Raw genomic sequence first — 42257 nt, 5'->3', positions numbered from 1 at the left:
ACTTAAATTATCAGCCGACCTACCCAGCCACTTACCTAAAAACCTTGAGTTTAAATCGCCATCTATAAAATCTAACTTGATCAGCGGTCTTAAGTTCTGCACATTAAGATTGCCTTTAGCTATAAAATTACTTTCATTATCATGATATCTAAAATTACTCATCTCTACATTATTATTATAAATTTTAGCAGCAAATGAAGCCGATTCTACTTCCTGGTCTTTTACTTTAAAGTTGTTGCCGTTAAATTCTATATTGTATACTTGATCTAATTTCTTTAAATACTGAGTAGTTACAGGCACCTCATTAGTTTTATTATATAATAAATCATCAATAAAATGCCCCCATATGTCGATTAATGTTAGGTTATCTAAATTAGCCTCATTAACATATAATAGTATATTATGCGTTTTGGCGGTTTGATCATTACTATAGTTAAGCAAAAATTCTTCCTCACCATGCACCAATTTAAGATTGTTAATCCGCTTTGTTAGCAGCTCTCCCTTGATACCTGCAGTATGACTATACTCACCACTGATTAAGAAAGGCAGATCATCTTGTAATATCTTCTTATTACTAGCCAAATTAAAATCATAAATTATATCAGAGATTAACTGCTTATTTTTATTAAATTGCGCATCTAATTTAAGGTTAAAATTTCTTTGAGTGATATCGCTACCACCTTGCAAAACAATCTTATCATTGCCATTATTTATATGAAATGTAACAATTTTAAATTGTTGCTGTAATTTATCATATAATAAATCCATCTCTACCTGGCCGAAATTCTCCCCAAGCATTTCAAAATTTTTAATGCCAACCTTGATCCTTTTATCTTCCCCTATAGGTTTAGGCGCTTTTAGATTGGCCGTTAGAAATTGCATGAAATTTAAGTCAAAGGCTTTGTCTTTACCATTAAGTTTTAAAAAGTTAATATCTCCCAAGGTAACTATCCTACCATCTTGGACAGTTGAGACCACATTCCCATCTATTATTGATCCGGATAATTTCAGATTTTCAATAAATTTTTGTTTTGAATTGTAAACACCTGTTAATTCTAAGTTATCCTGATTGCCAATGCCTTTGATAATAAAATCAGGCAAATAAAAGCCAAAATTACTCAGAAAGCTATTAAAATTAGTTATTTTAACAAAAATGTTAGATTTATCATTAGACGTTGATACTAAATTTATTTCCGCATCACTAGTCTTATAACGTAGATTTACACGAGAGCCTATTTCCCCTTCAAAAGAGGCACCATTACTAATAAACTGTCCTTGAAACTTAATATTGTTATTATAAGATTTATAAACATTTACATTTAACTTAGGCACAGCTTGTACGGAAAGCTCACCCAATGGAGTTATTACAAAAGATTCAACTACTCTAACCTCGCCTATATTACTCTGACTAAGCATCCATAATAAATAGCTTAAATCCAGCTTACCTTTCTCAATAATCACATTACTAATATCATCAACACCCAGCTTCCTAGAAAGTAAATTTGCAATCGATGTATAATTCAAATTAAGCTTGAGCTTACTTACTATAATATTATCATTTACTTTAAAGTTATTAAAAGTTAGGCAAGGTTGAGGCAATAGAGAAAAGCTTATTTTATCATACTCAAGATAAGCCGCATTACCAGGCGCGATATTAAAAATATTATACACTTGATCTTTTGAGATTTTATTAGGAACTATAATTATCGTCCCTATCAACCCAATTATCCCTATTACTACAATGAATACTATATAACTAAAGAAGTGCTTAAACACTATACCGCCAATTTTTATATTTAATAATAATTATTATTTTAATCAACTTAGGTTGCTTTTGCCAGTTAAAACTTAATATATATGCTTTATATACTTGAAATTTATATATAATATTGCACATTATACTTAAAAAGCATCAAAATGAATATTTTAAATATCTGTTCTAATAAATGGCATGGCGGCGTTGAACAAAGCTTTATTGATTTAAGCAGTAATTTACAGCAACTAAATCATGAGGTTACATCAGTAGTGTATCCTGGTGCCAAATTTATTCCCATACTTAGTCAAAATTCTAGTTTAAATATTATTCAATCTACATTTACTAGACGAATAGCAGCATTATTTTTCTTATTTGCGGTTATTTATTTCTGGCTGCTAATTAGAAAAACTAAAGCCAATCTTATTATTATTCACAACCGCAAACTACTTAATATTATTCATTTAGCCAAAACTAAAACAACTAAGCTAATAATGATTAATCACGGTATTAAGATAAGCAGCAAGGCGAAGAAAGCTGATTTAGTAGTAGCAGTCAATATGCTTATGGCGCAGGAATATATTAATATAGGCATAAATCATACCTTTTATCTACCCAATATGGTTGATGCATCACCTCAATTTTATACTAAAACACCACGCTCTCCGATCATTTTAGGCAGTTTTGGTAGATTTACCCAAGAAAAAGGCTTTGCTAAACTTATTACAGTTGCCAAAATTTTAAATGAAAAAAACTTTAATTTTAAATTACTGCTGGGTGGAGACGGCGAACAACGCGAAACAATTGAAGTCCTAATTAACAAACATCAACTACAATCAAAGGTAATACTGTCCGGTTGGGTAAAGGATAAAGCAGAATTTTTCAAACAAATTGATATTTTTTGCCTTCCCTCTACTTATGAGTCTTTTGGTATAGTAATTTTAGAAGCGATGATAAATTCAACCCCGGTTATTGCCACCAACACCCAAGGACCTTTAAGTTTAATTAATAATTATAATAATGGGATAATAGTAGACAAGGAATCCCCAGCCTCTATTGCTGATAGTATTATTAAACTTAGCAGTGATTTGCAGTTATACCAAACTATTGCTAATAATGCTTACCAGTTGGTTCGGACTAATTTTTCTACACAAGCATATCAAAGAAAATTGACTCAAATGCTACAGCAATTATCTGTCTAACTGTAATTTTTTACGGTAAGTAGCTAAAATTATTGAAATTTAACGCCTTTTGAGAATATAATATCTTAATTTAATTTTCGCATTTGGATCAAGATGAACGGCATAGAACTTAACAAATTAGCAGCTGCGATACTGCTTGCTGGTATTATTGCAATGACAATGGAATTTATTACTGAGGCAATATACACTCCGGTAAAACAAGTTACAGAACGCGGCTACAAAGTAGAAGGCGCTGAAGAAGATAGCAACAATATAAGCATCCAAGCTAAAGAATTTGAATGGCCTGAATATGCCATCGGCAAATTAATGGTGGCAGCAGATAGTACAAGCGGTGAGAAGCTGTTTAAAAAATGTGCTGTTTGTCATGATATTACCAAAGGCGGACCACATAAGGTAGGGCCAAATTTATGGGGAACAGTTAATCATAACAAGGCAGGCCATGAAGGATATACTTATTCATCCGCTTTAAAAGGCACCGACGGAACTTGGGATTATGAAGCACTGTTTAAATTCTTACATTCTCCAAAAAACTTTGTTAAAGGCACTAAAATGGGCTTTGCCGGCATTAATAAAGAAAATGAGATTGCAGATATTATTGCATATCTAAGGGAACATGCAGATAGCAAGCCTCCTTTACCGCCAGAAAATACGATTAGCAGTAAAAAATAAAAAAGGGAGTTTAAGCTCCCTTTTTAGCATTATAATTTTACTTTATCTGGTCACAAAATCAGGCCATTTTTTGGCATTTAATCATTTTATCTCCTTTGAGTATTCACTTGCCGTGAACCTATGAATACTACCTCTTCATCTTGCTCTTCCTGCTTAATAATCCTATTATTATGCTGAGGAGATTGCTCCCTAAGGAGGCGTTCCTCCCAAGATATTGAGCTTGCTGAAGAACTGCTTTGCTGTCCACTAGCGGCAGCAGAAAGCGGAGAACTGGCCAAGCGCATTCGTTTTGCAGCCCTCTCTTCTCCAAGTTGCTGATTTAGCTGTTGATTTTGCTGGGTTGCTCTCTCAAACTGTTCCTTATACATGCCTGCTTCTATATCTTTTTGAGTAAGTTGCCTTTTTATCGTTTCTAACTCCTGCCTTAAAGCTTCCACCTGTGCAGTATTCTGGTTAGAACTCCCACCTGCTCTTGCTCTTTTTCTGGATTGTACTTGCTGTAGCTGATGCATTTGAGTACTAAGATTATTACAATTCTGCCGCAATGTGCTAACTTCTGTTGCTTGATTTACTCTCCATTGCTCTAACAGATTAGGTACCTTTTCTGCCGCCCACAGGAAAGCATCTGCACCCTTATTACTTAATAACAAATCAAGATGATTTACTGTAAAAAATGGAGCATAATATGACAGAACATCATATGATAATCCATTTACTATCGTTGTATTAAAAATTAAATGGATATTCTCAAAAAACAATTCAGGCTTATGCTGCTTAATCCAGTCTAGCTCTACAGCGCCATTAACCAATGACACTAAATAATCTTGTTTATTATAATCCTTAATTATTTGATAAAGTGTTTTCCCTTTAATATTTGGCGGTAAACTTTCATCATCAAAGGGAAAATCAATATCTGTAATGGATACTTCTGTTGCCGCTTGATTAAAGTCTGTCAGGGTACTATTGGTTGAAGATATTATATTATATAATTTTTGCTGGGTAGCTTGGTCAATCGCCATTTTCATCGCCTGTTATTTCAAATTAGTTAAAAAATCGATTGTATTATATTTTAAAACACATAAACAATCAATTAAACTTTTGAGGATTTGTTAGTATATTATTAACCTTCTCATTAGCTATGCACTTTATTAGTATTATTGGTCAATTGGCTAGAATAACACTATAGGAGCAACTAAAGAGGCGGTAGCTATAATTATAACAAGCAACCATAATGAAGCGCCAGCAAATTTAGATCTAGAAACAACAACCGGCGTTACATAATCCTGCTCTCTAAACATCCCAACTATAATTCTACCTAAATAAATTACAGTCATTACACTGCTAATAATAAACGGAGCTATAAGATAAATATTTACTTGAGCAATACTATAAAATAGCTCATGTTTAGCCCAAAAACCAATTAATGGCGGTAAGCCAAGAATGGAGGCATAGCTTAGAATAATTATAAAAGTGACAAGCTTTAATTGACTCGCAAGACCAGTAATTTCGCTTAACTTCTTAGCTCCATATAAGGTCGAGATAATTCCTGAAGCTAGAAACAAACCTATTTTGGCAACTGCATGAGAGATCATTACTAATAAGGCAACATTTAAAGCATCCTTAATAGGTAGCAATGCGGCGATTACTATATAAGATAATTGAGCAATAGTTGAATATGCTAAAATCTTTTTAATTTCTTGCGCATGCAAAGCTCTAATACTTGCCAGCAAAATATTGATGCTTAAATAACCCAGCAGACCGACATAAATGGCATTATACTCATAATACAATTCTTGCAGCTTTATCACTCCGTAATATTTATCAATAAGCTTGATAATAACTATAGCCCCTGATTTAACTACTGCTACCGCATGTAATAGCGCACTAACTGGGGTGGGCGCAACCATGGCTTCCGGCAACCAACCTGAAAAAGGAAAAACTGCTACTTTAGCTGCACCAAGGGTGATCAACCACAAACAGATTACTGCAATAAAATTATTTTGAGTCAAACCCAGCTCAAATAAAAATACTGCGGGCAATAATAGCATGAGCGAAGAAGTGAGCAAAGTAGCCAGGTAATTTCTTCCTGCCTTAAATGATTTTTCATCTCTAAAATGAATAACCAGAATATACGTAGCCAATGTAAGCAGCTCATAACCAATAAACATACTTACTGCATTTTCAGCCATTCCAATCACGAAAGTAATAAAAATTGCGAGATTAATAGATAGGATTAAACTAACCTTATGCTTTAATTTATTAATCTCCACATAGGAGGCTAAATAAAGCGCGGTGACAAACCATAGAACCGCCACCATACCAATAAAGATTTTAGCAATATAATCAATTTGCAATTTTAATTTGATTTCTTGATATAAACTATATTCAAAAAATAAGTGCTTTTTAAGGTTATGCTTTTCCAAATAAGCAAGAATAATCACATAGATAACAATGGAGCTAAAAGAAGCTAGGATCATTACTAAGTTTCTTACTTTTGGCTCCTCTTTAGCACTTAAATAACCAACCATTGAAATGACTGGCATCAACAAAAAAGCAAGTATTAAGTAATTTAGTATATTATATTCTGTTACCATACACTCATATCGATTAAATCATTGATCTGATTAAAGTAAGTTAACATTAACATTTGAATTATAAGCATTACGCTAATAGAAATTTTCTGCTGAGAAGTCACAATTATAGCTTTTTGATGGATAATACTTGTATCAAAAATATTGGTAACAATTTTTAATCCACAAAGTATTGCAAATACTGAAGAAACTATAATTGGAATAATAAACCAAATATTATTACTAAAAAAATATTTGATCATCATAAATTTCCCTAAAAATCCAATAGTAATAGGAATACCAATTAAGGTCGCAAATGCAATAATCAAATTAATTGCTAAAAACCTATTATTTAGAAACAAACCGTGAACATCCCTAAGCTTAGTAATATTATTTACTTCTAGTACTGAAATTACAAACCATAAAGTAAGCTTAGTTACCACATCAATTATCATTAACTTAATCGATAATTTAATGGAACCTGAATTAAAATTATTAAATAACGGTAATAAAAAATAACCATTACTAGTCAGACTAGCCCAAGCAATCATGCTTCGTAAATTATTTTTAAAATAAGCTACCAAATTACAAAACATAAGGTGAATTATAACTAAAGCACTAAAATAAATCGTGTACTCCATCAACATTTCTTTAAAAATATTAATGCTACTGATTAACTTAATTAGTATTATTATCATCACCTTTCCTAGAATGGGTGCTGCTGCAATATTATAAAAAAGTGAGGCATGGGTATAAACATCTACTTGCCAAAATGAAAAGGGCATAACAGCTATCTTAACTAGCAATCCAACTACAATTAAAATAAAAGCAAATCTAAGTAGTGGCAAAATCTGTAAATTAATATCTATAAGCTCTGTTAGCCTTCCAGCAACATCCTCAATATTTAATCCGCCAGTTAAAGCAAATAAAATCCCTACTCCTAACAAGTAGAATAACGCAGCCATAGTGCCAATTATTAAATAACGAAATGTGGCAACTAGCCCTTTAGGGTCTTTACCGGTAGCCGCAAGCGTATAAGCTGATAGCGAAGAGATTTCTAAAAATACATAAATATTAAATAAGTCATAACTTAAACTCATGCCGATTAAACTGGCAAACAAGAGTAAAAAGATACATAACACTTTAGCCTGGAAAGTCGTTGCAATATAGTGTTTAAATGTTTTGCTTACATGCAATAAGCATAACACTGCCACTAAGCACAAAACCAATTGCACAGCCAAAGATATTTCATCAATTTTAAAGGCAATACCAATTTTAGGATGCCAATTACCAAACACATAAAAAGAAGGAACAAAATTGATTAAACCCACCAAAGATAATAAGCTTATCAAAATCATAGTGCCAAAAGTAAAGTTATAAGCAACCCTATTACCTTGTAATGCTACTATCGGAGCCACAATTAGCATTAAAACTAATGGCAATACAAACATATTGAGATTATTACTAAAATACTCAATCATTCATTTTCAACTTATTTTCATTAATTGTTTTAAAATGCCGCTTTATTTGCATAAGCAAGCTTAAACCTACCGCTGTCACCGCCACCCCTACCACGATCGCAGTTAACATCAACACTTGCGGAAGAGGGTTACTAAACTTATAATCAAAGCATCCTTGTAATTTATCCAAGCAAGGATAAACCGGTGTAATACTGTTTTTTACAAAACCTACGCTTAAAAAAAACATAATAACCGCAGTTTGCATAATGCCAAGCCCTACTAGTTTTTTAAAAAAATTAGCACTACTTAGAATAATGACTATCCCAAGAATAAAAATTACAAACACTAACCCAAAAGGTAAATTATTCACTATGCTACCTATCATCTGTAGTAGATTTAAAGCTAGCTAGCTTAATAAAAATATTAGTTAAAACTGCAGCCACCGTAATTGCAACCCCTATTTCAATAACTAATATTCCTATCTTTTGGGCAAAATGAGGATCTTTCGCTAGATAATAATAGTTCAGAAAATTTCTTCCCAATAACAAACCTAGCAAACCATTTCCTGCATAAATTAAAACGCCAATTGACATCGCATAATCTAAAATCTTAGGCTTGATTCTTTGTTGAAAAACTTTAAGTCCATGAACCATTATATAAAAAATAAAAGCTACGGCAAATAGGGCACCTGCCTGGAAGGCCCCTCCTGGGGCTACTTCTCCATGAAACAATACATAAAAAGCAAAAATAAATATAATCTGAATGATGATACTTGAGATAACTTTGATAATTAAATCATTCATTTTTTTCCTCAAATTGAATTGAAGTAATAATAGTCACAGCAATACCCGCAATAAATACCACCATAGTTTCACACAAAGTATCGAACCCTCGGTAACTGGCTAAAATTGCTGCCACCATTGAGTTAATACCAATGTCATGATAAGTATGTTGGATATAATATAAACCTAAATTTAGGTTAGATGCAGATAAAATCGAACCAAAATCTAACACTTTTAATATATTAAAAGCACCTATAAAGGCAAAGATAGCAATTAATAATATTAGTAAAGTCATTAGCTTGTTAGCTTCCAAGCTGTTCTCTTCTACCTTTTGAAAAGTAACAAACATAAAAATAGTGCCAATCGCAGCATTTACTGCTGCCTCAGTTAGCGCCACATCAGGAGAATTGACTAAAGCGTACCACAGAGTTGAAAATATACTGATTACGGATAATAACACCGCTTGGATAATCATTTTTTCTGATAATACTACTAACATGGCCGCTACAATTATTGCAAGGCTAACAATAATTAACCCATAATGAATAATAAGTTCCTGCACTTAATTTACTCTCTTATCATCTTTAGAATTAGCAACATTAAAAATTGAACTAATTAAACAATGTGCACTAGAAGGATTAGTAATGAGTAACAACATAAGTATCAGGGATAATTTACAAATGGCGATAAAATCACCAGATTTACACATTAAACCTATAATCACCAAAATAATACCTAAACTATCCCCAACCCCGCTTGCATGCATTCTTGGATAAGTTTCAGGAAATCTTAGAATTCCAATAGCAGAGAGTAAAATTACCACCGCCCCAATTAAAATAATAATTTCCCCTAATTTTAAAAAAATTATTTGCATATCTATAAAAATCTATCGTTGCTAAAAAATTTTAATATAGCAAAGCTAGCAATAAAGGCTGTTAATACATAAATTAATACAATATCTATTAGATAACTATTATAAAAAAATAAGCTTAAAATTAATAATATAGCACTGACTAGATTATTAATGGACCCAGCAAGCAACAACCTATCAAATACTCCTGGCAACCTTACTACAGCTATAATCAAAATCAGCAATGCAATACTCAAGATAACTAATTGGCTAACTATCATGCTTTAAAGCCTTGATATTAATAAACTTTTTAACATTATCAAACATCTCATGATCTTTTAATCCTTCAGCCATATTATCGTCAATAGCATGAACTATTAATTCATCTGCATTACTTTTAATAGTAATAGTTCCCGGAGTTAAGGTAATAGAATTGGCATAGAAAACTATTTGCGCTTCACTTGATTCGGGTGCCAGAGTTACTTTAACAAACTTTGGTTTTAGCGAAGGTTTAAAGGAAATGATTTTTTTGATAATATACAAGCTTGCATTTGCAATTTCTTTGAATATATAAATAATATAGAAAAGTGTATTAGTATAATTTACTTTGATAGCTGAAAATTGCTGATATAGTTTAAGATGTTTAGCAAGAAAAAAGGTCAAAAAGCTGCTTAAGATTCCTGTTGAAAGCAAAAAGCTATCATTGGATCCCGAACAACAATACCATAACAAGAAGTAAAATGACAGCCACCTAAACATTAAATTTATTAATACAGTTATCAGTTATGTTTTTGCTTTATAAAAATCAAAAAATGAGTATAAGATAAATACTACTATATTATTCAGATTAGTAAGTATAACCTTAAAGTCAAACAATTAAATCATTCTTTTTTAGGTCAAAAAAATTTATGAATAAGAAGACTTCAAAAACCCAGAATACTGATAAGAGCAATGATTCAGAGCTTAATATCAAAAAATTAGTGAGCAAAGGAAAAAAAGAAGGTGGTCTTAGCATTGATGATATCAATAATATGATCCCTGCTGATAACTTATCAGTCGAACAATTAGATAATGCTTTTATCACTCTATCTGAAGCCGGCATTGAGATTGAGGATGATAGCGATGAAGATGTTGCTATTGATAATGATTATGTAATCGACCAAGAAGTAGATGACTCAGAAGAAGAGGAATTTGAAACCGGTAAAACTGACGACCCAGTTAAAATGTACTTAAGAGACATGGGCGGAGTTGAACTTCTTTCCAGGGAAGGTGAAATTGAAATAGCCAAAAGGATTGAAGAAGGCCGTGACTTAATGATCAGTTCGCTATGCGAAAGTCCTCTTGCAATGAGAATGTTTATCAGTTGGTATGAAGATCTAGCTAATGAAAAGATTTTCTTAAGAGATATTATTGACCTAGAAGCCACTTATGGCAGCAATGTTGAAGATTTTGAAAACGCTGATGCTGCAGATTTTTTAGACGAAGAAGAGGAAGAAGAGAGCGAAAATAGCGAAGATAGCGAAGATAGTGAAGGCACTGAAGAAGATTATGAAGTAGATGACTTTGGTGGCACTAGAAATACCTCCCTTAGCACCATGGAACAAGAACTTTTACCTACTGTACTTAATACTTTAGAGGCTGTGGTAAAAATTGCCGAAAAAATTTTAGAACTAAATCCAAGAAAAATAGCATTACCAGCTCCTGAGCAAAAAAAGCGTAAAGAGTTAGTTTTAGAGCTAGCTAAGAAAGTCGGTGAGATTAAAATCCATCCAAGATGCATTGAAAGAATGCTAGACAAACTCTATAGTTTCAATAAAAAATTAATTTCTTTAGAAACTCAGCTACTTAAACTTGCTGAAAAAGCTAAAATTAGCCGCCCAAGCTTCCTTAAAAATTATAAAGGTAACGAGAACGATCCTAATTGGCTTGAGAACATGAGCAAGTCTAAAGAAAAAGGCTGGAAAGAATTTAGCGAACATTTTCAAGCAGATGCTGAAGATATCCAAAAGCAAATTTTTGATATTACCAAGCAGGTTGAATTAAATATTACCGATTTTAAAAACCTGGTTAATACCGTTCAAAAAGGGGAAAGAGCCTCTAATAAAGCTAAAAGAGAAATGATTGAAGCCAACTTAAGGCTAGTTATCTCTATTGCTAAAAAATATGCTAATCGTGGGCTACAATTCTTAGATTTAATTCAAGAAGGTAACATTGGCCTGATGAAAGCGGTTGATAAATTCGAATATCGTCGTGGTTATAAATTCTCTACTTATGCAACTTGGTGGATTAGACAAGCCATTACTAGATCAATTGCCGATCAAGGACGTACCATTCGTATACCTGTTCACATGATTGAAACTATTAATAAAATTAGTAGAACTGCAAGACAAATGCTTCACGAGATGGGACGCGAACCAACTCCAGAAGAAATTGCACAGCGCCTAACCATTCCAGTAGATAAGGTTAGAAAGATTCTTAAAATTGCCAAAGAACCTGTTAGCTTTGAAAGCCCTATTGGTGGCGATGAAGATGGCAGCAGTCTTGGTGATTTTATTGAAGATAAAAATGCTGTATTACCATTAGATGCAGCAATTAATTCTAATTTACGTGAAACTACTACCCGCTTACTATCCTCACTTACCCCAAGGGAAGAAAGAGTATTACGTATGCGCTTTGGAATTGGCATGAATACTGATCATACACTTGAAGAAGTAGGCTACCAATTTTCAGTCACTCGTGAAAGGATTAGACAAATTGAAGCTAAAGCCTTGCGCAAGCTTAAACATCCAAGCAGATCCAAAAGATTATTTGGCTTCTTAAATATTAAGAATAAAGATAATACTGGCGGTGCTTAAAACAAAAAAGGGAGCTTGGCTCCCTTTTTTAATAACCTAATCATATTATAATTTCTATTAGGTTTGTGTTATACCAGACAATAACTTAATTTGATTTATTTAAATTTGGCATATTTTTGAGCAAAGATACAGCCAGAGCATTTGAAACTTGCTTGTGCTTTTACCTATAGTCCTGCATCTATCAGGACCATATCACTCAAAATACCGTTCAATTTTTATCTGAAGCTGCTTTTTTAATCACCATATTTGCGCCCCGGGATATTGCCATCCCGCTTAAAGATATCTACAAATATTACAATTATTTTTATTATACCAATAATAATTTTTCGGGGTCCTAGCTTATCCTTTATTATTCATATTAGGCTTAGCAGTAGCTTAATTATTGGTTGTACAAATAAGCTAGAAAATCCATCTTAATCACCACTGACAAAAATAGGAGTCTGAACATCCACTTTTATGCCGGGTATAAAAGTGATATCTTTATTATCATCAATATAATTATAATTAACTCTTACCTCTTCTGCTTGCTACGATTTTTATTAGCTTGATAGCAATTATAAATTGCAGCTTATCTTATAAACAAGGTTGTTTTTTCTCTTGTTTATTAGTTAACACCAATTATTGTTAGCAAATTATTAATTATTAAGAGTAGATTGAGAGGAAAGCTATAGAAAATATGGATACTATTACAGAATAATTTTAGCAATCAATCATATGAAGGTTAAGACCCAATAGCGGCCAAATATGGCTGCTTCCTTTCGGACCTGACCAGGTTTTCTGACATATTGCCCTTAACCTTCGGGAATTATTTAAACATATTCTATATAAAAAGCAAGCAAAGTAAAAATTATTTAATCATAGTTCTTATCAAACCACTTCTAATTCCTGCTCTTGTTCTTCTAGTGGAGGAGTTATATCAGGACTCAAATTATGGCCAGCTTGGTTTTGAATAACAGGTGGATTTAATACACTAGCATGAGCCATCCGCATTACATCTATATCCCTCATATCCCGCTCACTCAGCGGAGTAATGGACTCAGGACCCTTTTTTTCCATTTCATCCAGTATCTGTTCCAATCTATCAAAAAAGGTATTACAAGTTCTTTCAAGAGCCTCCGGCCATTTATCCACAGTAAAATACACCGGAGAATTTACAATCTCTACCACCAATGTAGCACCCCTAACCGCATAATCATGAATTTTCATAACTACACTCCCAGCCTTGCCTAATTTTTCACTCAAATTAACAGCTGTTTCTAAGCCTTGAGCAATTCTTGGATGAGTATTCTTCATTTTGTTAGCGGCATCCGCTAAAAGATTAGCACCAAATTTATTTAGTGCGCCAACACCTGTACCTACCCACTTTGCAGCAACACCATGCCCTTTTAAAGTAGGAGCTATCCATGCACCATCACTGCTTTCTTGTCTATTTGCATAGCCCGCGGTAAAATTATCACTAATTTCTTTCTCAAAATTATTAGCAACTGCATCTAAAGATTTTTTAACCTTTTTTGCTAAACCATTATCCTCATTAGCATTTAATTTTCTTTTCTTAACTTGGTCTTTAACCAAAGTATTAGTAGCGCTTGACATAATTAGTTCTCATTTTTGTTAATCCCACCATATCAGATAGTAGATTAACTCTCAAGAAAATATTAATGAAATGTTAATTTTTTGCATTATTGGTATCTTGCTATGTAATGAATCAAGTTAAAATTAATAATAGGCATAAGGAAAGAAACTTAGTAAAAGCTAAGTGAACATATAGCTATAAAATAGCAAAATCCAAATTTACTCACTCTAACTTAAGCATCAAGCTAGCTTCTTTTAATGCTTTATACTAATAGATATAAACATATACAACCAAGACAAATTGGAATAAATACGGCCAAAAGTCAAATTTTAATATTAATTAAATATGCCGCCTCATTTTCGTTACAAAGCTGGTGCTTAGGCTAATAATATATTATTCGTACTATCTTATGACAAGTTGCATAAATTTTATAAAAAACAAGAGATTAATTTTTTATCCCCTACCATATCCTCCGCCTTGCCCACCAATTTCTAGCTGCTGACCTTGATCAACTTTAGGAGTATTATCAGGACTAACATTTTGACCAGTTCCATCTGGAATATTAGGGGGACTTACTACCATAGCACGGCTTGTATCCAATACATCTAGATCTCTCATCTCTTTTTCAGTTGGAGGAGTAACGTTAGAAGGACCTTTTTTCTCCATTTCACCCAACATTTGTTCCAACCTATCAAAAAAAGTGTTACATATATTTGTCATAGCTTCCGGCCATTTATCTACAGTATAATATACCGGAGAATTTACAATATCCATTACTAATGCAGCACCTCTGCTCACATATTCAGTCGCTTTTAATGCCGCTTGTCCAACTTTACCTAAATTTTTATTTAATTTAGCTGCCGTTTCTAACCCTGCAGAAATGTTAGGATGTTTATCCTTTATATTTTTAGCAACTGCTGTTATAGTATCAGTAAGGCCATTATTTAGCGTACCTACTCCTGTCCCAACCAACTTTACAATATTAGCATGTGCTCGAAGGGTCTGAGAAGGCACAGACATACCCCCTTGCCTAGTAAATTGGCTAGAAACTTCTTTTTCAACATCGCTAGCAATCCGTCCTACTGTCTTACCGGCTTTAGTAGCTACGTCTTTTACTTGTTGTTGGGCTGAAGCATATTTCAGTTTAGGTTGTACATCTTGTTTTGGTTGAAGTGATTGTTGCTGTGGAGAAATATTTTTTGTTACAGTATTCGGATCCTTACCTGGTGTACTGCCCATCTCGAGATTATTTTCAAGATCAGAAGTACCTTTTTGTCTTGCAGCTTGCGCTTGCTGCTTCTCTCTAGGGGCAAAGGCTTGATCTAACCTTGATGCTACATTCGCTATATCACTCTCAGGTATGTTAGCTAAAAAAGCTGTTTTAAATTGTTGCTTATTCTCCACCATATTATACAAATCAGGATGTCTTTCTAAGGTTTCTAATACCAACCCAACACGTGATGAATGGGTGTAATTTTTAATCTCAAACAGATCATTTTGTAACTTTGGAGAAAGCTCAGGTTGCATAACACTAAACAAAAGTTCACTGAAGCCTTTTTCACCCGAATTGTAATATTTTGCATTTTCATATGCATAATCGGCCAGGTTGTTTATCGTACGATTATTAAATCTATTACCATTAGAACTACTAGACATAATTAAATCTCTATAATTTTAATTTAATTATATCAGTTAATAAATTAACCTTCAAGAAAACTTAATCATTATATAGAAGTTAACTGCCCACCTACCAGCTTAAACAGTTCATTAATTTTTTGATCAGTAGCCCCAAAATTATAATCCACATCAATTGCAAGGCCACCGGTTGCTTTAAATTCCTCAAGCAATTTTACTTCTAAGGTAATAAAATCAAGATGTTGCTTAAGCTTCATGAGGCTTACTTCATCCTCAAAAATTTTATTCATAGGAATTTGCTTAAGCAGTAGTTTACCATAATTTATAGTTATTTCCTGCAATTTACTTAAATCATTGCCATCTATTGCTATAACCAACTGGTTTTGACTGTTAACTGCTGTACTAATTTGATAATTGAGCTTAAAATGGTCAAAAATAAAAGTAAGATAATTTATAAGCTTAAGCACCACAATTTTTTCAAAGTTTTCAGTATTAACAGCCACTTGATACATAAATATCTCTCTTATTTTATTAAAATTATATAGCTCTCTTCTGGTAAACTATATTATTCATTAATAGCCACAATAGCTATATTGTTGTTCTTAGCATACGTTAGCATTTGCGACTTATCTACTAAATAAGTTTTGCCTGCTGTAATAGCAACAGCTGCAATTCCTGCATTTTTAATTTGCTTAAGAGTATTAATCCCGATAGTAGGTATATCCACCTTAGTTTCCTGATTAGTTTTAGGCTGCTTAACTAACACACCTGCAGGTTTTAATTGTTTAAACTCTTGGCAGCGCTTAAGCATTTTTTCAGTACCTTCTAATGCCTCAACAGCTATTATTTGATTATTCCTTATTACTACCGCTTGGCCAATATCATATTTACTAGCGAACTTTAAATAATCTTGGCCCAATTGTATGTCGCTTGTTAGCTGATCACTAATGTCATTGCTAGTTAAAATTCCTGAGTTAACGGTTAAAAATTGCAAATAAGGATTAGGATCCAGCACATTTAAATTTAAATGCTGCTCAAGATAGGTAATTAAATTAGTCAATAGATTATTATCGCCGCCTCTAAAATCTTTTAAATACTTAAGTATTTTTTTTGCTTCATCATCAATTCCTAGCAAAGAAGCTAAGTTGGGTCTAAGTACCTTACCAATTAATAATATTTTACTAATCTGAAATTTATTTAAAATTTGCAAAATAGGAGAGACGCGCGTTAATGAACAATAAAAACTTGGCAAGCCTTTATATTTTAAATAAAAATGCAGCTTTAAATCTAATGCTATGATAATAAAATTTATACATTTTTGCTGTAATTGATCAATTAAAACATAGGGTAACCCTTCACTACCGGCTATTACCCCTATTATTTCATTTTGGTCGGCAAACTGCTCTTGAGGCATCAGCATCTATAAATTCCAAAATTTGTTTAACTGCTTCTGAGCTTCCCATTTCTGTTCTAACTTTTGTAACCTTTTGATCAAAAGTAAGCCCCTCTTCCTCTTCAAACAACATCTTATACATATTTCTTAGCGCGTTAATTTCATCGCGATCAAAATTACGACGTTTCATCCCGATAATATTTAAACCGGCAAGCGAAGCTCTTTCACCCATAGCGGTTCCAAATGGAATTATATCTTTTTCAATACCGGACATTCCGCCAATCATAGCATGACTACCAATTCTTACAAATTGATGTACAGCTGATAACCCACCGATAATTGCAAAATCCTCAACCTTGACATGGCCGGCAAGGGTAGCATTATTGGCTAAAATTACATTATTACCAACCTTACAATCATGAGCAATATGAGAACTTACCATAAAGAGGCAATTATTGCCTACTGCTGTAAGCATTCCCCCACCCTCAGTGCCAGGGTTAATGGTAACATATTCTCGTATAACGTTGTTATTACCAATAATAAGTTTCGATTGTTCACCTTTAAACTTCAAGTCCTGCGGAGCAAGACCAATTGCAGCAAAAGGGAAAATCTGATTATTATTTCCTATAGTAGTTAATCCATCTATTACCACATGTGAATGAATAATATTATCATCTCCTAATTCAACATTGTCACCAATGATTGAATATGCGCCTATTTTAACATTATTACCAATTTTTGCAGAAGGACTTATTATTGCAGTTTGATGTATTAGATGTATTGCTTGAGCCATACTATTTATCCATAATCATTGCGCTAAACATGGCTTCCGCTACTTTATTATCTTCTACAAATGCAGTAGCAATAAATTTCCATACATTAGCCTTATTACGCTCTTTAACCACTTGCATTTTCAGCACATCCCCTGGAATAACCGGCTTTCTGAATTTAGCTTGATCAATAGTCATGAAATATACCAATTTGCCTTTAGCTTCTTCTCCAAGAGTTTTCACTACAAGTGCAGCAGCAGTCTGAGCCATCGCCTCAACAATCAATACTCCAGGCATGATTGGCACGTTAGGAAAATGCCCCATAAAATGCGGCTCATTAAAAGTCACATTTTTAATACCTACAGCAGACTCTCCAAGCTTAATATCGACAATCTTATCAACTAATAAAATTGGATAACGATGTGGTATCATTTGTAAAATTTGGTTGATATCAACGCTAAATAATTCCATTTAAGATCCTTTCTTAATCATTTTTTGTAAGGCCAAACTTTGTCTATGCCAATCTTTAATATTTACAGCAGGTGTGCCACCAACTATGGAGCCATCTTCAATATCTTTTACAACTCCTGATTGGGCAGCTATTTGAACTTTTGCACCGATTTTAATATGTCCGGCAATGCCTACTTGGCCACCTATTACTGCATAATCACCAATTTCAGTGCTACCAGCAATACCGGTTTGAGCTACAATAATAACATTTTTGCCAACCTTAACATTGTGCCCTAGCTGCACCAGGTTATCTATCTTACTACCTTTGCCTACCACCGTATCATTAACTGAGCCTCGGTCAATACTTGTATTTGCTCCAATCTCCACATCGTCTTCAATTATCACTCTGCCAATATGTAAAACTTTATTATGTTTATAACTGGCAAACGCAAAACCAAATCCGTCTTGACCTATACGCACTCCAGGGTGAATTATTACATTCTGGCCAATTTCAGTATACTGCAACGTACAATTACTATAAACTTTAGAATTGTTACCAATTCTAACTCCATATTTAATGACGCTATTCGCATCAATAACTACGTTATCCCCAATCTCAACACTATCTTCAATCACTACATTAGCCGCAATATATACATTACTACCAATTTTAGCATTAGTTGCAATAGTAGCATTTGGAGCTATATAACTCTGCTTATTCTTTGCCTCTTGAATAGAGCTGTAAAAATATTCAAGCGCTTTAGCATAACTGTAATAAGGAGTATTACTTACCAACTTGATCTTGATATTTTGTGCATATTCTAAATATTTTGGCTCTAGAATCACACCTAAAGCTTTCGTCTGCTCAAGGGCAGTTAAATATTTCTTATTAGCCAAAAAGCATAAGGATGCTTCGCCGGCATTTTCAAAAGAAGCTATATCACAAAAATAACATTGATTAGCATCTAGCTCATCACTTATATGCAGTTCTAAATTTAGTATATTCGCTAAAGCTTGAACTGATACTGCACCTGTAACTGTAAAAAATCTATTATCCATCACAACTTAAGCTTACTCTATTGTAACTTTGCTAAGCTTTTGATTTACCTTTTTCAATACTTCCACGGTAATATCAAGAGAGACATCAGCATATAAAATTTGCGAGGTAGGAAATACTATTTTAACTTTTCTTTCTTCGGCAATGTCTTTAATCACATTGGATGCCACTTCACTAATTTTACTAATTCCTTTAATATTCATTTCTTCAAGATTACTGCGCTTCATCTGAATGCCACGTTGTACCTCAGCAAGCTTAGTTTGAAAGCTACGAACCTTTTTTTCAAAAGCTTCAGGAGATAAAGTTTTTTGTTCTTTCTTTAATTTACCTTCATCTGCTTTCAATTGATTTTCTTGCTTGGCAATCTCATCTTCATATTTTTTTTTCTTTTCTTCTAATTGCTTTTGCACATTCTTGGCTGCATTGCTTTCAGAGAGCACATGTTCAATATCTACCACTAAATAATCAGCTTCACTTGCACAAGCTAAGTTAATCGCTAAGACCGTGCATAATATAAAATAAACTTTTTTTAACATAATAAAAACTCAACTTAAATAATTAAAATTCTGACATAATTGAAAAGCGTAATATTTTTTCTTTATCAAAAGACTGTTTAGAAATTGGCTTAGCAACAGTTATACCAATTAATCCTATCGGGGAATGCCATGCTATTCCAGTACCAATCGCAGCACGTGGATTTTTAGAGTTAAAAATAACTGATTTTATATAAGCTGGATCACTATAATTTTTATAATCAACGCCAAATAAGCCGCCCGCATCAGCAAATATTAAACCACGAATATCTAATTCTTTAGGTAAACCAAGTGGCACAGAAAGTTGCGCTCTAGCATTATAGAAAGTATTACCCCCAACGGCTTCTCCTGTAGTGCTATCTCGTGGGCCAATACCATTGGTTCTAAATGCTCTTACATCATCTCCACCCATATAGAATCTTTCAGAAATCGGAATTTTGCTATGACCTAAAGACTGGATATGCCCTGCTCCAAATTGCAAAAGCAATACCACATCTTGTCTTATAACCGGCTTATAAAAACTTGCTTTAAATTCATTTCTAAAAAATTGAGAACCTTTAAATATACCTGCTAAATCCTGTACAAATTTGACTAACAATCCTTTAGTTGGATATTGCTTACTATCTAAACTGTCCCATGATAAAGAATGACCAATAGATGAGATAATCTTTTTAGCATTATCCTCACGTAGCAATAAGGAAGAAGTTTGCTCAATATCTTTATATTCATCTACCTTATATCTATAAAAAGTACCATAACGTAAATTCTCTATAATTTCGTAACTAGCTCTACCTGCAATCATATTAGTTTGTTGGGAATAGTTACGATCTAACTTCTTTGATTTATCATGAAGTACTCTTTCAACGTCAATTCCTACTGCTAAATCATAATCGTAAAAATATGGGTTAGTAAAACTAGCCTTGAAATCTGTATCCCTTCTAGCTTTCATCAAATAAGTATCTATTTCATAGCCGCGGCCTGCGAGGTTTCTTTCTTGATAGCCAATTTTACCAATTGGCCCTTGGATTGATGAAACTCCAGCTGCAAAATTTAAAGATCCGGTTGATTTTTCTTTTACCTCAACATCTACATCTACTCTGTCATCAGCCTTTTCGCTATGCGAAGGTCTTACAGTTACTGGGTCAAAAAAATCTAAATCTTTTAGTCTTTTTTCAGCTTTTTGAATTTGTTTAGCATGATAAGGATCTCCTTCAGCAATTTTAAATTCTCGCCTAATAACTTTATCTACCGTTCTTAAATTACCTTTAATATTAATTTGGTTAATATAAAATTTTGGGCCTTCATCAATTACATACTTAACGTCAACAAGTCTAGCTTCAGGATGTTTATCGAGGCTTACTTCAGCGGTACTAAAAGGATAACCTTTATTAGCCAAAAGGTTATTAATCACCTCTACATCCTGCCTAATTAGCTGGCTGTTATAACGCTTTTTAGGTTTGATCCCGATTAAACTTTCAACTTCTTTTGTTTCAATATTTTTTAGCTTATTATCAACTGTAATATTTCTAAAATTATAAATCTCACCTTCTTTAATAATAAAAGTAACTACAAAACTATTGCTTTCAGTTGATAAGTCAATTACCGGATCTTCAATTTCAATATCAGCAAATCCACGGGAAGTATAAAAATCTACTAATAGCTCCCGGTCAAATTTAACCTTTTCAGGATCAAACTTAGGTGAATCGGTTAAAAACCTAAACCATTTATCTTCTCTAGTTAAAATAACATCTTTAAGTTTACCGCCACTTACATTATTATTGCCAATAAAGTAAATTTTAGAAATCAAAGTTTTAGGGCCTTCATTAATTTCATAAATCAAGTTCACTCTATTGTGAGGTAGCTTAATAATTTTAGTATCTACTTTTGCTGCATATCTGCTATTTCTTTGATAAAGCCTTTTAATAGTTTCAACATCTATCTGGACTTTACTTTTATTCAATATCGAGCGTGAAGTTTGAGTAAGTTCTTTTATAATATCATCTGTTTTAACCCGCTTATTACCCTCAAGTGACAAAGTATGGATCATTGGGTTTTCAACCACCTTAATATGCACCACTCCATTTTGAGAGGAGATCTTTATATCTTCAAATAAACCGGTTTGGAATAATTTTTTGGTCGCATCGTCAATTTTTTGGCTACTCACCATGTCTTCTTTAGCAAAACCTAAATATGAGTAAATTGTAGATTCTTCTACTCTTTGTAATCCTTCAATTACAATTTTATTGACTTTTTCTGCATAGGAATTAACAGCAAACAATAAAGCAATTATTAAGAAGATATTCTTGATCATTTTGGTTACTTTATAAAATATTTAAAGACGTCATTTAAATTGGCAATTAACATCAAAAATATCAACAAAAAAATTCCAAAAGGCAATAAATAAACCGAAATCTTTTCTACAAATGATCTCTTAAGTACCATTGATGATAAATATATCATAATATGACCTCCATCAAGCCCAGGTATAGGTACTAAATTGATCACTGCCAGATTAATTGAAAGTATCGCAATAAATGACAATAAGATTTCTGCTCCTTTAGCAAAGGCTTTACCTGAATAATCTGCTATAGAAATCACGCCTCCAAATTGATTAAGATCAGCATTATTTGTCACCATACTTCTGATTTCATTAGCTATTGCCAAAGTATCTTGAGCCGTTTTCATAATTCCAATTTGCATGGCTTTAAATAAACTAATTTTACGGTAGATTAGATCTTTATCAAAGTTACCAACTATCCCTAATATCCGACGCCCTTGCTCATTTTTTATAGGGGTGACCTTTACCCTTAAATCCTCATCATATCTTATAATATTAAGAGTTAGTATCATATTAGCACTCAAATTATGAGGTTTATGATATTCTTGATCTAATGTACGCACAATATCACTAAAATAATTAATTTTAGCACCATTAATATAGGCAATGATGTCACCCTTTTGGATGCCAGCTTTAGCAGCCGGACTCTCCTTTATTACCTCTTCCACTATCGGCAAAGTATCAGGTATACCTTTAGTAAATACAAGTGCACTTATAATCAATATCGCCAATAACAAATTAAAAACAGGCCCAGCTAACGCAATAAGAATCTTTTGATAATTAGGTTTATCATCAAAGGTAATACTTGGATCCAATTCTTCACTCGTTCCATCTTTACGCATAAATTGATTATGACCGTACAACTTCACATATCCACCAAGTGGCAGCATACAAATCTTCCATCTGGTATTATGCTTATCAGTAAAGCCTATTAGCTCTTTGCCAAATCCAACTGCAAAAGCTTCAACTTTAACTCCACAAATTCTGGCAAATAAATAATGCCCAAACTCGTGCACTACTACTAAAATAGTTAAAACTACTAAAAATCCTACAATCGACAATATTATACTATTCATTACTTCACTGCTTTAAATAAATTTAAGGTTTTGATGCGCTGAGCGCTATGATCCACAATTGGCGGCAGATATCCATAGTATTTGATTATCTGCTCTGAAGGCTTGTGAATGCTTTGCTCTTCCACTTGTTTAAGCTCACTTACATAAGTCCTGATATATTCACCTTGCGGATCAAAATTTTTACTTTGGGTATAAGGATTAAATATTCTAAAATAAGGTTGAGCATCAGTACCTGTTGAAGCCGACCATTGCCATCCCCCTACATTGGAGGATAAATCATAATCCAATAATTGTTGAGCAAAATATTCTTCACCTATTTTCCAATCAACCAATAAATCTTTGGTTAAAAATGAGGCGGCTATCATCCTTGCCCGATTATGCATCCAACCCGTTTGATTTAACTGCCTCATTGCTGCATCAATAATCGGATAGCCAGTTTTGCCTTCCTGCCAAGCTTTAATTTTACTAGGATCATTCTCCCATTTTAGGGTATACTGATAAGCCGGTTGAAACTCCAAATTTACGGTATGAGGAAATCTAAATAAAATCATCATGTAAAATTCACGCCAGATTAATTCCTGTACCCAAGCATAAGCTCCATTAGTCTCAATTTCATTAGCTTCTCTAAAACATTCTCTAATAGAAATTATTCCAAATCTTAAATAAGGAGAAAGAAGGCTAGTACCATTTCTGGCTAAAAAATTACGCTCAATATTATAATTATTTATTTTATTATCTAAAAATTCTTGTAATTTTACAGCCGCATCTTCTACTATAAATGATAAATTTGGTTGATATTCATATCCTACAATTGTTAAAATTTCCTGCGCCTGCTGGGTCTCAATTAACTTAACCCGGGTCTCCAGCTGGTTAAGCTCTTGGCTGCTTGGATAACATAATTTATTTAAATTAGGTTGTACTAGTTGATAATCCGCCTTACTTAAATGAGCACGCCATGCTTTAGCAAAAGGAGTGAAAACCTTGTAAGGTTCTTGGTTATTTTTTAAAATTTTTTCAGCAGGAATAATTAAATGATCACAAATTAACTGTAAGCTAATATCCAACTTAGCTAAGCTATTTACTACTTTTTGATCACGAATTACATTGCTCGGTTCATAATCCGTACCGGCATAAATGCGTTCTACTCCTAAAATACCCGCCATATCCGGAATAACCTGTTCGGGATTACCAACAGTTACGATCACTTGGGAGTTATATATTTTGATACGTTTATTAATGCCAAGCAGAGCGTCAGTAATAAAACTTAGTCTACGGTCTTGCTTATTAACAAATCTGGCTAAAATATTCTCATCAAATACAAAAGCCAAATAAACCAGATCACATTCTTGCGTTGCAGCTGCTATTACCTTGTGATCATCAACCCGTAAATCCCTTCTTAACCAAACCAGCCCTTTATGCATTTTTATTGTAAATTTACTAAAATTATTGATTAATAGGAGCAATCTTAAGCCCCAATTCTTCTGCTACTTTTTTATTTACAGTTGTTAACTGTTTGTAAGCAGTTTCAACAGGAATATTAGCCAGTTTTTCGCCCCTCAAAAGTTTTACCGCCATCTTGCCTGCTTGGCGCCCAATTGTATACTCATCATTATAAATACTAGCTAGCACTCCAAACTCGCTCGCATCAAACACTGCAATAACTGGAATTTTTTCTTTTTTCAGGTGATTTACAATTACACTAGCACTATTTGCAACAGTATTATCATTAATAAGCAGCAAACAATCTATCTGCTTAAGAATTGCATTTACGGTTAATACTACTTCATTGGAATTATTTAAAGGCTTAAGGATAAATTTTAAGCCTTTATGTTCATAAGCCTTTAAATCTTGGATGATCGCATTCGAATTAGCCTCAGCAGGATTATAAATAATCCCTATTTTTTGCACTGAAGGCAAAATTTTCTTAATAAAATTTATTTGCTCTAGGGCGGCAATATTATTAATCACCCCAGTTATATTTGATTCAGGATGCTCATAATTTTTGACTAATTCAGCTTGCTTAGGATTAGTAACACTGGCAAAAACAATTGGTTTATCTTTAATCTTTTGTTTTAAGCTTTGTGCCATGGGAGTTGCAATTGCAATAACTACTTGCGAATCACTAGCATTAAGGCTAGCAGCAATATTAGTAGCGTTAATAATACTACCCACCGCATTATAATGATGGATTATGATTTTTGGGAATTGTTCTTTAAGCTCATCTATCGCCCCCTCTCTTACTTGGTCGAGCGATTTATGTGGAGCAATCTGTGTTATAGCTACATTGATAGCAGCAGTAGCATACACTGAGTTAAGACTGCTTATAGCAAAAATAATTGCATAAATTAACTTGAACATATTTACCTCATGATCATTATTAGCATGAATACAACTATGTTCAAGTTAATTTGTTTATCATTTCCTAGCGATAAAACCCAGCGGTAGATCTCCTAGGTGGGTCAGTCACTAGGTTGGTAGCATGTGGTGGTATGTTATTTTGCTGAATCCTATGCTCTATTTGATTAACAATGCCATCCAATCTATCTAAACCAAAGCTTGGCAGATCTGTTATAAATTGTGCAAAATTTTGGTTAGGCCCTATTAAAACCAATTTCTCAACTTGGTTCAGATACTGAAAATTCTCTTCGATATAAAAACAACGACAAATCTTACTTAAAATAACTGTATTAACCACACCATGAAATGGGCCATATGCGGGTAAATTATCTGCCTGATCCATTAGATATTGCGCCAAATTATTAAGGTTAAGCTTTTTTTCTTGGATAAATTGGTGTGAACTCATCTGCAAGGTTATCTTAGCCAACTCAACATCATTACTACAACCCACTAGATAATTTACTACTTCAGACATAACCTGAGATTTCAGATCATCATTTGAAATTTGCTGAAAATAACTCAAATTAAAGCACCATTTATTATCAAACAAGATACCTACATTACATATAAACTTAATATAAAATTTAATATTTGCTACATCCTCATACAGCTCATTGTCAAAATCTTGTTCATTCACTGTGTTTAAATCTTCCATCTCATAGAATTCTTCTAAAAGATAATTAAATTCATCACAAAAATGTACTGTAAAACTATGCTGTACCTCGAGCAAGTTGGAACTAATTATCGCTCTTTTAATTAAGGTAGTGCGGGAAAGTCTATCTAAATAATCCGTTAAACATCTAAAATCTTCTTTAACATAATCAGGATGAAATTTTTGAGGACTAGTAACTATTCTAGTAGTCTGCTTTGGCATTTTAATATCACTTAATTTTTAGTTAATTAATTTTGTATGTTTAATAAGTATAAACTTTATATTGTCAATTAACTTTTTACTAAGCGTATTAAATATTTAGTAACGTTTTTGCAATGTGATCGATTAACCAATTGAAAAATATAATAAAAGTGTCATCTAGCTTGATTATTACAGTAAATGGTAAGATAAATAAATTTTTAGCTAAGAGCCTAAAATATAATAAAAAATTTTAAGAGATAGAACTACAGAGAAAATTGATATTTCTAATATATTAATTCGATTAAGCGTTATAAGAACAAATGAAAATTTAAGCATCCCAGCTTACGCTGATAACACCAGGATGCTTATACTTTAACTAATGAAACATGCCATGAACATTTGATGCAGAGACAATGCGAGCGACCGTACTGCGATTATCAAATTTCACCTGGAGCTCACTATTATTGCATTTATCAATTTTAGAGATAATTTCATCTATTTGCTCTAAAGATTTTGTAGCTAAGCTAGCACAAAAATTTTTACAACTCTCCATAGGATATATAGCTGCAATCTGATCACTTCTGCTCATTTTAGTAATGATTTTTGAAACGTAAACAAAGCGGCAAATTTTTTCGAAAACTTCTGGAGTTATAGAATTATCAACTCCTCCAAAATAATGAAATTGCCCATTAAGAACTTTGAGATATTCAGCAACTTGGGTACAGCTAATCTTTTTGTTTTTTATATATGAAGGCTTAACACTTTCTTGGGCTATGACTGCATAAAACATTATTACCAACCTATCCCCACCCCCTCTGGATAACTTACTTATAATTTGGTTAGTAACACTTACTTTTTTTTCTTGATCAAATGAACCAAATCCTGGAACCTGTATATTAAGCCCATAGCTAAATAACTTATTAGTATTATATAGAATATTAACTAATTGCGATAATTTTTCATTTTTTTCATCATTTAAATAAAAAGGCGTTTGCAAATCTTCTTTGCTGACGCTAGCTAAGTCGCTTATGCCAAAATATGAGAGAATATGTTGCAATTCTTTACTCTCACTAATTTTATCAGGATATCTAGCCGCAAGAAACTTCGAATAATCTATGGCTTGTTCTGCTAAGCTATCAAAGATTGGTTGGTGCAGCACTACTGATGGATTGGCACTACGTTCTCTTTCTGAAAATATTCTATCACTTTGATTAGTAATCATGTAAGTTCTTACCTTTTGTTAAATTATAACGATAAATGATTAACAACAAGTTAACAAAATCAAGTATCGCGATAGCTTAATATAATAATATTAGGTAATGTCAACTTTTAAAGCAACTAATTGGATTAAATTTGAATATCTTAGGTTATAAGCTTAGAATAATTAATACATCAAATTGTACATTTTAAAATAAATTTAAAATTAGTTGATATCAATTAATTTATGCGCACTAAGTTTTGTACGGCAATCTGAATAAGAGAGATATTGCAAAAAATTTTTAAACAAAAATATTGGTTAGTTTTCAAAGAATTTATTATATTCAGATATTAAATCAACATTGGTAGCTAAACAATACCCAAATAGCTTTGTAGCACGCTAAGTGTATGCAACCTAACTAAACTAGATTTTTTCTTAAAAAATAACGTATAGATTCTTGGTAATATCCATGTCGTTCAAACTCCACAAAATACCCTAATTTTTCATATAAAGGCTTAGCTTCCCAATCCATGGTAGTAATAGTAATCATATTACAATTATTATCTTTAGCCACTTGCTCTAATCTTTTAACTAAACTAGAGGCCAAGCCTTTTTTTCGATGATGCGGATCAACCCATAATAATTCAATAAACATACAACCATAATAAATGACTGCCGTAGTACCGGCTAAAATTTCATTTTTATGATCACGTATGGCAAAAGCAACTCCTTTAAACGGTTTCAAGCCCTTTTGCTCTTGAGCCAACGTAATTAGTTCAGGAATAATTTTACTAGTAATACTGCTAGGAGGTTCTGAAGTTATTTTGTAATTCATCTTAAATTATAAAACCTAAAAATTTAGTTACCACTTGAGCGCCGAAATATATAACACTTATAGCTACGAGCCAACTTATAAATGAGACAATAATACCGCATATGATAAACAACCCATCTTTTTTAATCATCCCTAATGCAATTAATACTATTCCCAATGACGGCAAAGCATTAGCAAACATCAGCGGTAATATGATAAAAATACCATTAATCAATATAGCGCCAAAGTAAACATATTTAAACTTTCCATCAACCACCCCCTCTAAACGGGGCTTTAAAAACTTTTCTATTTTAAAAAAAACTGGGCCTGCCTTTTTGATAAAATGCCTAAGCGTTTCCCTTTTAAAGCCTTTAGCACAAATAAAATGCGGTAGATAGGGCTCAGGATATTGATTAAGTAACTGATAGGCAAACAACAAAATAGGGATACTTAATATCGAAGTAAACCCTGGAGGATAAGGTAACGGAACAGCCATAGGCAAAGCAAAAATTAATAATAAAATTGCAAAGCCTTTTTTCTTTAAAGCACGCTTAATATTATAAATAGTTATAAGGTCGTCATTCATGCTTGTTAAAACTTTTTACTTAGATTTATTGTCTAAAGTTTGGTTAGCACTATTATCTTGAGCTTCTTCACCATTTAAACCGGCTTTAAAGTTCCTGATACCCTTTCCTACATCACCCATTACTTTAGGTAATTTGCCAGCACCAAATAAAATTACCACAATTAATAGCACCACAATCCAGTGCGTTAAACTCATCATCCCCATTTTAATCTCCTTTTTAATCAGTATATAGTTTTAATTTTTCACTGCAAAGCGCAATTATATTATTATTGATGTTTAGCTATTATCTCATTACTTATTTTAGATACTGCATCACCACCCTTATCAGCACCATAGCCACTGACTTCAATTACTACTCTACCGTTTTTTACCCGCTCCCGCTCTTTAATTTTCTTTAGGTTATTTACCATTGCAGGAGCATTTTTAATCTTAGTTTGCTCATAATTTTGTTTAGCCATTCGAAAATAGTTTGTATTTTTACCATCATGATTGCGCCAATTTTGCATAACACGCACTAGATACGGTCTACTCTTATCAAAGTTTTCTGAATGATAAATTGCAACGGCCTTATTCCAACTACTGGTACGCTCATAATTTTTTCTTAAAAATTCTGCAGCATATTTAATATTATGATAAGGGTTAAATGCCTCATCAAGTGATTTAAACGCCTGCTGATGATAATGTAAATTAATTTGCATGCACCCCACATCCACACTACGCTCACCATTAGCGAAAATTGTCTTAACCGCTTTAACAGCATCTTCTTTAGTTTTAAAATAATAACCTTTACCCTTATAATTTATAGTCCATGGCCAGGTCATAAGTTTTTGTTGTCGGTGATAATATATACCCGACTCAGTTAAAGACACTGCTTTTAGCAAATTTCTTGGAATTTGATGATATGTTTCAAATTTATCAAAATAATAAACACATTTATTAGCATCTTTTACAATCGGATCGGCGTAACTATTAGCTCCCAAAAGATACAAAGCTGATAAAAATAGTAGTAATTTGCTTATAACCATAAGATTTACTATATTAATTAATGCACATTCAAATCTAACTATTAAAAATATCAAGAATATTCAAACTCTTAAGCTTTTGAATGATCGTAATTAATTGTTCAACAGATGAATTTAGTTAATTATATAATAATTTTCTGCCTTTGTATATTATAAGGTTAAATGAACTTATAAGGCCTTAACCACTGCATCAATATATTCTTCGGTACTCAGCCATTTATCCGGAGTGGAAGTTAACAACGCCAAATCTTTGGTCATCTTGCCAGACTCAATAGTATTGATGCACGCTTGCTCTAGCTTTTCAGCAAAATTAACCAGCTCCATATTTTGGTCAAACTTACCGCGGTAAATGAGACCTCTCGTCCATGCAAAAATTGAAGCCACCGGGTTAGTTGAAGTTTTATTACCTTTAAGATATTCTATATAATGTCTGGTAACTGTACCGTGAGCCGCTTCAGTTTCTACGGTTTTACCGTCAGGTGCCAACAGCACTGAAGTCATTAACCCTAAAGAACCAAACCCTTGTGCTATAATATCCGATTGCACATCGCCATCATAATTTTTACACGCCCAAATATAGCCACCTGCTGATTTAATTGCATAAGCCACCATATCATCTATTAAACGATGTTCATAAAATAACCCATTAGTTGCGAACTGAGTTTTAAATTCATTATTATATATTTCCTGAAAAATATCTTTAAATCTGCCATCATATTTTTTCAAGATAGTATTTTTAGTTGCAAAATAAACCGGCTGATTTTGAAGCAACCCATAATTTAAACAAGCACGGGCAAAATTCTCAATCGATTTATCAAAATTAAACATTGATAATGCCACTCCATTACCAGGGAAATCTACCACCTCTAATTCTTGAGGATTGCTACCATCTTCAGGAATAAACTGTAATTTTAATTTACCAGGAGTTTTAATAACCATTTCCTGGGCTTTATACTGATCACCAAAAGCATGCCTTGCTATAATAATCGGCTGCCGCCAATTCTTCACCAACAAGGGAATGTTTTTACAAATTATTGGTTCCCTAAATACAGTACCATCTAAAATTCCTCTAATAGTTCCATTAGGGGAAGCCCACATTTTTTTTAAATTAAATTCCACCATTCTTTTTTCATCAGGAGTAATAGTAGCACATTTAATACCAACCCCATATTGCCTGATCGCATGAGCTGCTTCTTTAGTGATGCTATCCTCAGTCTGATCACGATTTTGAATTGAAAGATCATAATATTTTAAGTCAATATCAAGAAAAGGAAGAATCAATTTTTCCTTAATCATTTGCCAAATAATCCTGGTCATTTCATCGCCGTCAATTTCGACTACGGGACTGGTAACTTTAATTTTCATTATGAACTCAATTACTAATTGTTAATTTCAAAATCTTCATCGAAGCCTAAAATAAACAGGTTTAAACTGCAAGCATAAATTACCTTTTGATCACAAAACGAAATAGATGAAATAAAAGAAAAAAAGGATAAACAGAAGCTCCTCAGCTTGATAAACTACGATTTTTTATATGAAATTAAACGACTAGCACAAGAAGTGCTTTACCCATTACAATTTATTTCTAAGCTTGCTTATGCTGCTAAGCAAATGAACGGACATATGGAACCGCAAAACTGGAGCGTACTTACGTGAAGTACTTTGATCACCAGCTTTCTAACTCCTCCTCCAACAATAAACTCAAATTCTACAAGTTAAATGGCAAGACCGTACAGAAGCTCAAATGCATAAATATTTAGAACGAGCAGGCTTTAAAATTTTAGAGGTGATATATGATTCTCAAACTATATTTACAAAATCATAGAGCTTTAAAATAAGGAGAAACTTCTTTTTTATTTTTGAAAATTCTTACTGTGGAGGAAAAGTTAAAGCTGAATTTACAAGTCCTTCCTCTTGTAACTCTTGCCATAATTCTAGCGGTACTTTGGTCTTAAAACTTTTTAGATTTGCTTCAATTTGTTCTGATGTCAAAGCACCCATTACTGTTGCAACCGCTCCTGCTTCTATAGGAAATCTAAATATTCCAGCATCAATTGGCAGATGATACTTATCAAATACTTTAATAATCTTATCTCTAAATTCTAAAATCTCTGCTGAAGCTGTTTTATAGTTATACCAATTACCCCCAGGATACATCAAACCTGAATTACCAGGAGAAGCCGAGACTAGATATTTAGCATGTTGTTTAGCAGCGTTTAGTAACTCTATAGTTTTGGCAGTATCTTCCTTTATTTCTTTAGGAGCTTTAGGAGCTTTATTAGCAAGCAAAGTAAATCTTCCAGCAACCATTATGATATCTAAAAACTTGCTATCTACCAGTTCAAGCGCTGCGTCAACCTCATTGGTACCAACTCCAATATGGGTTAGTTGTTTTTGCTTTTTAAGTTCATTTAACGCAGGTAAAGCTTCTTTTTTTACTTGCTTAATTATAACGCCAGTATTAGCGCCATGCATCCCAGTTTCTGGATCATGAATAAATATAATTAAATTCTTAAAATCTTTAGGCGCAAGCTCGGACCATCCTCTTTCTTTTCTAGCTTTATTTAAAAATTCAAAATTTTGCTTAAACGAGTTATTTATGCCTTTTATACTATAATCAAAACGGATATTATAATGCCCTTCACCTGCAAACGGACCAGGGACATATGGCTTATTGTCAGTTACTTGTTCTAGAATACGCCCGACTTTAATTGATAAAGTTACTGAGCTTGGATGTTCCCCTAAAGCAATTCCAGTAGCAATTAACGCATTACCATTTCCATATAATGGCGCTGTATCAATCCAGAGTTCTAAGTTGTACTTTTTATACAATTCAATAGCTTGCCTAATAATTTCCGCTTGCTGATTGACATTCATTGCTAAGGATTTATTAGGCATCCCCCCTGCAATAGTAGCAGTACCCAGTGCAATTGGTGGTAAAGTAGGCATAGCTTCTTTCCTCTTATAAATACCTATTATCACTAGAGCACATATTATTAAAGTACTGATTGTAAAAAGAAATGACCGCATATACTTTTTATTTCAAGTTTACTTACGACTTTAAATATAAGGAATTAAAAAACAAGGTGAATAAAAAGTAAAATTTAAATAAAATTAATATTAGCAAATATCAGCACAAATATTCAATCATTACTTTCTCTCATTCAGAAAAAACAAGTTTTTTAATATATTTTAGACAGATTGCTTTAAACACAATTTAGCTTTTTTATTATATTTTATACATCATAACTTAAGTTGTAATTTACCTTTTATCCTTCAAAGCATTATATAAAAATTAAGAATATCTTTTATACATCTTTTATTCCCTAAGTGCTTTTTCACCAACGTAATCTGAAACAAAATATCCACAATTCCCTTTAACCTTATTATTAGGAAAGTACTAGGAATTTATAGGTGCATAGCCGTATGATCATTACTAATAGAAGGTAATAGTTCATTTAATTTGTACTACCTTTTGTCATTCATGCTTTTTGTAATTGTTATACGAGTACCACTATCGGATTTTTAGTTGTTCGCATCAGAAGAGCTATATCCGGTCCAAATATCAATATTCTGATTCATTAACTTAGGTTATACAGTACAATCAATATACAAGCGCCTAAACCAACTATTCCCAATATTACCTTCTAAAAGCTGTTTGAGTACCCGGCGGCTTTTACTCGCTCTACAAAATTGGTAGACAGTGGTTCGCTTGCCTGTGCTGCTTCAACTTGCTTTTGACGCCCTACTTCTTGCTGTTGTAAAATTTGCTGTTGTTCTTCTCTTGCCTGGTCAAAAGCTTGCCGATTATCCTTATCATAAAAATTAATGATAGCTCTACAATTTGCTGCTTTACCAATAGCTTCACCTAACATTCTTGCACCATCTACTCCTATGTTGTTATTACTTAAACTTAATGTAAGGCTATGTAACTTAATGTTAGGCAACACTCCTGCTAAAGCTGTAGCGCCATCTGCTCCTATGTTGTTCCCTCTTAAATCAAGACTATGTAAGTTAGTATGAGGCAACACTGTCGCTAAAGACCTAACACCCGCATCTCCTATGTTGCTCCAGCATAAATCAAGGTTATATAAGTTAGCACACTGGGGCAATGCTTCCGCTAAAGCTATAGCACCCTCTAACCCTATCTGGTTATCATCTAAATTAAGGCTACATACATTAGTACTAGGCAGCTCTTGTGCTAAAGCACTAGCACCCTCTGCTCCTATGTCGTTATAATTTAAATTAAGAATATGTAGCTTAGTACGAGGCAACGCTCTTGCTAAAGCCTTGACACCAACATCTTTTATATTGTTATGACGTATATAAAGACTATGTAACTTAGTACTAGGTAATACTCCTGCTAAAGCTATAGCACCCTTTGCTCCTATGTCGTTATAATTTAAACTAAGGCTATGTATGTTAGTATGTGGCAGCACTTCTGCTAAAGCTGCAGCGCCATCTGCTCCTATGTTATTTAAGGTGAAACTAATGCTATGTATGTTAGTATGTGGCAGCACTTCTGCTAAAGCTGTAGTGCCCTCCGCTCCTATGTTGTTTTTACTTAATTTAAGGCTACGTATGTTAGTACGCGGCAGCACTTCTGCTAAAGCCTTAGCACCCTCTGCCTCTATGTTATTGTTACTTAATTTAAGGCTACGTATGTTAGTACGCGGCAGCACTTCTGCTAAAGCCTTAGCACCCTCTGCCTCTATGTTATTGTTACTTAATTTAAGGCTACGTATGTTAGTATGTGGCAGCACTTCTGCTAAAGCCTTAGCACCCTCTGCCTCTATGTTATTGTTACTTAATTTAAGGCTACGTATGTTAGTACGCGGCAGCACTTCTGCTAAAGCCTTAGCACCCTCTGCCTCTATGTTGTTTTTACTTAATTTAAGGCTATGTATGTTAGTACGCGGCAGCACTTCTGCTAAAGCTTTGGCATCCTCTGCTTCCATTCCATTAGAAATTAGATTCAATGATTGTAAATTGCTACATTGCGGTAAAATTGAAATCAACCGTAACACATTCTGTTTCCATTCATACTGATTAAAATCATTATTAATATCATTTCTATCAAGCGTTTGTACTATTCTAGCTAGGCTATCAGCAAAATTAGCATCTTGGTTAATCTTATTAATTATTGAACTAATATTCTTATCGGTAACCTCAATACTGATTTTAAAGTTCGGATATAATTTAACCAATAAAGATTGTAGTTTCTTAGCAACCTCCTCTTGAAAAATAATATTTCCATTAAAAATAGCCTTTATATTTGCTAAATCTGCATCCTGATCAACTTCACCTTTTATCAGCTGGTCCCAAATTTTTTTGATTAAATCTTTTTTTTGTCGCTTTTCAGCCTGCCCAATGTCCAATGCATTGATTGATTGGATAATATCAGCTTTAATAGCTGCAAGGTCAAACACTTCTAAGCACTTTATTGTAATAGACCTAACAGTTTCAGTATATTTATATCCTACTCTTCGTTGCAATAAAGAATTCTTTATTGCAATATTATTAATCAAATCCCTCTGGTTAAAATAGCTAAAAATATTAGCGGCAAATATCTCTTTCGGTACTTCGGTAATATGGCTCATAGTGAGCTCCCCTAGTTAATTATTAATACAAAATAGCATTATCATACAGTTAAAAAATAGTAAAACAATTAATTAACGTTAGTGAATTTTAACTAGACACTGATAGTACCATGCTAGATAGCAGCATAACGATTGACTAAAAAATTAGGGAGTATTTAAATGATTTTGTTTAGGTTAGCCTCATTAGCTAAACGATATTTTCCATAGTACTATTTACATCAACATGATGAATTAGCTGTCATGCTATATACTTGATTAAATTAGTGTGAAAACCATGCAAAGCTTGTTTTTCCAGAGAATCTATTACTTCTGCGCTTCTACTTAATATTGCTATTTCCGCTCATTACCAATTTTGTTACTCTCTTTTTTCATCTCACGTAAGATCGCTTCTGAATAATGATTCCTGTCATCCCGTTCTTCGGCCTTTTGGCGTTCCTCTTGGCTAACCTTATGTTCACCAGTTTCTACTTTTTTTAAATAACTTAGCAGGTCATCATTTTTGTTATTTGTCTCAGACATATTTAGCGCTCTCTTTGATTATTTTGTGATTGATATGCTTTAATATTTGGTATAACAGCTTGGGTTGAAGAAGTAGCTTTGTCACCACCAGAAAGGGCTGTAATATTTGAACCGATTTTAATTGCTTGATTAAATAAATCAATATTTATATCTACTGTATTTTCTTTAAGACCCGTAACTAGTTTCAACAAATTAGGATTTGAGATTAACTCAGTATTGAATAATTGAGTATCAAATATATTTGCTATTACTCCCTTTCCCTCATTATGGATTGAAAGAATGGGCTGTTTATGTTCATTATGAAATATAACTTTAAAATTATTAGCAAATTCTAATAGGTTTTTAGTTAATTGTAAATTGCTATGATTTTCATAAAGTTCCTCAGGACTTGTTGCATTTATATTTAGTTGCTTTTTGCTTAAATAATCTATCATCGTTTTAGCATCAAAGATGCTAATTGTTTTATTATCCTTATCTCCCAATAATACAATTTTAAGGGGGTCTCCAATTTGTCCTTCAGAATTATATACCACTAAATTAGAACTTGGCGTTCTCTTGGTTAAAGCGTCTGATTGAAGGTCAACCTGCTCTTGATGTCCCCTTAGCAGTTCTTTAGTAGGCATAAATCTTCCTGTAGCTTCACCTCTTTGATATGATCTGTGTATCGCTATATTGCTATCTAAGTCTGCAGCATGGATCTCAACTGTAGTTCCTCCAGAAGACAAAGTATTTGTCATCCAACGCCCAGCACGGGCTACATCCATTAAGATATTTGGCGCGGCATTAACATTAGCCATTTTTTGCCATCTTTCGGCAATTTTATCGAATATAACTGAGCTCTCTGGATGAGTAATTGATCCATGTGCTAGTCTAGTTTGTTCGTGGTTATATTTTGATCTATCTATTTCATTATGAGGCAGAATTATAGATTTATACAAATCAGGGTTTAATTCCACCTGATCTTCGTAAGTCCTACCTTTTTTAAGTTCTGCAGTAACGCTACCTTTACCACATGCTGCGCCTCCAACTACTAGAAGGGCTTTACGGTTATCTTTATTGCGAATAGTTAACCTTTGTAAGTTACTAAATTCCTCTGTATTCAAAGTTTTAGATATAGTTTTTTCAGCTAATTCAGTATACTTTTCCATGAGAGTTTTATCAAAGTACAAATCTGATAAAATCTTTTTCTTAGTTTCAATAGTTTTATAATCTTCTTTATTTATGCTTAAATTGGAAATGATATCAGAGTTAAAATTGATTATCGAATCAATTTTTTGGTCATAATTATTACTCCATTCTTGCAATATTTTATAAGTAGATGATTGATTATCTAAAGTATCATTAAAATAGCTTCCAACCAAGCTAGTGGCTTCGGTTAACACTTGTTTTGGGTCAATGTCTATTTGAGGTGCAAGATATAATGCTTGCTTCACAGCTTTTTCTAATTGTTTCTCATCATTTATTCTAAATGTGGTTGATATAGCAACAATAGCCTCATGCTTAATGATATGCTCATAATTCATATTGCATAAATTTTGGCTCGTGATTGGCCATGCCATACTTTGTCTTAATTGTATTTCTAATGGAGTGATATTGCCATAAGGATACCTTGTTGAATCAAAAAGTGTAATAGGAGGAATTTGATTAAAATTTTGAGGGTTAAGACTCTCTACATACCAATTTTTTTTCATTACTCACAGCCACTTAATTATTATATTTAATTATATTACTTTATCTCTTAAGTGTAAATATATTAACTATTTGCCTTGAGGTAATGCTAGCGAGCTACTCTAAATTAATGCACGCCTGATTAATCATCTTATTGCAAATCCAAACATTACATTCTCTATAGAGCAACCAAGCAGGCCTTTTAAATCCTAATAACCTCAAAGATTTTAGAGCTTGCTTGTAGAGTATGAAATTCAGTAATGATTTTGCGAGATTATTTTTTAGGCTTCAAAGGATACAATAAAGCTAGAGTTTTCCTTGCGAAAGTCTTTTGATATGATGATGAATTTGGGTGATTGTAAAGAGTGGCTCCCGTTATTGATAAATTTCGAACTTATAGGATTGAGATTGAAGCGGTTATGACGTTATTAAAAAAGTTTTATAGCGATAAAAATTTAAGCCATCTCAAGCTAATATATTAAAAGCTGCCATAATATTGGGAATACGCATATGGGGTCTGGAATTACAAAGTATCAGGTTAATTGGTTTATTTAATCCCGCCGGGGATTGTTATACTACAATCGCTCCATATTGTTTAATTATTAAAATCATGCTAAATAAAAATTTGTAAAAAATGCAAAGTGATAATTAAGAGGGGTGGCGCATGGGGAGCATTTTAACTAACTTTATTAATTATAATGATAATTCCTTTAAGTATGAATTTGAGTACCAAAATAAAACTGAAGAAATTGAGCTTTCAAGGTATAGACTTCATTCACAAAGATGGCCTCTTAATCCTGAATCCACTATTCCCACCACTGAATGGGTTCACAAATTAGACTTGTATATACCTCCTTCTATCGAGTATAAACAGGTATTACTATATATTAGTGCAGGATATACTGCTGATAAAGAAGGAAAAGAAAAATTCATTTCTCCTGGAGAGAATTTCAATTACACTGAAATAGCCTCCTCAAATAAAGCGGTTGTCGCTCACTTACAGGATATACCCAACCAATATTTATTGATGAATAATTCCTTCAAAAAAGAAGATGAGATCCTTGCTTATACATATAAGCTTTTTATGGAAAACAAAGATCCTTATATACCTGGCCATTTACCAATGGCTAAAGCAATCATAAGAGCTATGGATGCAATAGAAGAAATTATGGATCAGCAAGATTTTGCCGTAGATAGTTTTATACTGTCAGGACCTTCTAAACGTGGGTGGGCAGCATGGCTTGCTGCGATTGAAGATGATAGAGTAAGTGGTCTTATCCCAATTGTCATTGAGCCATTAAATATTCAAAAATCCTTAGCCCATATATGTGAAGTATATAAAGATGGCCCCCCTCTTGCTTTAAAAGATTATATGAATGAAGGAATTATTGATAAACTGCAAAGCAATGATTTTTTAGATTTGGTAAAAATAGAAGATCCTATATCCTATTTAACCAATGATCCTGAAGGGAAATATCACGAAAGATTTAAAATTCCAAAATATATTATTAATGCAAGTGGAGATGATTTTTTTGCACCCGATTGCTCTAAGTATTATTTTAAAGATCTATATGGTGAGAATAATTATATTAGATATTTACCTAATTCGATGCATTATCTAGCAGGTAACTTGATAGCGGATTCAACTGATAACATGAGTAAGGTAAATGATGCGGTTAGTAATTATTTTTATTTTCTTTTAAATAAGACTATACTTCCAAAAATCAACTATGATTTACAACAAGATTATATAAGCATTAATAGTACTTATGTACCTGAATCGGCGATATTATGGAGCTTAAATAACGAGGAAGATAGAGATTTTAGATTTCTCTCTTCTTACTCTAAATGGCATTTTATCAAAAAATATATAGCTTCTTTTTTCACTTCAGAGCTAGGCGATCGCTATTACCAAGATGAGAAGCTACCAATAAATTGTGAAAATGAAGAAATATGTCAAATCACTGCCACCTTGCCTCACTTTCAACATGGGTGGCAAGCTTCTTTTGTAGAGTTAAATTATAACATTGATAATCATGAATTTATAATTACCACGGAAGTTAATGTAGTAGGAGAGGAAGTAGCGAATTATAATAATGAGTTTTTGACTTAAACTTAAAAGTATCTACCGCGGGAATGTTTTTTTCAAGTAACGCTCAAGCAGCAGCATTCGAAAATGAAGGAAACATTATGTGATTGCCTAATAAATTTGTTTTTCGATTTCCTGATTATCTTTACTTATTTATACCAGAATTTACTACGATACCATAACTAAAAATAAAGTTGGTTGGCAATTTTGTAGTTTGTAGTTTGTTTATCACAGTAATTGGTATGTGGTATAGCCACGCTTTCGAAAGACAAGAGTATTAATTAACAGGATTAAAGAAATTATTCTCATTATATTATGCTTATGAAGTATTTATACTCCAATAATATTTTAGGATAAAAACTATCAGGAAGCGCATAAGAGAAAAAATGGCTTTCCGTTATTGATAAATTTCGAACTTTTATGGTGGAAATTGAGGAGATGATAAAACACCTTAAAAGTCTTAAATTTCTATTTTAAGAAGATGATACAGTACAAGATTTAATTAGTAAATACTCATAACAAAATCTAACATAACATCATTTATTTCCTCAAATTTAGTTAACCATGGGAAATGCCCAGTATCTTCAAATACTATTTTTTGAATATTTGGTCTAACAAAATCTTCATATCCATCAAACAGCTTTATAGGCAATAGCCTATCATCAGTACTTCCTATTAATAATGTTGGCAGTTCTTTAGGGTACCACTTATATTCATAATTTGGATGGAAAACTGTATCGCCCCATAATTTTGCTTGAGCATTATAGAAGCAATGCTTTAATAATTCTCTACCTTCTTGCTCTTCATGTGGCAAAAATAAGTAAGGAATACTTGAATAAAATATTTTTTCGGCATTCTCATTGGTTGGATTACTATAAAACTGCTCAAAAATTTTACTTTCATCTAGAAAATTATAGTTTTTGGCCGTTTTACCGAGCTCTTTCATCCAGCTTTTATCTGGGGCTGCATTCATAATTATTAAGCCCGCTAAAATATTTTCAAGCTCAGTTATAGTCAGTGCAAACATCCCACTAAAGGAATGGGTAACTAATATACATGAGCTGAACTCATTTACTAGTTTTAATAATCCATCTTTCCACGGTTCATAATCAACCTTATTAGCAACCAAGTTATTACCATCACCAGGGAAATCGGCTACAAATAAATTACCTGGTAATGTTAATCTTTGTACCAAATCAGCTAGGTAATCAGATCCCATACCTGGGCGTCCAGGCAAAAAAAGAACATTTAAACTACTAACAGCATCTGCCCTTATTTGATTAAGTTTATAATTACCAATAAATTTATTCATATGCTATCTTCGGCCATGATAGTAAAATTTTATTTTTTTAAAGTGTTTTAGTTATTTGCTTTAACAGTCAATATTAACCAAACAGCATCAGGCACGCAAGGTAATTAAAATTATGATGAAATAGAAGCTGGGGGTAATTTAATTATAATTTTTAGTTAGCCAATAAGACTATAATTTTCTTTAAGCAAGCAGCATTTAAAATTTATAAATTTGGGAAGTTAAATAGAAATATAGATTAAAGAAAAAGTGGCTCCCCGGGCCGGATTCGAACCAGCGACCAAGCGGTTAACAGCCGCTTGCTCTACCACTGAGCTACCGAGGAACAATAATGATATAAATTAATTAGCATCAGCCTAAAATTTAGTCAATATAAAATTTTAAAAATCTATAATTTATAAGCGTTTTCTAATCGTTGGCTTCTTCTTCAAATTGCTTAAGCTCAACCTCGCCTCCATTATTTGCCACTATATTGACTCTAATCTTTGCCTCTTCAAGCTTTTTACTACAGTAATCCTTGAGCTTTAAAGCATATTCATAACTACTAATCATTTCATTTAATGAGATTTTACCAACTTCAAGCTTTTTAACCGTCTCTTCAAGATTTTTGAGCGCCTCTTCAAAGCTCATATTTTCTATAGTCATTTTAACCCCTATTATTTTTCTATGGCCTAAGAATAATATAATTTTTCTGCAAACAAAACTATAATTTTTATAAAATTTGCAATATATTAATTTTTTGTGTATTATTTAATATATATTTAAACGAATTGCGATGTACATTAATTTTTTAATTGATTAATTTTATGCCAAGAGGACCTTTTAAATTACTTTTTATTAAGCAACTATTCCTAAAAAATAGGAATCAAAAATTATATAGAATGTATAATAACAATAAAGAATTTGTTGAAATTGAGGCTCCAACAGTTTATGAAGCTATTGACAAATCAGAAAATAAAAAACCTAATTTCATAAGAGTTATTATCAAAAGACTTGAAGGTATAATTCCTAACGCTTCTTTTTTAACTCCTAATAAAGAGGAGGGGCGCGTCAACACCATACTTAGTATAGATATAAATGAGAAAAACACCGAAAAAGCTAACGCAGAAGAATCCGATCAAGCTACAGGCAAAGATCCACAGCAAAACTAAACATACACCATTACAACCACTCCTAACTCTTGATGAAATAATTACTATTTTTGAAATTTTTAAGGATTTAAATCCGCATCCTCAA

42 protein-coding genes, 1 tRNA gene and 1 other RNA gene (2 of these 44 only partly in view) are annotated in these 42257 nt (G+C 32.8%); 7 read left to right on the top strand and 37 right to left on the bottom strand.

Translation table 11 applies throughout. The features are described 5' to 3' along the window. Window positions 1-1776, bottom strand: the 5' portion of a protein-coding gene (locus EF513_RS04430; RefSeq protein WP_125216208.1) for an AsmA family protein. It extends 864 nt beyond the left edge of the window; only the first 1776 of its 2640 coding nucleotides appear in the window; its start codon is at window positions 1774-1776; its stop codon lies beyond the left edge, outside the window. A 141-nt stretch (window positions 1777-1917) separates the two neighbouring features. Between EF513_RS04430 and EF513_RS04425 the strand changes: the two genes are divergently transcribed. Both EF513_RS04425 and EF513_RS04420 read left to right on the top strand, forming a co-directional pair. Next, on the top strand, window positions 1918-2955 hold the full coding sequence (locus EF513_RS04425) for a glycosyltransferase family 4 protein (RefSeq protein ID WP_125216207.1): 1038 nt from the start codon (window positions 1918-1920) through the stop codon (window positions 2953-2955). Between the two features lie 93 nt (window positions 2956-3048). After that, complete coding sequence (locus tag EF513_RS04420) at window positions 3049-3624, top strand: c-type cytochrome (RefSeq protein WP_125216206.1); 576 nt, start codon at window positions 3049-3051, stop codon at window positions 3622-3624. Window positions 3625-3710: 86 nt separating this feature from the next. Here the strand turns inward: EF513_RS04420 and EF513_RS04415 are convergent, their stop codons facing one another. The 9 genes from EF513_RS04415 to EF513_RS04375 all read right to left on the bottom strand — a co-directional run bounded on the left by EF513_RS04415 (window position 3711) and on the right by EF513_RS04375 (window position 10045). After that, window positions 3711-4643, bottom strand: a complete 933-nt coding sequence (locus EF513_RS04415) for a hypothetical protein (RefSeq protein WP_125216205.1) — start codon at window positions 4641-4643, stop codon at window positions 3711-3713. Between the two features lie 150 nt (window positions 4644-4793). Next, a complete protein-coding gene (locus EF513_RS04410; RefSeq protein ID WP_125216204.1) occupies window positions 4794-6218 on the bottom strand; it encodes a proton-conducting transporter transmembrane domain-containing protein in 1425 nt (474 codons plus the stop codon). After that, a complete protein-coding gene (locus EF513_RS04405; RefSeq protein WP_125216203.1) occupies window positions 6212-7675 on the bottom strand; it encodes a proton-conducting transporter transmembrane domain-containing protein in 1464 nt (487 codons plus the stop codon). Before EF513_RS04405 ends, EF513_RS04410 begins: the two co-directional genes overlap by 7 nt. Then, on the bottom strand, window positions 7668-8024 hold the full coding sequence (locus tag EF513_RS04400; protein WP_164503823.1) for a cation:proton antiporter subunit C: 357 nt from the start codon (window positions 8022-8024) through the stop codon (window positions 7668-7670). Before EF513_RS04400 ends, EF513_RS04405 begins: the two co-directional genes overlap by 8 nt. Window positions 8025-8028: 4 nt before the next feature. Then, on the bottom strand, window positions 8029-8457 hold the full coding sequence (locus EF513_RS04395) for a Na(+)/H(+) antiporter subunit B (protein ID WP_125216201.1): 429 nt from the start codon (window positions 8455-8457) through the stop codon (window positions 8029-8031). Continuing rightward, window positions 8450-8998, bottom strand: a complete 549-nt coding sequence (locus tag EF513_RS04390; RefSeq protein WP_125216200.1) for a hydrogenase subunit MbhD domain-containing protein — start codon at window positions 8996-8998, stop codon at window positions 8450-8452. The genes EF513_RS04395 and EF513_RS04390 overlap by 8 nt, the downstream gene beginning before the upstream one ends. Then, a complete protein-coding gene (gene mnhG, locus EF513_RS04385; RefSeq protein WP_125216199.1) occupies window positions 8999-9310 on the bottom strand; it encodes a monovalent cation/H(+) antiporter subunit G in 312 nt (103 codons plus the stop codon). It lies immediately after the preceding gene. Window positions 9311-9312: 2 nt separating this feature from the next. Beyond that, entirely contained in the window at window positions 9313-9567 is a 255-nt protein-coding gene (locus EF513_RS04380) for a hypothetical protein (protein WP_125216198.1), read from the bottom strand. Beyond that, a complete protein-coding gene (locus EF513_RS04375) occupies window positions 9557-10045 on the bottom strand; it encodes a Na+/H+ antiporter subunit E (RefSeq protein ID WP_125216197.1) in 489 nt (162 codons plus the stop codon). Before EF513_RS04375 ends, EF513_RS04380 begins: the two co-directional genes overlap by 11 nt. Before the next feature lie 149 nt (window positions 10046-10194). Between EF513_RS04375 and rpoD the strand changes: the two genes are divergently transcribed. Then, window positions 10195-12141, top strand: coding sequence for an RNA polymerase sigma factor RpoD (gene rpoD, locus EF513_RS04370; protein WP_125216196.1), 1947 nt, complete (start codon window positions 10195-10197; stop codon window positions 12139-12141). Between the two features lie 710 nt (window positions 12142-12851). Here the strand turns inward: rpoD and ffs are convergent. The 20 genes from ffs to EF513_RS04270 all read right to left on the bottom strand — a co-directional run bounded on the left by ffs (window position 12852) and on the right by EF513_RS04270 (window position 31201). Next, window positions 12852-12944, bottom strand: an RNA gene (gene ffs, locus EF513_RS04365) — signal recognition particle sRNA small type. A 64-nt stretch (window positions 12945-13008) separates the two neighbouring features. Continuing rightward, the gene (locus tag EF513_RS04360) at window positions 13009-13734 is read right to left on the bottom strand and encodes a hypothetical protein (protein WP_125216195.1); all 726 of its coding nucleotides are present in this window, start codon (window positions 13732-13734) and stop codon (window positions 13009-13011) included. A 433-nt stretch (window positions 13735-14167) separates the two neighbouring features. Then, on the bottom strand, window positions 14168-15370 hold the full coding sequence (locus EF513_RS04355; RefSeq protein WP_125216194.1) for a hypothetical protein: 1203 nt from the start codon (window positions 15368-15370) through the stop codon (window positions 14168-14170). A gap of 68 nt (window positions 15371-15438) precedes the next feature. Beyond that, a complete protein-coding gene (locus tag EF513_RS04350) occupies window positions 15439-15861 on the bottom strand; it encodes a head GIN domain-containing protein (RefSeq protein ID WP_125216193.1) in 423 nt (140 codons plus the stop codon). 53 nt (window positions 15862-15914) lie between these two features. Further along, a complete protein-coding gene (locus EF513_RS04345) occupies window positions 15915-16763 on the bottom strand; it encodes an LpxI family protein (RefSeq protein ID WP_164503822.1) in 849 nt (282 codons plus the stop codon). Continuing rightward, window positions 16732-17535, bottom strand: coding sequence for an acyl-ACP--UDP-N-acetylglucosamine O-acyltransferase (lpxA, locus tag EF513_RS04340; protein WP_125216191.1), 804 nt, complete (start codon window positions 17533-17535; stop codon window positions 16732-16734). Before lpxA ends, EF513_RS04345 begins: the two co-directional genes overlap by 32 nt. 1 nt (window position 17536) lies before the next feature. Next, window positions 17537-17983 carry a 3-hydroxyacyl-ACP dehydratase FabZ gene (fabZ, locus tag EF513_RS04335; protein WP_125216190.1) on the bottom strand — a complete coding sequence of 149 codons (447 nt, stop codon included), beginning with the start codon at window positions 17981-17983 and terminating at the stop codon, window positions 17537-17539. Continuing rightward, the gene (gene lpxD, locus EF513_RS04330) at window positions 17984-19021 is read right to left on the bottom strand and encodes a UDP-3-O-(3-hydroxymyristoyl)glucosamine N-acyltransferase (protein ID WP_125216189.1); all 1038 of its coding nucleotides are present in this window, start codon (window positions 19019-19021) and stop codon (window positions 17984-17986) included. Between the two features lie 12 nt (window positions 19022-19033). Continuing rightward, window positions 19034-19555 (bottom strand): OmpH/Skp family outer membrane protein, encoded by a 522-nt coding sequence (locus tag EF513_RS04325; RefSeq protein ID WP_125216188.1) that lies wholly within the window; start codon window positions 19553-19555, stop codon window positions 19034-19036. Window positions 19556-19577: 22 nt separating this feature from the next. Then, window positions 19578-21863 (bottom strand): outer membrane protein assembly factor BamA, encoded by a 2286-nt coding sequence (bamA, locus tag EF513_RS04320; RefSeq protein ID WP_125216187.1) that lies wholly within the window; start codon window positions 21861-21863, stop codon window positions 19578-19580. Between the two features lie 5 nt (window positions 21864-21868). Further along, window positions 21869-22966 (bottom strand): RIP metalloprotease RseP, encoded by a 1098-nt coding sequence (rseP, locus tag EF513_RS04315; protein ID WP_125216186.1) that lies wholly within the window; start codon window positions 22964-22966, stop codon window positions 21869-21871. Beyond that, window positions 22966-24387, bottom strand: coding sequence for a cryptochrome/photolyase family protein (locus EF513_RS04310; protein WP_125216185.1), 1422 nt, complete (start codon window positions 24385-24387; stop codon window positions 22966-22968). Before EF513_RS04310 ends, rseP begins: the two co-directional genes overlap by 1 nt. Before the next feature lie 22 nt (window positions 24388-24409). After that, window positions 24410-25324 (bottom strand): ABC transporter substrate-binding protein, encoded by a 915-nt coding sequence (locus EF513_RS04305; RefSeq protein ID WP_125216184.1) that lies wholly within the window; start codon window positions 25322-25324, stop codon window positions 24410-24412. A gap of 64 nt (window positions 25325-25388) precedes the next feature. Next, window positions 25389-26237 carry a hypothetical protein gene (locus EF513_RS04300; RefSeq protein WP_125216183.1) on the bottom strand — a complete coding sequence of 283 codons (849 nt, stop codon included), beginning with the start codon at window positions 26235-26237 and terminating at the stop codon, window positions 25389-25391. A gap of 355 nt (window positions 26238-26592) precedes the next feature. Further along, window positions 26593-27438 (bottom strand): hypothetical protein, encoded by an 846-nt coding sequence (locus EF513_RS04295; protein ID WP_125216182.1) that lies wholly within the window; start codon window positions 27436-27438, stop codon window positions 26593-26595. Between the two features lie 394 nt (window positions 27439-27832). Then, entirely contained in the window at window positions 27833-28249 is a 417-nt protein-coding gene (locus tag EF513_RS04290) for a GNAT family N-acetyltransferase (RefSeq protein ID WP_125216181.1), read from the bottom strand. A 1-nt stretch (window position 28250) separates the two neighbouring features. Then, entirely contained in the window at window positions 28251-28814 is a 564-nt protein-coding gene (locus EF513_RS04285; RefSeq protein WP_125216180.1) for an exopolysaccharide biosynthesis protein, read from the bottom strand. 15 nt (window positions 28815-28829) lie between these two features. Then, window positions 28830-29009 (bottom strand): twin-arginine translocase TatA/TatE family subunit, encoded by a 180-nt coding sequence (tatA, locus tag EF513_RS04280; RefSeq protein ID WP_410528570.1) that lies wholly within the window; start codon window positions 29007-29009, stop codon window positions 28830-28832. A 71-nt stretch (window positions 29010-29080) separates the two neighbouring features. Beyond that, window positions 29081-29839, bottom strand: a complete 759-nt coding sequence (locus EF513_RS04275; protein WP_125216178.1) for a transglycosylase SLT domain-containing protein — start codon at window positions 29837-29839, stop codon at window positions 29081-29083. Between the two features lie 165 nt (window positions 29840-30004). Beyond that, a complete protein-coding gene (locus EF513_RS04270) occupies window positions 30005-31201 on the bottom strand; it encodes an NADP-dependent isocitrate dehydrogenase (RefSeq protein ID WP_241208575.1) in 1197 nt (398 codons plus the stop codon). Window positions 31202-31348: 147 nt separating this feature from the next. Here EF513_RS04270 and EF513_RS07890 point away from each other — a divergent pair, with 147 nt between their 5' ends. Beyond that, window positions 31349-31492: a hypothetical protein gene (locus EF513_RS07890; RefSeq protein ID WP_164503821.1), complete on the top strand. Its 144-nt coding sequence runs from the start codon at window positions 31349-31351 to the stop codon at window positions 31490-31492. Between the two features lie 213 nt (window positions 31493-31705). Here EF513_RS07890 and EF513_RS04265 read toward each other — a convergent pair whose 3' ends face one another. The 4 genes from EF513_RS04265 to EF513_RS04250 all read right to left on the bottom strand — a co-directional run bounded on the left by EF513_RS04265 (window position 31706) and on the right by EF513_RS04250 (window position 37646). Then, on the bottom strand, window positions 31706-32785 hold the full coding sequence (locus EF513_RS04265; protein ID WP_164503820.1) for an aldo/keto reductase: 1080 nt from the start codon (window positions 32783-32785) through the stop codon (window positions 31706-31708). Window positions 32786-33483: 698 nt separating this feature from the next. Next, entirely contained in the window at window positions 33484-35436 is a 1953-nt protein-coding gene (locus EF513_RS04260; RefSeq protein WP_125216175.1) for a leucine-rich repeat domain-containing protein, read from the bottom strand. A 330-nt stretch (window positions 35437-35766) separates the two neighbouring features. Then, a complete protein-coding gene (locus EF513_RS04255; RefSeq protein ID WP_125216174.1) occupies window positions 35767-35955 on the bottom strand; it encodes a hypothetical protein in 189 nt (62 codons plus the stop codon). Between the two features lie 2 nt (window positions 35956-35957). Further along, window positions 35958-37646, bottom strand: a complete 1689-nt coding sequence (locus tag EF513_RS04250) for a zeta toxin family protein (RefSeq protein ID WP_125216173.1) — start codon at window positions 37644-37646, stop codon at window positions 35958-35960. Between the two features lie 641 nt (window positions 37647-38287). Here EF513_RS04250 and EF513_RS04245 point away from each other — a divergent pair. After that, window positions 38288-39736, top strand: a complete 1449-nt coding sequence (locus tag EF513_RS04245) for a PhoPQ-activated protein PqaA family protein (protein WP_125216172.1) — start codon at window positions 38288-38290, stop codon at window positions 39734-39736. Between the two features lie 478 nt (window positions 39737-40214). On the opposite strand, the gene EF513_RS04240 is transcribed toward EF513_RS04245, so the two are convergent. The 3 genes from EF513_RS04240 to xseB form a co-directional block, all read right to left on the bottom strand. Further along, window positions 40215-41024: an alpha/beta fold hydrolase gene (locus EF513_RS04240; RefSeq protein WP_125216171.1), complete on the bottom strand. Its 810-nt coding sequence runs from the start codon at window positions 41022-41024 to the stop codon at window positions 40215-40217. A 247-nt stretch (window positions 41025-41271) separates the two neighbouring features. Beyond that, window positions 41272-41346, bottom strand: a tRNA-Asn gene (locus tag EF513_RS04235). Between the two features lie 83 nt (window positions 41347-41429). After that, window positions 41430-41666 carry an exodeoxyribonuclease VII small subunit gene (xseB, locus tag EF513_RS04230; protein WP_125216170.1) on the bottom strand — a complete coding sequence of 79 codons (237 nt, stop codon included), beginning with the start codon at window positions 41664-41666 and terminating at the stop codon, window positions 41430-41432. Between the two features lie 161 nt (window positions 41667-41827). On the opposite strand from xseB, the gene EF513_RS04225 reads away from it, so the two are divergent. After that, the gene (locus EF513_RS04225) at window positions 41828-42172 is read left to right on the top strand and encodes a hypothetical protein (RefSeq protein WP_125216169.1); all 345 of its coding nucleotides are present in this window, start codon (window positions 41828-41830) and stop codon (window positions 42170-42172) included. Next, a protein-coding gene (nth, locus tag EF513_RS04220; RefSeq protein ID WP_125216168.1) for an endonuclease III crosses the window boundary here: on the top strand, window positions 42099-42257 show its start. Its footprint extends 570 nt past the window's final position; 159 of the gene's 729 nt are visible here — the first part of the coding sequence; the start codon lies at window positions 42099-42101; its stop codon lies off the right edge, out of view. The genes EF513_RS04225 and nth overlap by 74 nt, the downstream gene beginning before the upstream one ends.

Source organism: Rickettsiales endosymbiont of Stachyamoeba lipophora (assembly GCF_003932735.1).
Lineage (GTDB): Bacteria > Pseudomonadota > Alphaproteobacteria > Rickettsiales > 33-17 > RICK01.
The sequence above is the reverse complement of the archived record's forward strand: the minus strand, read 5'-3'. Positions and strand labels throughout refer to the sequence as shown.

Bases quoted from the DNA above. Each gene is read 5' to 3' on its own strand.
- tatA (WP_410528570.1), bottom strand. From the start codon at position 29,009: ATGAGTTTAACGCACTGGATTGTGGTGCTATTAATTGTGGTAATTTTA.
- EF513_RS04325 (WP_125216188.1), bottom strand. From the start codon at position 19,555: ATGTTAAAAAAAGTTTATTTTATATTATGCACGGTCTTAGCGATTAAC.
- EF513_RS04305 (WP_125216184.1), bottom strand. From the start codon at position 25,324: ATGTTCAAGTTAATTTATGCAATTATTTTTGCTATAAGCAGTCTTAAC.
- lpxD (WP_125216189.1), bottom strand. From the start codon at position 19,021: ATGGATAATAGATTTTTTACAGTTACAGGTGCAGTATCAGTTCAAGCT.
- EF513_RS04265 (WP_164503820.1), bottom strand. From the start codon at position 32,785: ATGCCTACTTTACCACCAATTGCACTGGGTACTGCTACTATTGCAGGG.
- EF513_RS04375 (WP_125216197.1), bottom strand. From the start codon at position 10,045: ATGTTTAGGTGGCTGTCATTTTACTTCTTGTTATGGTATTGTTGTTCG.
- EF513_RS04255 (WP_125216174.1), bottom strand. From the start codon at position 35,955: ATGTCTGAGACAAATAACAAAAATGATGACCTGCTAAGTTATTTAAAA.
- EF513_RS04240 (WP_125216171.1), bottom strand. From the start codon at position 41,024: ATGAATAAATTTATTGGTAATTATAAACTTAATCAAATAAGGGCAGAT.
- EF513_RS04420 (WP_125216206.1), top strand. From the start codon at position 3,049: ATGAACGGCATAGAACTTAACAAATTAGCAGCTGCGATACTGCTTGCT.
- EF513_RS04345 (WP_164503822.1), bottom strand. From the start codon at position 16,763: ATGCCTCAAGAGCAGTTTGCCGACCAAAATGAAATAATAGGGGTAATA.
- EF513_RS04410 (WP_125216204.1), bottom strand. From the start codon at position 6,218: ATGGTAACAGAATATAATATACTAAATTACTTAATACTTGCTTTTTTG.
- rpoD (WP_125216196.1), top strand. From the start codon at position 10,195: ATGAATAAGAAGACTTCAAAAACCCAGAATACTGATAAGAGCAATGAT.
- EF513_RS04405 (WP_125216203.1), bottom strand. From the start codon at position 7,675: ATGATTGAGTATTTTAGTAATAATCTCAATATGTTTGTATTGCCATTA.
- EF513_RS04225 (WP_125216169.1), top strand. From the start codon at position 41,828: ATGCCAAGAGGACCTTTTAAATTACTTTTTATTAAGCAACTATTCCTA.
- EF513_RS04355 (WP_125216194.1), bottom strand. From the start codon at position 15,370: ATGTCTAGTAGTTCTAATGGTAATAGATTTAATAATCGTACGATAAAC.
- xseB (WP_125216170.1), bottom strand. From the start codon at position 41,666: ATGACTATAGAAAATATGAGCTTTGAAGAGGCGCTCAAAAATCTTGAA.
- EF513_RS04290 (WP_125216181.1), bottom strand. From the start codon at position 28,249: ATGAATTACAAAATAACTTCAGAACCTCCTAGCAGTATTACTAGTAAA.
- EF513_RS04295 (WP_125216182.1), bottom strand. From the start codon at position 27,438: ATGATTACTAATCAAAGTGATAGAATATTTTCAGAAAGAGAACGTAGT.
- EF513_RS04310 (WP_125216185.1), bottom strand. From the start codon at position 24,387: ATGCATAAAGGGCTGGTTTGGTTAAGAAGGGATTTACGGGTTGATGAT.
- rseP (WP_125216186.1), bottom strand. From the start codon at position 22,966: ATGAATAGTATAATATTGTCGATTGTAGGATTTTTAGTAGTTTTAACT.
- EF513_RS04350 (WP_125216193.1), bottom strand. From the start codon at position 15,861: ATGTATCAAGTGGCTGTTAATACTGAAAACTTTGAAAAAATTGTGGTG.
- EF513_RS04250 (WP_125216173.1), bottom strand. From the start codon at position 37,646: ATGAAAAAAAATTGGTATGTAGAGAGTCTTAACCCTCAAAATTTTAAT.
- bamA (WP_125216187.1), bottom strand. From the start codon at position 21,863: ATGATCAAGAATATCTTCTTAATAATTGCTTTATTGTTTGCTGTTAAT.
- EF513_RS04425 (WP_125216207.1), top strand. From the start codon at position 1,918: ATGAATATTTTAAATATCTGTTCTAATAAATGGCATGGCGGCGTTGAA.
- EF513_RS04285 (WP_125216180.1), bottom strand. From the start codon at position 28,814: ATGAATGACGACCTTATAACTATTTATAATATTAAGCGTGCTTTAAAG.
- EF513_RS04300 (WP_125216183.1), bottom strand. From the start codon at position 26,237: ATGCCAAAGCAGACTACTAGAATAGTTACTAGTCCTCAAAAATTTCAT.
- EF513_RS04275 (WP_125216178.1), bottom strand. From the start codon at position 29,839: ATGGTTATAAGCAAATTACTACTATTTTTATCAGCTTTGTATCTTTTG.
- EF513_RS04395 (WP_125216201.1), bottom strand. From the start codon at position 8,457: ATGAATGATTTAATTATCAAAGTTATCTCAAGTATCATCATTCAGATT.
- EF513_RS04260 (WP_125216175.1), bottom strand. From the start codon at position 35,436: ATGAGCCATATTACCGAAGTACCGAAAGAGATATTTGCCGCTAATATT.
- EF513_RS04415 (WP_125216205.1), bottom strand. From the start codon at position 4,643: ATGGCGATTGACCAAGCTACCCAGCAAAAATTATATAATATAATATCT.
- EF513_RS04245 (WP_125216172.1), top strand. From the start codon at position 38,288: ATGGGGAGCATTTTAACTAACTTTATTAATTATAATGATAATTCCTTT.
- EF513_RS04360 (WP_125216195.1), bottom strand. From the start codon at position 13,734: ATGTCAAGCGCTACTAATACTTTGGTTAAAGACCAAGTTAAGAAAAGA.
- lpxA (WP_125216191.1), bottom strand. From the start codon at position 17,535: ATGGCTCAAGCAATACATCTAATACATCAAACTGCAATAATAAGTCCT.
- EF513_RS04270 (WP_241208575.1), bottom strand. From the start codon at position 31,201: ATGAAAATTAAAGTTACCAGTCCCGTAGTCGAAATTGACGGCGATGAA.
- EF513_RS04380 (WP_125216198.1), bottom strand. From the start codon at position 9,567: ATGATAGTTAGCCAATTAGTTATCTTGAGTATTGCATTGCTGATTTTG.
- fabZ (WP_125216190.1), bottom strand. From the start codon at position 17,983: ATGGAATTATTTAGCGTTGATATCAACCAAATTTTACAAATGATACCA.
- mnhG (WP_125216199.1), bottom strand. From the start codon at position 9,310: ATGCAAATAATTTTTTTAAAATTAGGGGAAATTATTATTTTAATTGGG.